Raw genomic sequence first — 57671 nt, 5'->3', positions numbered from 1 at the left:
CCTCGTACGTCTGCGGCGCCAGAACGGCGTCGGCCACAGGCTCGAAAGCCGGCTCCGGCGTAATCTCGGACGCAGGCGCGTCGGCATGTGCCGCCTGATTCGCCTCGTACAGCGCCGCAGCACCTGCCGCGACACCGACGGCGCCCAGCGCGACACCGGCGTGGTCGTCACCCGCCTCGGCTTGCCGGGCATCGTCACCGCCGCCCAGCCAATGCGATTGGCCGTCATCGCCACTGTCATAAGGGCCGTCCTGTCCCACCGCCGGCGGCGTATTGTGACGGCGGCGCATCAGCCAATAGATACCGAGCAGCGCGGCCAGCAGGCCGGCGCCCGGCAAGGCATAGGGATTCTCGCGCACCGCGCGCCACGTCATGCCGGGCCCATCGGCCGATTGGGCCGTCTGGGCCGCCGCAGCGCTCGCGGTGGCCGCGACGGGCGCCGACGCCGCCGCGTCCGTACCGGATGCCACCGTAGCGGTGGCCATGGAGGCTGCCTCGGCCTGAGACGCGCTCGTGGCCTCGCTCGCCGCCGACGCCGCCGTTGCGACGGCCGTCGTCTCGGCAGCGGAGGCCGTGGCGGGCGCCGCCGCGGGCACCGGTTGTTGATCGGCGACAGCGGCCGGCGTCTTCGCCGCGCCCTGTGTCGTGTTGTTCGCTTGCGTGTTATTGCCCGCAGTCACGCCGGAAGCGGTGGCGTTCTGCTTCTCCAGATCGGCGACGGCCTGATTCTTCATCGCCAACAACTTCTGGAGATCTGCTACGTTCTTCTGCAAATCATTCACCCTGCCCTGCGCTTCGGCGTCGGCCTTGTCGCGGGCGATACGTTCTTCTTCGCCGCTGCCGGCATTCGCGCCGGCGGCGTTGCGTCCCGGACCCGATTTGGGACGCGACAACTTCAGTTCATCACGCGTGGCCGGGGCGGCCGCTTCCGGAGCCTTCCCCGCCTCGATCGCGCCCTGCGCGCTACGCCCGCCTTCGGCCGGCGCGGCCTGGCCTGCCGTCGATTCCGCCAGACGCGCGCGGTACGCGTCGAACTGCTCGCGCGCGCTCGCCACGAACTTGCGCGCCTGCGCCGGCGCCACGGCCTGCACCTGCGGGTCCGCCGGACGATTCAGGGTCGCCCCCTGACGCAACCGGTTCGGATCGTTTCCAATGAACGCGTTGCGGTTCGCCTCGAACAACGCCGTCATCAGCTGTGCAACGGACGCACCGCCGGCTTCATCGGCATACTGCTGCGCAATCGACGACAACGTGTCGCCATGGCGCACGACGTGCGCCCCGCCATCGACGATTTTCTTCGCGGCAGCCTCGCCGGACGACGCCGCGCCCACGGGCGCGGGCTCGCCGGTATTGGACGACGGCGCCACGGCCGCCGGTACGACGGCCTGCGGCGCGGGCGACGGCTGAAGCGGCGTGGCAGCGAGCGTGTAAACCGCCGATTGACGGCCGGTACGCCATTCCAGCACCAGCAGCACGTCGAGATATGGCACGCTCACCGGCTCGCTCGAATCGAAGTGCACGATGTACGTGCCTGCTTCGCTCCTGGTCAGCCAGACGCTGAGTTTGTCGAGCGCGGGAAGACGGCGGATACCGACCTGACGGAACGCGGCCGCATCGGCGAGTTTGACGGTGAGGCCGTCGGCCTCGGCCGGCGAGACGTCGTTGAGCAGAACCGCCGCGCGCAGCGGTTGCCCCGGCGCGGAGCGGACCTGTTGCGCGCCGAGCGTTGCGGCGCCCGCACTGACGAGGCCGAGGCCCCACAACACGGCCGTGGCCGCAGTCATCCGTAGCGCTTTCGCGTGCTTGCCGATCGAGTTGTTCCGCACTGTGTCTGTTCGGGCCTGTCAGTCGAAGTTGTCACTGGCAGCCCTTGCGGGCGCCTCCCAAAGGGGCCGGCGGCAGTCCGGCCTGGCACTGCCGCCCTCGGCTCGCGCCGAGTCTTGCATACTTCTGCCGCTGCTTACGCGTCCAGCAGGATGCGCAGCATGCGGCGCAGCGGTTCGGCCGCACCCCACAGCAGTTGATCGCCCACCGTGAATGCCGACAGGTATTCGTCGCCCATCGCCATCTTGCGCAGGCGGCCCACCGGGATCGTCATGGTGCCGGTCACGGCGGCAGGCGTCAAATCGGTCATCGACGCCTCACGCGTGTTCGGCACCACCTTCACCCAGTCGTTGGCCTGACCGATGATATCGTTCAGTTCATCTAACGGCACATCTTTCTTGAGCTTGATGGTCAGCGCCTGGCTGTGGCAACGCATCGCACCAATGCGCACGCACAGGCCGTCGACCGGAATCGCCCGGGTACCGGCGAAACCCTCGCCCAGCCCCAGGATCTTGTTGGTCTCGGCGCCGCCCTTCCACTCTTCCTTGGACATGCCGTTGCCGAGATCCTTGTCGATCCACGGAATCAGGTTGCCGCCCAGCGGCACGCCGAACTGCCTGGTCTCGTCGGCGGTCAAGGCATGCTGCTTGGCCAGCACCTTGCGGTCAATCTCGAGAATCGCCGAGGCCGGATCATCCAGCAGCGACTTGACTTCGGCGTTGATGCTGCCGAATTGCGTCAGCAGCTCGCGCATATGCTGCGCGCCGCCGCCCGATGCCGCCTGATACGTCATCGAGGTCATCCAGTCCACCAGATTGTGCTGGAACAGGCCGCCCAGGCCCATCAACATGCAGCTGACCGTGCAGTTGCCGCCGATGAAATTCTTCGTGCCCGCCGACAGCGCGTCCTTGATCACATTCAGGTTGACCGGATCGAGAACGATGATCGCATCGTCCTTCATGCGCAGCGTCGAGGCCGCATCGATCCAGTAGCCATTCCAACCCGCGGCACGCAGCTTCGGAAAAATCTCCGACGTGTAGTCACCGCCCTGGCAGGTAATGATGATGTCGCATTTCTTCAGTTCAGCGACATCATTGGCGTCTTTCAGCGAAGTCTCGTTCTTCGCCATCGACGGGGCTTTGCCGCCCGCGTTGCTGGTGCTGAAAAACACCGGCTCGATCAAGGCGAAATCGTTCTCCTGCTGCATGCGTTGCATGAGCACGGAGCCAACCATGCCCCGCCAACCTACCAGACCTACGGTTCTCATTTTTCCACTCTCTCTCTATAAAACCTCTGCGGACCGCCTCCCCGGCGGTCCGTCGCTCATAGCGCCGCGACGACGGCCGCGCCCATTTCGCGCGTACCGACCTTGGTCGCGCCTTCCTGCCAGATGTCGGGCGTACGCAAGCCCTGTGCCAGCACCTTCTTGACCGCGGCTTCGATGCGGTCGGCCTGTTCCGGCTTGCCCAGCGTGTAACGCAGCATCATCGCCGCCGACAGGATCGTCGCCAGCGGATTTGCCACGCCCTTGCCCGCGATATCGGGGGCCGAACCGTGCGACGGCTCGTAGAGGCCCTTGTTCTTCGCGTCCAGCGAGGCCGACGGCAACATGCCGATGGAGCCGGTCAGCATCGCGGCTTCATCCGACAGGATATCGCCGAACATGTTGCCGGTCACGACCACGTCGAAGTTCTTCGGTGCCTTCACCAGCTGCATCGCGGCGTTGTCGACATACATATGCGACAGTTCGACGTCCGGATAGTCCTTGGCGACCTCGATCATCGTGTCGCGCCACAGCTGCGACGTTTCCAGGACATTGGCCTTGTCGACCGAGCACAGACGCTTGCCGCGCTTGGCTGCCGCCTGAAAAGCCACATGCGCGATACGGACCACTTCCGGCACCGTATACCGCATCGTATCAAAACCTTCGCGGCTGCCTTCGAACGGGCCGTCCGGCGCCTGTCGGAAACCCTTCGGCTGACCAAAGTAAATGTCGCCGTTCAGTTCGCGGATGATCAGGATGTCCAGGCCCGCGACGATCTCCGGCTTCAGGCTCGACGCATCGGCGAGCTCCTTGTACAGGATCGCGGGACGGAAGTTGGCGAACAGCTGCAGGTGCTTGCGCAGGCCCAGGATGGCCTGCTCCGGGCGCAGTTCGCGCGCCAGCGTGTCGTACTTCCAGTCGCCCACGGCGCCGAACAGGATGGCATCGGCTTCCTTGGCCAGCTTGAGCGTGGCTTCCGGCAGCGGATGGCCGGCAGCCTCGTAACCGGCGCCCCCCACGGGGGCCTGCTCCAGTTCAAACGATTCACCCAGCGCATTGAGCACGGCAACGGCTTCCGTGACGATTTCCGGACCGATGCCGTCACCCGGCAACACTGCGATTTTCATGCGATCTCCTTCGGTGGCGCTGCGCGCCTGTTGTGTCTTAGCGCGGCAAACGCGTATTCAGCCAGGGCTGGGCCGCCAGCCGCTTGGCTTCAAATTCATGGATCTTGTCGGCGTGGCGCAGGGTCAGGCCGATATCGTCGAATCCGTTGAGCATGCAATATTTGCGGAACGGCGCGATGTCAAACGAATAGCTACGGCCGTCGGCCGCCTGCACCGTCTGCTGTTCGAGGTCGATGGTCAACTGGTAGCCGACGAACGCCGTCGTCTCGTTGAACAGGTGATCGACCTGCATCTCGGTGAGCACGATCGGCAACACACCGTTCTTATAGCAGTTATTGAAGAAAATGTCGGCAAAACTCGGCGCAATCACCGCACGAAAGCCGTATTGCTGCAGCGCCCAGGGCGCGTGTTCGCGCGAGCTGCCGCAGCCGAAGTTCTTGCGCGCAAGGAGAATCGTGGAATTCTGGTAACGCGGCTGATTCAGCACGAAATTCGGATTCAGCGGACGCTTGCTGCAATCCTGCCCCGGCTGGCCGACGTCCGTATAGCGCCATTCGTCGAACAGGTTCTGGCCGAAGCCGGTGCGCTTGATCGACTTCAGGAACTGCTTCGGAATGATCGCGTCGGTGTCGACGTTTTCCCGGTCAAGGGGTGCCACCAAGCCCGTGTGGACAACAAATTTTTCCATCTCAAGCCACCTGATATTCTCTGCGGGCCGCGTGCCGCGGCCCCTCAACTTTCATGTGCGAACGGCCGCGCTTACTTCTTCGTCGCCGCGTTCTCGATCGCCTGACCGGCCGCCTTGGTATCCTGCCCCAGGCCGGCCATCGTATTGCATCCTGTCACGCCCAGCACCATCAAGGCCATCGCCAGCAAGCACAGTTTTTTCATTTCAGTTTCTCCCGGTTGAGCGCGAAATCGTTCTTATGTAACGACGATCACGTGAATTCGGATGACGGCGGCCTCAAACGAGGCGGCGTACGTCCACGAAATGCCCTTCGATCGCCGCCGCCGCCGCCATCGCGGGCGACAGCAGGTGAGTGCGGCCGCCGGCGCCCTGACGGCCCTCGAAGTTGCGGTTCGAGGTCGAGGCGCAGCGCTCGCCCGGCTCCAGGCGGTCGGCATTCATCGCCAGGCACATCGAGCAGCCCGGCTCGCGCCACTCGAAGCCTGCGGCCTTGAACACCTGGTCCAGCCCTTCCTGCTCAGCCTGCTGCTTCACCAGCCCCGAGCCCGGCACGACCATCGCCAGACGCACGTTCGCCGCGACCTTGCGGCCCAGCTTCTTGACCACGTACGCGGCAGCGCGGATATCTTCGATGCGCGAGTTCGTGCACGAGCCGATGAACACCTTGTCGATGGCGATTTCCTGCATCGGCGTATCGGGCTTCAGGTTCATGTACTCGAGCGCACGCTCCATGGCGCTGCGCTTGACCGGATCCTTTTCCTTATCGGGGTCGGGCACGCGGTCTTCAATCGACACGACCATTTCCGGCGACGTGCCCCAGCTCACCTGCGGCGTCAGCTTCTCGGCATCGATCTCGACAACGTGGTCGAACTGGGCGCCGTCGTCGCTGCGCAGCGTGCGCCAGTAGGTTTCGGCCTGCTGGAACGCTTCGCCGGACGGGGCGAACGGGCGGCCCTTGACGTAGTTGATCGTAGTGTCGTCCACGCCGACCAGGCCGGCGCGCGCGCCCGCTTCGATCGCCATGTTGCACACCGTCATGCGGCCTTCCATCGTCAGGGCGCGAATGGCCGGTCCGGCGAACTCGATCGTATAGCCGGTACCGCCCGCCGTGCCGATCTTGCCGATGACGGCCAGCACGATGTCCTTGGCCGAGCAGCCGCGCGGCAGTTGGCCGTCGACCCGCACCAGCATGTTCTTGCTCTTCTTCATCAGCAGCGTCTGCGTGGCGAGCGTGTGCTCGACCTCGGACGTACCGATGCCGAACGCCAGCGCGCCGAACGCGCCGTGCGTGGAGGTATGCGAATCGCCGCAGACCACCGTCATGCCGGGCAGCGTGGCGCCCTGCTCCGGCCCGATCACGTGGACGATCCCCTGGCGCAGATCGTTCATCTTGAACTGCGTGATGCCGAAATCGTCGCAATTGTGGTCGAGCGTATCGACCTGCAGGCGCGAGATCGGATCCTCGATGCCACTGGAGCGATCGGTCGTCGGGACGTTATGGTCCGACACTGCCAGATTGGCCGACAGACGCCAGACCGGCCGTTCGGCCAGCTTCAGCCCTTCGAACGCCTGCGGGCTCGTGACTTCGTGCAGCAGGTGACGGTCGATGTAGAGCAGCGTGGTGCCGTCGTCCTCGGTATGCACAACGTGTGCATCCCACAATTTGTCGTACAGCGTCTTGGCCATGATGAAAGTGCGGGGCAGTTATCGTTCTGGGAACTTTTGATTATGCCATAGCGCATAAGCGCCGGCGGAATGACAAATCCCCGGAAATCGTGCGTAAAACGCACAATATCCCGGGGATTTGCGCGATTCTCCAGCATATCCTGCCGCAGAACCGCCTGCATTGCTGAATCGGCATCGGCGCCGTGCCGGCACGGCAAGCCGCACCGGCCACCGATGGCCGCGCCGTCAGCTCAGCGCTTGTCGATCGGCGCGACGTCGCGCGGCGTATTGCCGATGAACAGCTGACGCGGACGGCCGATCTTCTGGTCCGGTTCCGCAATCATTTCCGTCCATTGCGCAATCCAGCCGACCGTACGGGCCAGCGCGAAGATGCAGGTGAACATCGACGTCGGAATGCCCAGCGCGCGCTGAACGATGCCCGAGTAGAAGTCGACGTTCGGGTACAGCTTGCGCGACACGAAGTATTCGTCTTCCAGGGCGATCTTTTCCAGCTGCATGGCGAGCTTGAACAGCGGATCGTCGTGCAGGCCCAGTTCGTTGAGCACCTCGTAGCACGTTTCGCGCATGAGCTTGGCGCGCGGATCGTAGTTCTTGTACACGCGGTGACCGAAGCCCATCAGCTTGACGCCCGAATTCTTGTCCTTCACTTGCTTGATGAATTCAGGAATCTTGTCCGGCGAGCCGATCTGCTCGAGCATGTTCAGGGCGGCTTCGTTCGCACCACCGTGCGCCGGGCCCCACAGGCAAGCGATACCGGCAGCGATACATGCGAACGGGTTGGCGCCCGACGAGCCGGCCAGGCGGACCGTCGAGGTCGACGCGTTCTGCTCGTGATCGGCGTGCAGGATCAGGATGCGGTCGAGCGCGCGCACCAGCACGTCGTTGACCTTGTACTCTTCGCACGGGTTGGCGAACATCATGCGCATGAAGTTCGCGGTGTACGACAGGTCGTTGCGCGGATACACGAACGGCTGGCCCACGCTGTACTTGTACGCCATGGCGACCAGCGTCGGCAGCTTCGCGATCAGGCGAATCGCCGAGACTTCACGGTGCTGCGGGTTGTTGATGTCCAGCGAGTCGTGGTAGAACGCCGACAGGGCGCCGACCGAGCCGACCAGCACGGCCATCGGGTGTGCGTCACGACGGAAGCCGCGGAAGAAGAAGTTCATCTGCTCATGAACCATCGTGTGACGGGTCACGGTATCAACAAATTCCTTCTTTTGCGCGGCGTTCGGCAGTTCGCCCTTGAGCAGCAGATACGACGTTTCGAGGAAGTCGCAGTTTTGCGCCAGCTCGTCGATCGGGTAGCCGCGGTACAGCAGCTCGCCCTTGTCGCCATCGATATACGTGATGGCCGAGTTGCACGCAGCCGTCGACATGAACCCGGGGTCGTACGTGAATTTGCCGGTCTGGCCGTACAGCTTGCGGATGTCGATGACATCCGGGCCCATCGTTCCCTTGTAGATCGGCAGTTCGACGCTCGGCGAATCATCCGAGAAAGATAGGGTGGCTTTAACATCTGACGGAGTCATAACGCTTCCTCAAAAAAAATCTTAAACCCTACACGGCACGCAGGAGCGCCAGCAGGCGCCGCACGTCCGGCCCGTCCAGATCCGCTTCGGGCTCTTTACGCGCTAGCAGCAGATCCATCAAATCGTTGTCGCTCAAATCGAGCAGTTGGGTCAGGGCACCCACGTCATCGTCCGTAAGCGACGCTTCGTACCTGGCGAAAAATCGCTCAAGGATGATGTCGTTCTCGACCAGTCCACGGCGCGCCCGCCAGCGAAGGCGGGCGCGCTTGAGCGGATCATCCTGATGGTTGTCCGACGTCATGGGCAATCGTCAGACCGTACGACGCACCATCAGCTCTTTGATCTTGCCGATGGCTTTGGTCGGGTTCAGACCCTTCGGGCACACGTCCACGCAGTTCATGATCGTGTGGCAACGGAACAGGCGATACGGGTCTTCCAGGTTATCAAGACGCTCGCCGGTGGCGCGGTCGCGGCTGTCCGCAATGAAGCGGTAAGCCTGCAGCAGACCGGCCGGGCCGACGAACTTGTCCGGATTCCACCAGAAGCTCGGGCACGACGTCGAGCACGATGCGCACAGAATACACTCGTACAGACCGTCCAGCTCGTCGCGCTCTTCCGGCGACTGCAGGCGCTCCTTCTCGGGCGGCGGCTCGTCGTTGATCAGGAACGGCTTGATCGAGTGGTACTGGTTGAAGAAGTGCGTCATGTCGACGATCAGGTCGCGGACCACGGGCAGCCCCGGCAGCGGCTTGAGCACGATCTTGTTCGGCAGCTCATTCATGTTGGTCAGACACGCCAGGCCGTTTTTGCCATTGATGTTCATGGCGTCCGAACCGCACACGCCTTCACGGCACGAGCGACGGAAAGCGATGCCTTCGTCGAGCTTCTTCAGCTTGACCAGCGCGTCGAGCAGCATGCGCTCGTGACCGTCGAGTTCGACCTCGTAGGTCTGCATGTACGGTGCTGCGTCCTTGTCCGGATCGTAGCGGTAAACTTCGAAAATACGTTTCATGTTGCGAATCCCTTAGAACGTCCGCGCCTTGGGCGGAACCGAGTCGACGGTCAGCGGCTTCATCTGCACCGGCTTGTATTCCAGACGGTTGTCTTCGCTGAAGAACAGCGAGTGACGCATCCAGTTGGCATCGTCGCGCTCGGGGTAATCGCTGTGGGCGTGTGCGCCACGGCTTTCCTTGCGGGCTTCGGCAGCAATCATGGTGGCCTTGGCCACTTCGATCAGGTTGTCGACTTCCAGCGCTTCCACGCGGGCCGTGTTGAAGACCTTCGACTTGTCCTTCAGATGGACACTGCCCACGCGCTCGGCGACCTGCTTGATCTGCGTGACGCCTTCGGCCAGCAACTCCGAGGTACGGAACACGCCAGCGTGCTTTTGCATCGTTGCGCGGATATCGTTGGCGACGTCCTGCGCATACTCGCCCGACGACGAGGCATCGAGGCGGGCCAGGCGGGCCAGCGCTCGGTCGGCGGCGTCAGCCGGCAGCGGCTTGTGCTCGCCTTGGCTCTTCACGAAGTCGATGATGTGGTTACCGGCCGCACGACCGAACACCACGAGGTCGAGCAGCGAGTTGGTACCCAGGCGGTTGGCCCCGTGGACCGACACGCACGAGCATTCGCCGACGGCATAGAAACCGTTGACCGGGGTTGATTCGCCGCCCTTTTGCACCACCACCTGACCATGGTAGTTGGTCGGGATGCCGCCCATCTGGTAGTGAATCGTCGGAACGACCGGAATCGGTTCCTTGATGGCATCGACGTTCGCGAACTTCAGCGCGATTTCGCGAATCGACGGCAAACGCTTCAGGATGGTCTCGGCGCCGATGTGCGACAGGTCGAGCAGCACGTAGTCCTTGTTCGGACCACAGCCGCGGCCTTCCTTGATTTCCTGGTCCATCGAGCGCGACACGAAGTCACGCGGCGCCAGATCCTTCAGCGTCGGGGCGTAGCGCTCCATGAAGCGCTCGCCGTTCGAGTTGCGCAGAATACCGCCCTCGCCACGCACACCTTCGGTGATCAGCACGCCCGCGCCGGCCACGCCGGTCGGGTGGAATTGCCAGAATTCCATGTCTTCGAGCGGAATGCCCGCACGCGCCGCCATGCCAAGACCGTCACCGGTATTGATGAAGGCGTTGGTCGAAGCTGCATAGACACGGCCTGCGCCGCCCGTGGCGAACAGCGTGCACTTGCCTTCGAGCAGGTAGACTTCGCCGGTCTCCATTTCCAGCGCCGACACGCCGAGCACGTCGCCCGATTCGTCGCGGATGAGATCCAGCGCCATCCACTCGACGAAGAAGTTCGTCTTGGCTGAAACGTTTTGTTGATACAGCGTGTGCAGCAGCGCATGTCCCGTACGGTCAGCAGCCGCGCAAGCGCGTTGCACCGGCTTTTCGCCGTAGTTGGCCGTGTGGCCGCCGAACGGGCGCTGATAAATCGTGCCGTCTGCATTACGATCGAACGGCATGCCCATGTGCTCAAGCTCATAGACGGCGTTCGGCGCCTGGCGGCACATGAACTCGATCGCATCCTGGTCGCCGAGCCAGTCGGAACCCTTGATGGTGTCGTAGAAGTGGTAGTGCCAATTATCTTCGCTCATGTTGCCGAGCGACGCACCGATGCCGCCCTGGGCAGCCACGGTATGGGAACGCGTGGGGAACACTTTCGACAGCACGGCGACCGACAGACCGGCCTTGGCCAGTTGCAGCGACGCGCGCATGCCGGAACCGCCTGCGCCCACGATGACGACGTCAAAGCGACGGCGCGGCAGGGAATTTTTTATTGCAGCCATTCTTTACACTCTCCACAGAATCTGTGCGGCATAGCCCGCGCATGCGACCAGCCAGACGATCGTCAATGCATACAGCGCCAGGCGGATGCCGGCCGGCTTGACGTAGTCCATCCAGATATCCCGAATGCCGACCCAGGCGTGGTAGAACAACGCGAGCAGCGTGACGAACGTCGCGAGCTTCATCCACTGGTGGGCGAAGATGCCGGCCCAGCCTTCATAGGAGAAATCCTTGGCGAGGAAGAACCACACCAGCAGGATCACCGTGTACACGGCCATGATGACGGCCGTGAGACGTTGCGCGATCCAGTCGCGGATACCATAGTGAGCGCCGACGACCAGACGCTTCGAACCGATCTTGTCGTGGGCCATCTCAGAACGCTCCGAACAGTTTGAGGGCGACCGCGGCGGTCAGGATCAGCGACAGCGCGAGCACGGACACCGCCGAGCGCTTGCCGCCTTCCTTGCTCACGGCGTCATGATTCAGATCCATGCGCAGATGGCGCAGGCCGGCCAGGAAGTGGTGGAGGAAACCCCAGGCCAGCACGAGAATCACAAGCTTGGCAAACCAGTTGGAGGCGATGCCGCGGAGCACGTCGAAGCTCAGTTCGGACGTGAGGCTCTGTTCGAAGAGATACAGAACGAACGGCAGGAGAAGGAACATGATCGCACCGCTGATCCGGTGCAGGATGGACACGATACCAGCCAGAGGAAGCCGGTACGTGACAATCTGTCCGATACCGATGTTCCTGTAGACTGGCCGCTCATTTTTTACTGCTTCAGCCATGCTAGACCCCATGTAGTTACAACAGCCCGTGATTTTAGCGCTGTTTCTAGTGCGTTGCACCATGCACGAGTCAAACCCCGGGAACCTTCACCCGCAGGCGCCACCCGCACGCCCGTCTCAACTCAAGTCGTTCTGATAGTGATGTTCTGTGGTGACATACCAGCCACGGCGGACTTCCACCGGCTTGTCCCCATAAGTGTAGGAGACGCGCTCTACACTCAACAGCGGGAAGCCCTTCGGCACCTTGAGCAGGTCCGCGGTCATGTCGTCCGCCGCCACCGCACGGATCTTTTCCACGGCGCGGATCATGCGCGTACCGAATTCATCTTCAAAGAGACCGTACATCGGCCCCTTGTATTCATTCAGGCGCTCCGCGGTCAGACCGCGGAACAGCGATCCCGGCAGCCAGATCTCGTCGAGCACCGTCGGACGGTCCGAGAAATCGAGCATGCGGCGAATCAGGATCACGCCGTCGCCGGCCCGCAGGTCGAGCTGACGCGCGATTTCCGCCGGCGCGCGCATGCGGCGGCAGTCGATCAGGCGGCTCGGGGGATGGTGCGGATCGCCGCTGTCCGGCGCGAGACGCAGGAAACGGAACTGGACGCGGTCTTCGTGATGGGTGGCGACAAAGGTGCCGCGCCCCTGCCGGCGCACCAGCAGGTTGTCGGCGGCCAACTCGTCGATCGCCTTGCGCACGGTGCCCTGGCTGACCTTGTAGCGGCCGGCCAGTTCGACCTCGCTTGGGATGATCTCGCCCGGCTTCCATTCGCCGGCCTGCAAACTTTGCGTGATCAACCCCTTGATCTGCTGGTACAGTGGGCTGAATGTCGGGGACGAACCCGCCGCCGGGGTCACCCCCGGGGTCGCCCCTTCACGCGCGCCTTCCTGCCGGGTACCGGCATCGACAGGTGCGTTGCTGCTGGATGTGTCGCGGACATTCGCATTCATGACGCGGATTTGACCACAAACCGGGACATCCGTCCATCGAATAACAGCAATAATCCTATGTCTTATATAAGACATAAGATACAGTTGACATTCGTCTTGCCGACTCCTACACTGACGCGGGCTAATGGGGCCCTGCAGCCGCGGCGAGGCAAGGCCTGTCGCCGCCATTTTACGGCAGCACTCCCCCGGCAGCCCGCAAGCTTCCGTTCGCAAAGGAATTTTAGGAGCTTCATGTGACGCGGCGCTGTCAGTACGGCCTGGCGAATGCCACCCGGACGGCGAGCCTTCAATGAGCTTCGCAGGAATTTGTACACGTCTGGAGAAATTCTCATGGCAAAACCCGCAATGCGTGTCGCCGTCACCGGCGCCGCTGGCCAAATCGGCTACTCCCTGCTGTTCCGCATCGCCAATGGCGACATGCTCGGCAAGGACCAGCCCGTCATCCTGCAACTGCTCGACCTCCCGCAAGCGCAAGCCGCCGTCAAGGGCGTCGTGATGGAACTGGAAGACTGCGCCTTCCCGCTGCTGCAGGGCGTTGTCATCACTGACGACCCGAAGGTCGCCTTCAAGGATATCGACGTTGCCCTGCTCGTCGGCGCACGTCCGCGCAGCAAAGGCATGGAACGCAAGGACCTGCTGCAAGCCAACGCCGAAATCTTCACGGTTCAGGGCAAGGCCCTGAACGAAGTCGCCAAGCGCGACGTGAAGGTCCTGGTGGTCGGCAACCCGGCCAACACGAACGCCTACATCGCCATGAAGTCGGCGCCGGATCTGCCGAAGAAGAACTTCACCGCCATGCTGCGCCTGGACCACAACCGTGCCCTGTCGCAAATCGCGTCGAAGACGGGCAAGGCTGTCGCCGGCATCGAAAAGCTGGCCGTGTGGGGCAACCACTCGCCGACGATGTACCCCGACTACCGTTTCGCCACGATCGACGGCCAGGGCGTCAAGGCACTGATCAACGACGAAGCGTGGAACAAGGACGTGTTCATCCCGACCGTGGGCAAGCGCGGCGGTGCGATCATCGAAGCGCGTGGCCTGTCGTCGGCTGCCTCGGCCGCCAACGCCGCCATCGACCACGTCCGTGACTGGGTCCTCGGCACGAACGGCAAGTGGGTCACGATGGGTATTCCGTCGGATGGCTCGTACGGCATTCCGGAAGACATCGTCTACGGCGTGCCGGTCACCTGCGAAAACGGCGAGTACAAGCGCGTCGAAGGCTTGGAAATCGATGCGTTCTCGCGTGAGCGCATGGACTTCACCCTGCAGGAACTGCAGGAAGAGCGTGACGGCGTGGCCCATCTGCTTGGTTAATCGCTGAATGTCGTATCCGGCCGGCGCTTGCGCCGGCCGCAGACCCTACCCCACCCGCCGTCATGAACCCGACCGTTTTCTTGGCAAAGCGAATCACCCGCACCGCGCAACCGACCGCCGCCACCGTTTTGGCGCTGCCAGCCGCCTGCTGCGACGGTAACCCTTTCGGTTCGTTTTGCCCAGCATCCGGCCTTTCATGTACCCCGATCTCCCCTGAAATGAAAAAATTTGTATGGTGACGACGACGCCCGGCCGGTTCGTAAGATAATCGGCGCTTTGTCGCCCCTCAATACAGGAGATTCACCATGAAAAAGCTTTGTCTGACCGCACTCTTGGCCATGTTCTCGGTGGCCGCGTTGCCCCCTGCCGTGGCAGCCGAAGCGAGCAGCAGCACCGCCAAGCACGCCGCACCGAAGAAAAAGGCGCCGGCCAAAAAAGCTGCTGTGGCCAAGGAAGACCCGGTGCCGGAAGGCGCCGAGTTGTGGAGCTGCGCCGAAAACGAAAAGCTGAACATCGCCGGCAACATGAAGCGCGACGCCGTGCTGACCATGGCCTGGAAAGGCAAGAACTACAAGCTGCCGCGCCAGACGACCACGACCGGCGCCGACCGCTTCTATGACGCCGCCAGCGGTCTGGACCTCGTCGTGATTCCGTCGAAGGCCATGCTGTTCTCGCACCGCGAACACGGCCGCCTGGCCGACGAGTGCAAGACGCAGGCGATGACCGACGACGCCGCCAAGGCGCCGACCCAGTCGAATGAGTTGTTGAAGTAAGCCGTTTTTATTGTCTTTGCCGGATCACCCAGCCTACGTCATGTCTGCCGCCGCCGCCCTCACCCGTGATTCATCGTGTGCATGGGCTGCGGCCGTTGGCGTCAACGACAAGAAGGGGCCGCAGGACAATCGGAATCCCGGGGCGATGTCTGTGCATCGCTCCGACGACCTGCGCGCGATTCAGCCGTCGCCAGATTGCGCGTAAACCAGGCCCCCATCCCTCACAGGAACCACTCGCTTCGTTTTTCTGTATCACTCAAGGAAAGATCATGGCCCACAATCTCCACAAAACGCTCAAAGAGTTCAAGCTCGGCGGCGACAAGAAAGGCAAGTTCTATTCTCTGCCCCAGCTGGGTAAAGCCCTCGGCGTCCAGGTCGAGCGGCTGCCCGTGTCGATCCGCGTCGTCCTCGAATCCGTGCTGCGCAATTGCGACGGCAAGAAGGTGACGGAAGAGCACGTCAAGCAACTTGCCAACTGGCAACCGTCGGCCGAGCGCGTCGATGAAATCCCGTTCGTCGTCGCCCGCGTCGTGCTGCAGGATTTCACCGGCGTGCCGCTGCTGGCCGATCTGGCCGCCATGCGTAACGTTGCCGAGCGCATGGGTTCGAACCCGAAGCGTATCGAGCCGCTGGTGCCGGTCGACCTCGTCGTCGACCACTCGGTCCAGGTTGACCACTTCCGCGAGAAGAAGGCCCTCGATCTGAACATGAAGCTGGAATTCTCGCGCAACAACGAGCGCTACCAGTTCATGAAGTGGGGCATGCAAGCCTTCGATACGTTCGGCGTCGTTCAGCCGGGCTACGGCATCGTCCACCAGGTCAATCTCGAGTACCTGGCACGCGGCGTGCACAAGAAAGACGGCGTGTTCTACCCGGATACGCTGGTCGGCACCGATAGCCACACCACCATGATCAACGGTATCGGCGTGGTTGGCTGGGGCGTCGGCGGCATCGAAGCCGAAGCCGGCATGCTCGGCCAGCCGGTCTACTTCCTGACGCCGGACGTCGTCGGCGTGGAACTGAAGGGCCGTCTGCGCGAAGGCGTGACCGCCACCGACCTGGTGCTGACCATCACCGAAATGCTGCGCCGCGAAAAGGTCGTCGGCAAGTTCGTCGAATTCTTCGGCGAAGGCACTGCCAGCCTGGCCCTGCCGGACCGTGCGACCATCGCCAACATGGCGCCGGAATACGGCGCGACCATGGGCTTCTTCCCGGTCGATGAAAAGACCATCGACTACTTCGAAGGCACCGGCCGCACCAAGGCCGAGATCGCCGCGTTCGAGTCGTACTTCAAGGCCCAGAAGATGTTCGGCGTGCCGAAGTCGGGTGAAATCGACTACACCAAGGTCCTGACGCTGGACCTGGGTTCGGTGGCTCCGTCGCTGGCTGGCCCGAAGCGCCCGCAAGACCGCATCGAAATCGGCAACGTCAAGTCGACGTTCGGCGACCTGTTCACCAAGCCGACCGCCGAGAACGGCTTCAACAAAACGGCTGAACAGCTCGAAGCCACGTACAAGACGTCCAACGGCATCGACATCAAGAACGGCGACGTTCTGATCGCCGCCATCACGTCGTGCACGAACACGTCGAACCCGAGCGTGCTGCTCGCCGCCGGCCTGCTGGCCAAGAAGGCCGTTGAAGCCGGCCTGAAGGTAGCGCCGCACATCAAGACGTCGCTCGCCCCGGGAAGCCGCGTGGTGACCGAGTACCTGCAAGCCGCCGGCCTGCTGCCGTACCTCGAGAAGCTGGGTTTCGGCGTGACGGCCTACGGCTGCACGACCTGTATCGGCAACGCCGGCGACCTGACGCCGGAGTTGAACGAAGCCATCACCTCGAACGATCTGGTCGCCGCTGCCGTGCTGTCGGGCAACCGTAACTTCGAAGCGCGCATTCACCCGAACATCCGCGCCAACTTCCTGGCCTCGCCGCCGCTGGTCGTCGCCTACGCGATCGCCGGCAACGTCACGACCGACCTGATGACCCAGCCGGTCGGCAAGGGTAAGGGTGGCCGCGACATCTACCTGGGCGACATCTGGCCGACCAGCGAGGAAGTCCACAAGCTGATGAAGTTCGCGATGAATGCCAAGGTCTTCAAGGCGAACTACGACTCCGTGAAGGAGCCGAGCCCGCTGTGGGCCAAGATCAAGGGTTCGAAGGGTCAGGTCTATGATTGGCCGACGTCGACGTATATCGCCGAACCGCCGTTCTTCGATGGCTTCGCGATGCAGCCGAGCGACGATATCAAGCCGATCGCCGGCGCCCGCGCGCTGGGTGTGTTCGGTGACTCGGTCACGACCGACCACATCAGCCCGGCAGGTTCCATCAAGGAAACGTCGCCGGCCGGCAAGTGGCTGCTCGATAATGGCGTGCTGAAGGCCGACTTCAACAGCTACGGCTCGCGCCGCGGCAACCATGAAGTCATGATGCGCGGTACGTTCGCGAACGTGCGCATCAAGAACCTGATGATCCCGGCGAAGGCCGACGGTTCGCGCGTCGAAGGCGGCCTGACGATCCATCAGCCGAGCGGCGAACAGCTGTCGATCTATGATGCGGCGATGAAGTACGTTGCCGAAGAGACCCCGACCATCGTGTTCGGCGGTGAGGAATACGGCACGGGTTCGTCGCGCGACTGGGCCGCCAAGGGCACGCAGCTGCTGGGCGTCAAGGCCGTCGTGGCACGTTCGTTCGAGCGTATCCACCGTTCGAACCTGGTCGGCATGGGTGTCCTGCCCCTGCAGTTCAAGGGCAACGACAGCGCCGATTCGCTGGGCATCACCGGCGAAGAAACGTTCGACATCGAAGGTCTGACGGCCGATGTCAAACCGCAACAGGACCTCACCCTGGTGATCCGTCGCAAGAATGGTGAAACCCAGAAGGTCCAAGTGCTGCTGCGTATTGATACGCCGATCGAAGTCGACTACTACAAGCATGGCGGCATCCTGCCGTTCGTGCTGCGTCAGCTGCTGGCCGCGTAAGCGCTGCTCGCAGGCGCCGGGGTCCTTCGGGTCACCGGCGCAGTCGCTTCATGGAAAAGCCCGGCCGCGTGTGAAATGCACGCTGCCGGGCTTTTTTTCGCCTGATGAATGCGATGCCGTCATGGAAGTCTTTGCAGGGTGATTTTGTCGGCGAGCGACATCCACACGCACCGCATCGAAGGCAATCCGCTACGAGCGGGATAACAAACGCCCCATGGCGGCGATGTCAGCCTCGTCCAGCGAAGCGGTACTGGCCTTCAGCCTCAAACTTTCCAACAACGTACGGTACCGCGCCTGAGCCAGTTCTCGACGCACGCGATACAGCTTGTACTGCGCGTTAAGCACGTCGACGTTCGGGCGAACATGATGCTGATACCCGAACCGGTTTGACTCAAATGCCGTCCGGGCGGAAGCCTCAGCCGCTTCGAGGGCGGCGACGCGCATCAATCCCGTGGTCACACCCACATGGGCTTTTCGCGCCTCGAGACCCGCTGTACGCTGCGCATACGTCAACTCGTCCCTCGCCTTCTCGACCAGCGCCGCCGTCTCCCGAACACGACTTTGCACCGCAAACCCGGCGAAAATCGGGATCTGGATCTGAACGCCTATCTGGCTGGCGTCTCTTCTACCGCCCCAGTAAGGCGCACCACCGTCGCGATGCTGACGCTCACGGCTTGCCACCAGATCGATGTTCGGCAGGTGCCCGGCACGTGCCTTGGCGGTTTCTCGCCGCGCCGTTTCAAGCGTTACCTCACCCAGTTGAACGCCGTACGCCTGAAGCTCAGCCCGGGCAATCCATGCGCCGGACTCGCCGGGTATCGGCCGCGGCAGCGAAATCATTGAGCGCAGCGAATCGACGGCGTCAATGTCGCGGCCAACAATGGCAGCCAGCGCGCTACGCCGCACCTCGAGCACGCCCCGGGCGTCGATCTCGTCGGCCATCGCCTGATCGCAGGTCGCCTGTGCCTCATGGACGTCGACGATCGTGGCATTGCCCAAACGCGCCCCCGCAGAGGCCTGCGCCAATTGCTCCGCGACGGCCGCGAGGTGAGCCTGCGCTAGCGATGCGACGTCTTGCGCCACCAGCAGTTCGAAATAGGCCTCGGATACGCGAAGCATCAGATCCTGATTCGCCTGGGCCAACGCAATGTCAGCCTTTACCGCTGCGAGCTTTCCCTGCTGATAGGTTTGCCAGTCTCCCCAGTGAAACAAGGGCTGTTTCAACGAGACCGTATATCCGGAGGTTTTCTGGTTGCGGTCAGCCGCATAGGCGTTGATATCGCTCCCCCGCATGACATGCCCGCGTATGTCCAGGGACGGCAGCAACCGCGCGCGCGCCTGCGGCAACGCTTCATGGCTCGCCGCATGCGCGGCCCGGGCACTGGAAAACTGTGGGTCGAAACGCAATGCATCGCGATAGAGACCCAACAGATCGCTCGCGATCGCGGAGTTCAGTAAAAATCCGCAAATGGCTGCAACTGCCCAATGGACTGCGCGGTGAGGCAAAAGACCTCGCCGCAAATTTATTCGTGACTTGAACATCGAGGGAGAACGAAGAGGGTTGTCAATGACCAACGATGGCGCGCAAAGCATCCGCATTGACTGATCGATCCGGACCCGCATCGCCCGGCGCCAGCGCGCCCCGGCTCCGAGAGCGAGGCGCGCCGTTCGGATGCGCCGAAGCGCGCTTGGCCGCGTTACATCATTGCCAACTGGCCGCCAGCACAGGCGCAAGCGCGGTGCGATAGTCATCGGGCAGCGTGGACTGTCCGGCGACCGGTGGCGAAAACGCTGCCATCGCACTCACCAGTTGGTCGACCTGGCTATCGGTCAGCGTCTTGCGGTCCGCTGACTTTATCTGGTCGAGATGGAACGCTTCGCCCGCATACCAATTGCGGACAGTCGCCCCATCACGGGTCCCCACCACACTGATTTCAAGGTCGTCGCCGGCGCGGCGAAACCAGATCTGGTCGGAAGCGACGTTGAAAGCGAACTGCAGAACGTCGCTTTTGTTTTCGCCCGCGTCGTGATTGAAGATCGTGTCGTGCCCCCATCCCCGGCCGACCAAATAGGTATCTGAGCCTGGGCCGCCCACCAGATAGTCATCACCGGGCCCTGGGTCCAACACGTCATCACCCGCCCCACCGAGCAACCGATTGTTCCCGTAATTTCCGACCAATCGATTGTTGAGCGCATTGCCCGTGCCATTGATGTAAGCATCGCCCGTCAAGGTGAGGGTCTCGAGGTGATCGCCGAGCGTGAAGGACACCGAGGCACGAACGGTGTCCGCACCTTCACCGTCGCGCTCCACGACGCGATCCGAGGTGTTGTCGACAACGTACGTATCGTTCCCCTTTCCGCCGGCCAGTACGTCTGCGCCGGCACCGCCGTCCAACACGTTGTCCGCGTCATTTCCTGCAAGGCGATTGGCCTTGCGGTTGCCGGTACCGTTGATGGGAGCGCGCCCGGTCAACACCAGCGCCTCAACTTCATCCGGCAACGTATAGCTCAGACTCGACTTGACGGTATCGTACCCGCCGCCCGCCAATTCCTTGATGACGTCGCCCCAATTGTCAACGATGTACGTGTCGTCTCCTGTCCGCCCCTCCATGACGTCGGCGCCCCGCCCCCCTTCCAGCGTGTTGCCGCCGGCATCGCCAGCCACCACGTAACCCCAGGGGGCTCCGGAGATTCGCACTTGATTCGGCGTCACCTGCCTGTCTGGCCCGCCAAAAATAAAGTTCTGCGCCGACAATTGCGCCTGCTGGATGCCGCGAAGGGTGACGTATTGCGTTCCCGATTTCATCTCGCCCAGAAAAACGCGCAAGAATTGTTGGCCGGCGATGACCATATTGCTGAAGGTCAAATCGTCGAACGATGACACGGCCCGGATCTGCGATAGATCGATTTTTTCGTTGGGATTGTCGACTTCGAAATCGTTGATCAGATTCTTCATCACGCCATTCGATGCGGTGTGACTGAGGTCTTCGACGACAACAAAGCGGTCATCGCCGGCGGCCCCCGCCGCCCCGGCACCGGTCAACGCACCGCCCCCCAAATTGAGGGTGCGGGCAAAGAGATCGCCCCCCTCGAAGTCCACCAGCCCCTGGTCGCCTTCGAGATATAGCGTATCGTCGCCGGCATCGCCATTCAGGTAATCCAATCCCTCGTTGCCCCATAGGACATCATTGCCCGGGCCACCCCGGACGACGTCATCTCCCGGGCCGCCATAAATGATGTCGTCGCCGCCCAATGGCGCGTCGGTGGCGATTTCCCCAACCAGCACATCGTTGCCGCCGCCATGGATAATATCGTTGTCGCTGCCCCCGAATACCCGGTCATCGCCATCACCGGCCCAGAAGGTCACACCGCCGTCAGGCAGTACTGCCTGCGCCTTGGCAGCGTTGCTGTCGAAGCCGAACATGCGGCCGTGAGCGATGTCCCGTGGCCGAACGCCCTCATCAACACTGACAAAGTCCCCAAGCGTCAATTTACCGGCATCGACGTTCTTCAGAACGATCGTCTGCCCATCAGAGAGACTCATGCACGAGTCCGCCCCGTCTTGCGAAAAGCGCAACTGCGACTGCGCGTTCGCGCCCATTCCTGACAATACGATGCGATCTTCGCCCACAACAAAATCGGTGATCGTGTCGGCCGAACCGGCGTTGCGTTCGATGACGAAGAAATCCGCACCTGTCCCACCCGTCAGAATGTCGTCGCCGAGCCCCCCGAACAGCGCATCCATGCCCCCATTGCCGGAGAGCGTATCGTTACCCCGGCCGCCAACAAGGACATTCACCTCGTCGTTCCCGGTCAACACGTCGTCAAATTCTCCGCCGACGATGTTTTCGATCGTATTGGCGTTCTCGATCGACAGTGCGGCCCCTGCGACCAAGGCCGTACCGGCCGAGAGATCGACGCGGGTGCTGCTCGAAACTGCCGCGACGTTGATCGTGTCGCTGCCGCCATTCGTATCCTTCAACACGTTGCGGCCATTGCCCGCCAACTCGGCGAATTCATCCGTGTAGACATACTGATCATTGGCCGTTGCCGCGTGGCCCATGGCATTCAGGCTCCACTCATGCAGCACACCGGTATCGCCCGTCACCGTATCGATGACCTGCAGCGTCCAGTTGCCGTCGGCACTCTCGCCTCGATGAAGCGCTGATCCGAATACGAAATCGAGCGTGTTCGATTTATTGAAGCTCGCATCGCCCCGCGAGGCTGGATCACCGGGGCTTTTTCCCGGGCGATCCATGAGGACGGATTCGGTGCCGGATGGCGAAATCAGTTTGATGATCAGATCGCCAGGGCGCGCATGCGTGAGCCGGATACGCACTTCAACGTGTTCGGTCGTGACGCCGGTCTGGGAAATGCTTAGTGAATGTTTGAATCCGTCCGCATTCCCGTCAGGGATTGCCTGATCGAGCAGGCCGGATTCCGGCGCCTTGCGGGCGCCGAACAGATTGTTCTCCGTTTGTTGATCGTCCCACGTCTGTGCCAACTGAACCGCCGCGCGTGCGTCGACCTGACCATATCCGTAGTCATGACTGACATGCATACCGCCCCCGTTCCAGCGCGTCGCTCCGTTTGTCTGCCACGTCGTCTGTGCATCGTCGACTTTGCGCGCCGATAACGCCAGGATTTCCTGAACGTCGCGATAGCCCAGCCTGGGGTTGGCTTCCAGCATCAATGCAACGATGCCGGACACAATCGGCGTCGCGAAACTCGTGCCCTGTACCGTCTTGGCATCGGCGCCGAACGTGGAGCCGTTCGCGTTCTGAAGCAGACTGGACGTGGATGCAATGTTCGATCCCGGCGCGCTGACGAGAATGCTGGCCCCCGGGGATGAGAATGGCTTGCCGCGAACCTGAAGTCGCCCCAGGTCCGTTTCGGCGTTGACGGCGCCGACAACGATGCTGGTGCGTGAATTCGTCAGGCTGCTGTAGTTTCCGTTGCCACCGACGGCACGATCGTTGCCTGCCGCCATGACAATGACCGTGCCAAGACCACCTCGCCCACGCTTCAGCGCATCGAGATATTCTGGCGACGTGTCCCCGATCGACGCCTTATCATAACGAAGGGAGAACCGATCGCTGGATCCCCAGCTATGGTTGACGACGTCATACTCCTGCATGCGCGCGAGGGAAGTCAAATCGTTGGCGTCGAGCCAATGGCCGCCAAGGGTTGCCCCGTACGCGACGCCGACGCCCCCCCGCTCCATTTTTGGATGCCACCATGACGCCGGCGACCAAGGTTGCGTGCTCCGACGTCTTGCCGTCCGCCCCTTCGCCCGCCCTGCGCCCGGGGGTAGCATCGGCCAGCCAGACCGGGTCAATGTTGTCCTTGAGATCCGGGTGCCGAAAATCAAGGATTTCCTTGCTGTTTCCGAATGCGCCGTTGGTTTCGAATTGGCCGATACGCACGCCCTTGCCGCTGTAGTCGCGCCAGACCGGCAGGACATTCGTGTCGTTCAGATACCATTGATCGGTCACGAGATTATCTGACGGCAGGTCGCTCGTTTTCAGGAACACTGCGGCTCGCATCGACGCCTGTTCACCGGTAGCAACCCGCGTCACGATCGCCGCCGGGTTGCCCTTGGCATCGGCCACCGTATATTTGAAGCGCATCACGCCTGTGAAACTCGCGTCGGGAGTGAAAAGCACGTCACCGGCGTCCGTGAGCGCGACGGCGCCTCCGACTGCCTCCATGACTTCCGAGATGCGCAGGACATCGTCCTGGTAATCGATGTCGTTGGCCACCAGTTGCTCTTTTGCGATCAGATGCGTGCCGTGACGCTCGAGGGGCTTTCCGTTCTTGTCGACCAAGACGACATCGGTAACCGGCATTGGATTTTCCAGGCCAGCGCTGGTACCGCCCGGAAGCTCGACCCAAGTCAAATCTTTGAAGCTGGCCTTTTCGACGTCCTTGACGAAGTCGGTGCCATCACGTCCAGCGACCGTATCGCTGATCCAGACGCCACCGTCCCCTCGAGTCACTCGGTACTCGGAGAAGCTGCCGGACAACTGGACGATATCGGTGCCGTCGCCGCCATCGATGCTGTCGTCGCCACCGCCGCCGCGAAGTACATCGTTGCCGGCGCCGCCCATCAACACGTCGTCGTCGGCACCACCGTCGAGAGAGTCGTCACCATCGCCGCCGAACAGACGGTCGCGCCCACGGTGCCCCCGGATCACGTCGTTGCCCGCGCCGCCGTCGATGATGTCGTCGCCATCCTCGCCCGAGAGCGCATCGTTTCCGGCGCCGCCAACGATGATGTCATCACCGGCGCCGCCCGCGATGTAGACGCTGTTGCGCCCGCCGCCGACCAACACGTCGTTCCCGCGCCCGCCATGTACGATTTCGACCTCGGTATCCGCGAGATTGAGCGTGACGGCACGATCGCCAACGACGTGAGCGATGTCCACCCCCGCGCCGCCGTCCACGTATGTGTCGTCTGCATCGATCAGCAGTACATCGTCACCGTCGCCGCCTTCAAGACGATCTGCGCCGATACCTCCCGCCAACCAATTATTGCCGGCATCGCCCTTCAAGGCGTCGTTGCCCCGTCCGCCTACGGCATTGCGCACGCCTTTTTGCGCCACGTCGATGGTTTCGCCGGCGTCATCGCCGGCGACGTATGCACTCCCGGGTGCAAGGCGTTTGTCGCCCTGTTCCGTGTGCACCACGGTGCCGCTGCCGCTTTGCTCGAACGTGCTGCCATTCGGATTCACCAGCAAATTGGCGCCTACGGCTTCTTTCGTCCCGCCGTGCTGGACGAATGTCCCGCGCGCGAGCACTTCATTGCCGTCTCGCACTTCACCGCTCTGTCGAACCGGGTTGAGATCGATGCTTGTAATACCCAGATCATCAAGCGTTTTCAGTTCGGAGGCTTCGTTCGGATCCAGCTGGCCATTGCCGTTGGCGTCGATCCAGCTCTTGCCGTCGTGGTTGGCGTCGACCCACACCGTGACTTGCTGCCAGGCGTCATCGCGATTGTCGAAGACGTTGTCGTTGTTGCTGTCGAGGCTCTTGAGGGCTGCGAAACCGTCCTTGTATCGTTTTTCTCCCGGCGTTCCCTCACTGCCGGCTTCGCCGGTGAAGTATTCCGAGAGGACTTCGGACATATTGTCGATCTTGTCATTGCCGTTGCGGTCCATGACAACAATGCCATCTTCGGGCGATACCCACCCGGTCTGCTCCAGGCTTCCGCCATCGTTGTCGGCATCGAACCAGACGGGCGCCGTGCCGTAGTCGGTCAGTCGTACGCCATCGCCATTCAGATCCAGTATCAGGGGATCGGTCGGCGCGGCCTTCTGCGCCCACGCACCGATGGTGTTGATGATCGCGCCGTTGACGCCGTTCAGCACGCTATTGCCGTCTTCGAGCGGCACGCGGTCGATGACGGGCGTCGACAGGTTGCCGTTGCCCGGCCGCCAGCCGTCCGCAAGAATGCGCGAGGCTGCCACGGATGCGGTGTTGTCGATGAAACCTGCGGCGCTTTGATCGTGATTCAACTTGTCGCGGTCTGCGCGGACATTCCAACTGCCACCACTGATGACAATGCCGTCTTCGACGCGTTGCGTCTGTTGCGCGAAGTCGCTCGCACCTTCGCTCGCGATGCGGCTGTCGGGGTTGACGTTCAGATCGAAATCGTTGGTGACGGCCGGCAAGCTCGGGCGGTTGATGATCTGGCCTTCGTGGACCAGGTCAGGATTCTTGATTTGAGGATTGGCGCGGATGTAGTCTTCTACGCTGACGCCGTCTCGTATCGCCAGTTGCCAGAGACTGTCGCCTTTCTTGATCGTGTAGTTTTGGTCGGAAGGTGCGGCATTGGCGTCGCGGGTGAACTGCCAAGCTCCACCAAGGATTTCCGTGTGCCCGTCTGCAGTTTGTCTCGCTACGTCGATGGATGTCGTGTCGGTGGGGCTAGCTACGGGTTTGAACACCGTCGCGGTTTCTGAAATTGGGACATTTTCACCGGGGCCCAAGACTCGCGGTGCGTCTTTGAGACTGAATTCCATCCGGGTGAAGCCGAGATCAAGAATGGCGTTCTTTCCGGAGGCTTCGGTGAGTTCCTTCCAGAGCCGGGCGGCAATCTTGTTTTCCCCGTAGTAAGCCCCGCCGACTGCGCCACCGATTCGACCAATCCAAGCCCCGCCAGGCACAGGCACTAGCGCACCAACTGTGCCAAACACCGTGGCTCCTACGGCCCCGCCAATCGAGCTCCCGATGATTTTGAAGAGTGCCTCACCAACAATATTGGCGTCACCTTCACCAAGGCCAACGCCTATCTGAAGCGTATTTCCCAAGTTTCCGACCAACCAGATTTTCGCTCCTGGAATCTTTGCCGCCAACTTTGTTTGAGCATCCGCCCCCTTTAACGCCTTCGCCAACGCATCCTGCATACCTTGACTAAAAGCGCCCATACTGGAATCAAATACAATTCGTATCACGCGATGACTATTATCGTTTGAACTCATTTTTTCCTTCTAAATTTTAGAATCGCACTATTGACGATATAACCACGGAAGTTTTTTAGACCAAAAGAACAGCTCCGCAGCGATAATCGCGCTAGCAATCAGGGATAACATCATTATCCAGTATGGAATAAATCCTCCCAAGAATATGGTGATTCTTGAATACCAAAATAACTCCCCCCTCCCGAATCCATATCCACCTCCAGGCAAAATTAACCACGCAAAAAATAATGCACCCACGGAAATAATAAAAGAGAATATCATCCGAGATTTTGAGCGAAACTTACGGATATTTACAACATGCACCCTAAGGGATACCGTTGCACCATAAAATAACGCAACCGGCACCAATGCGATAAATATTGCGACCATCGTCGCATGGTAGAAAATCACGACCTGAGGAATGAGGGACTCGGACGGAACATTCAGCAATTTCGGCGCAACCTTTAAAATCGAAAAAACCCAAATTCGCGCCGATTCAAACGTCAACACGTCAGAAGGAATCAACAATGAAAGAACGGTGGAAATAAAAAACTGGCCGCCGAACAATGCAACAGAAAATAACTTATCCCTTCGATTTGGCTTATGCGATATAGATCTCAAGCATCACCACCTAATTTCCAAAAAATGTCTTTAACTTGATATCCAAACACCCAATCCAAAACACGAGCGCCCTCACGAAAACTAACCGTTTTCCCTTGAATACTCCCTAAAACCACAAACCGCAACCGCAGCGCAATAGGAAGAGAAAGCTATCACCAAATACGGCAAATACCCCCCGAAAAACAAATGAAAGCGCGAATACCACAAGATGCTCCCCTTACCTTGCACATACCCCACTTTCAAAACAATCAACGCACCACATACCCCGACAATTGAAATAACAAATATCCACACCCACTTCATCTTTTCCGGGAAGTTCGCATAGATTTTCTCCCGCTCCACCGAAGGCAATCGCACGCCACCAAATATCGACAGAGGGACAAATACGAGCATTAATGCAATCATTGTCGCGTGATAAAACGGAACAACCTGCACAGCATGAGATTCATTTGGCACATCAAGCAACTCAGGGATTAACGTCAATATGCTTTCCACCCATTTCTCGGCCCACTCATGATGCAACACATCTGATGGCGTCATCACCGCCAACAAGGCCGACAGAGCGAATAAAACATTCCACATACAGAACACAAAATATCGCAATCGAAACACAAGCTTCTCCCATTAAATAGATGCGAACAATTAACCATCAAACAAAAACACTCATGCAACAACCATCATAAATTTCGTATTACTAAATATAGTAAAACCAATCACCAATACAACATCAAAAAATCTATCTCTCCCGAAGGCTCTCCGCCTTGTATTGCATCAACGGACTCAAGAAATACTCAATCACGCGCCGCCGTCCCGTCTTGATCTCCGCAGTGACCGCCATACCGGAAGACAACTTCAGTGCTTTCCCATCCACGCCGATCGATGAGCGCGCCAAGCCAATTCGCGCCGCATAGATCAGCCCGCGCTTTTCGTCCCTGATCGCATCATCGGAAATGCTGATCACCTTTCCCGGAACCGTTCCGTACTTGGTGTATTGAAACGTTTCGACCTTGACCTCCACTGCCTGTCCGACGTGCACAAAACCGACATCCTTGTTTTCGAGAAAGGCCTCGATCTCGACCGGGTTGTCTTTTGGCACGATCGCCATCAGTGCCTGAGCCGGCGTCACCACCCCGCCGACCGTATGCACCGCCAATTGCTGTATCGTGCCGTCGACTGGCGCGACCAACCGCATCAGGCGCTCACGCATTTCGGCTTTGACAAGTTCCTTCGCGAGCGCAGTCACCTTTTGCCCGCCTTCGTTCACGCCATCCAGATGAATTCGGCGCGTCTGGGCAGCCAATTCCGCGCGTTGCCGTTCCGCTTGCCGGGACGCAGCGGCAATTTCGCCCAATCTGCCGCGTTGGGCCGCGAGATCCGCCTCCTGCTCGATGCGAAACTGCTCGCGCTCCAGATAGCTATGCCGCGAAACGAATTGCTTGTCGGCCAGCGCTTCAAAATCGCGCGCCCGTTGTCGGGCAATCGGCACCGTCTGTTCAAGCTTCGTCACCAGCGCACGTGTTGAGCGCATTTCGGCAGCGTGGCGCTCGATTTCGGCGTTAATGCGCGCCATACGCGCTTCGTACTCAGCGAATTGGCCAGAAAGATGCGTGCGCGCTTCCAGCGATTCGGCCGGCGTCACACCCTCCGGCACGTCGAGATCCACTGCACGGCCTTTCTCCAGTGATTCGAGCATCGCGCGCGCCCGAGCCACCTGCATGCGCTCAACCCGAAGATCATTGGCGATCCGGTCCCTATCGGCTTGCACAGCGGTTGCATCCAGTTCGATCAGTACATCCCCGGCACGAACGTTGTCGCCATCACTCACGTGAATCGCCACAACGGCGGCAGTCTCCACCGGCTGAATGACCTTCGTTCGATCGCTCGGGATCAATTTGCCCTGGGCCGTCGCCACGACGTCGACTCGCCCGAAGACCGCCCACAACACGGCGAGCTCGGCAAGGGCCATCAATGTCCACATCGTCGCCCTCGGCAACACGGATACGGGCTTCTCACGCAACGCCAAGGCAGCCGGAAGAAAATCCGCCTCATACGCCAGGTAGTGCCTCGCGTCGGTTTGCCGGCGTCCGGCCCGCGCCTCGCGCAACGCATCGGCGTGGCGCGCCAGCAATTCCCTCAATGCACCCAACCGCGTCATGAGCGTCATCGTCAGCCTCCCTGCATCCCATGCAGTCTTGCGTAAAGGCCGTTGGGGTCCTTGAGAAGATCCGCGTGCGCCCCGCTTTCCGCTATCTGCCCGCGCTCCATGACGACAATCCGGTTCGCGCCGCGCACTGCCGACAGACGGTGCGCCACGATCAGTACGGTTCTGCCACGGCAGATGGCGCGCATATTGGCTTGAACAATGCGCTCCGACTCGTAATCCAGTGCGCTGGTCGCTTCGTCGAAGATCAGAATTCTCGGGTTCGACATCAACGCCCGGGCAATGGCGATCCGCTGGCGCTGCCCGCCGGAAAGCGTCGCCCCATGCTCGCCTACCATCGTGTCGTATCCATCGGCAAGCTCGGCAATGAACTCGTGGGCACCGGCCAGTTCCGCGGCGCGCATCACGGTTTCGAGCGGCGCGCCGGGATCGATCAGCGCAATGTTTTCCCGAACGGTGCCGTTGAAAAGCGTGCTCTCCTGCAGCACGACGCCGACCTGACGGCGCAACGACGACGCGTCGACGAGTGCCAGGTCGATTCCGTCGACAAGGACCCGCCCGCGCTCAGGCACGTACAGGCGCTGAATCAGCTTCGTGAGCGTGCTCTTGCCCGAACCGGAACGGCCGACAATGCCGATCACCTCGCCTTGCCGGATATCGAGTTCGATCGATCTGAGCACTTCCGGCCCATCCGGGCGGTAACGAAATGTCGTGCCCTCGAACCGAATCGCACCGCGTATCGCAGGCAAGGCGCTTTTCGCACCGGCGATTTCCGTACGCGTATTGAGGATGTCCCCGAGACGCTGAACCGATATCCCGGTCTGCTGAAAGTCCGTCCACATCTGGGCCAGCCGCATCACCGGCGTGGCGACATGCCCGGCAAGCATATTGAATGCGATCAACTGCCCAACACTCAACTCAGCTTCGATGACCAGTTTCGCGCCGAAGTACATCGTGGCCACGGTCACGACTTTGCCGACGAGCGACACGCCACCGTTGGCAACGGTGCTTATCGTCGCCGTGCGAAAGCTCGACGCAACGTAAGCGGCGAGCTGCTTATCCCATTTCCGCGTCCACTGCGGCTCAACCGCCATCGCCTTGACCGTATGAATCCCGCTTACCGTTTCCACGAGGAAAGCCTGATTCTCTGCACCTCGATTGAATTTTTCATTCAAGCGCGCCCGCAACGCAGGGGTGAATCCCAGCGTCAGCGCCATGTAGCAAGGCAAGGACCCCACGACAATCCATGTCAACGTCGGGCTGTAATGAAACATGACCGCCAGGAATGCGATCGAGAAAAACAGGTCCAGGACCAACGTAATGGCATTTCCCGTGAGGAACGCACGCACGTTTTCCAGCTCCCGAACACGCGCCACGGAATCGCCAACGCGCCTCGCCTGGAAATAGGCCAGCGGGAGATTCAGCAAATGACGAAATAGTCTGGCGCCGAGCTCGACGTCGATCCGGCTGGTAGTGTGCGCAAACACAAAGGTTCGCAATGCCGTGAGAAGCACCTCGAAGATCACGACGGCCAACAACCCCACCGCGATCACGTCAAGCGTGCTGAAGCCGCGATGGACCAGCACCTTGTCCATGACAACCTGAAAAAACATGGGCGTCACCAGCGCAAACGGCTGCAAGACGAAGGAAACCAGGACGACTTCGGCAAGCAGTCGCCGGTATTTCACAATGGCCGGGACAAACCAGGTAAAGTCAAATCTGGCCATGTCGCCCGCAACCGACGCCCGCGAGGCAAACAGGACAAGCTGGCCATTCGAACGCTCGGAAAATTCGGCCAACGTCAACGTCTGCGGACGCTTTTGCACCGGGTCATGAATCAGTACCTTGTCGCCGTCACATCGCGCGACGATGAAGTAGCCTCCATCTCGCGCGACGGCTACCGCTGGCAACGGCGTTCGGACAAGACGCGCCGCCACTGGCGTGACCACTTTGGCCTTGAGGCCGAGTCGCCTGGCCGCCAGGAGCATGCCTGGCAGTTCCAGTGCCTTGCCGTCGGCGCAGAATTCGTGGGCTATTTGGTCCGCCTCCACGGCGAGCGCGTGGTACCGGGCAATCATCACAAAGGAAGCGAGCCCGGTGTCCAACGACAGGGGCGGTTGGGTACTGGATTCGTCGTCGGCATTCGACGGCAGTGAAGCAGACATAGGTTGTGCGTTTGCTGTAGTGTTTTCATTACCCCCGGCAAGAAGAAGCACCGCTTTTCTGAAGCAAGGCCTGCGCGCCGACTGCCCGGAAGAAGAAGAGACGTTACCGGGGGCCCAGCGCAGACTAAATGAGCAATTTCCGAAAATCTTCCAAAAATTGGCTAATAGGCCCCCTATTCGAGACTGATTGGGACAAAGCGCAGGCCGTTACGCGCACGCCCGGCACCTGAAGAACGCCACGCCGTCATGTCCGAAAATGGCTAGCGCCCTGCGCGATCCGCGCGTAGAGTGACGGCATGCAAGTCATCCACCGTCCTCGCTCATGACCCTCGATCCAGCCGCTTGCTACAAGGCCGTCGCCGCGCGCGACCGCCGCTTCGACGGCTGGTTCTTCGTCGGCGTTTCGTCGACCGGCATCTACTGCCGGCCGGTTTGCGCCGTCAAGACGCCGCGCTTCGAGAACTGCACGTTTTACAGCAGTGCGGCCGCCGCCGAGAAGGCCGGTTATCGTCCGTGCCTCAAATGCCGGCCCGAACTGGCGCCGGGCGTTGCGCGCTTCGACGCGGCGCGCGAACTGGCGGATGCCGCCGCCGCGATGATCGATGACGGCTTCCTCAACGGTGCAGACCTCCCCGGTCTGGCTTCACGTATCGGCGTCACTGAGCGGCACCTTCGGCGCATCTTCGCAGCCGAGTTTGGCGTTTCGCCGGTCGAATACGCACAAACGCAACGGCTGTTGCTCGCCAAGCGTTTGCTCACGGATACGGCATTGCCCGTGACCGACGTCGCACTGGCCGCCGGGTTCGGAAGCGTGCGCCGCTTCAACGGCCTGTTCAAGACGAGATACGGCTTCGCGCCGGGCCGCCTCCGCGCGCATGCGGCCCCGGCGGCCGATGAGGGCGGCCTTGTCTTCCAGTTGGCCTATCGCCCGCCGCTGGCGTGGGACGCACTGCTCGACTTCCTTGGTCATCGCGCCATTGAAGGTGTCGAGCGGCGTGACGGCGATGTGTATTGCCGGACACTGCGCATTGAGCTGGCCGCCGGGGAGGCCGTGACAGGCTGGTGCCGCGTCGCGCAACTGCCCCAGCGGCATGCATTGCAGGTCACCATGCCGCCGCAACTGGCACGGGTGGTACCGCAAGTGCTCGGCAAGCTCCGGCATCTGTTCGATCTCGGCGCCCGGCCGGATGTCATCGACGCGCATCTCGGTCCGTTGGCCGCTGCAAAACCAGGCTTGCGCGTGCCGGGCGCGGTCGACGGACTGGAAATCGCGGTACGCGCGATCGTGGGGCAACAGGTCACGGTGCAAGGCGCACGGCGCGTGCTGGGCCGCCTGACCGAGCGTTTCGGTACACCGTTGGCCGAACCGGTCGAGGGCCTGACACATACGTTTCCGGACGCCGCTGCCCTGGCGAACGCAACCATCGACGCACTGTGCGGCGCGGGATTGATCCGTACGCGTGCGGCGGCGATCCAGGCGGTCGCCGCCGCGTTGCTCGACGGCACGCTTCGCCTCGATCCGCTTGCCCCCCTGGAAGCGACGACCGCGGCGCTGCTCGCGATCAAGGGTATTGGGCCATGGACGGCGCAGTACATCGCGATGCGGGCCCTGGGCTCGCCGGATGCGCTGCCGGCGGGCGATCTGGTGCTGCGCCAGCACCTGCGCCTGAAGGACGAACGCGAAGTGGCGGCCCACGCGGCCCAATGGGCACCCTGGCGCGCCTATGCGGCGTTGCACCTGTGGCGTGAAGCCGCTGCTTTGGCCCAAGGCGAACCCAAAGCCTGAGTTCAGGGGAAGCGCGACGGCATCGGGTCATCCCGGCTGCCGTCCCTCCCGCTGCAGCCCACCACTCGAACAAGGAACCCGGCATGATTTTCCAAGCCCACTATCACAGCCCGCTCGGCGAAATGCTGTTGCTCGCCGACGGAGATGCGCTATGCGGCGTATACTTCGACGGACAGAAGTACTTTCCGACCACCTCCCCCGAATGGCGCGACGGCGGCGATCTCGCGGTCATCGGCCGCACCCGCGCAGCGCTGGACGAATTTTTCCACGAAGGCCGCCGCCGCTTCGATCTCCCGCTTCGCCCGCAGGGTACGCCGTTCCAGAAGCGCGTCTGGGATGCGCTGCGCGCCATCCCCTACGGCAGCACGACGACCTACGGCGCCATTGCGGCGGCTTTCGGCGGCAGCAACCATGCGCGCGCCGTCGGCACGGCCACGGGACGCAATCCGATCTCGGTGATCGTGCCGTGCCACCGTGTCCTGGGGAGCGACGGCACGCTGACCGGCTATGCGGGAGGCCTCGATCGCAAGCGCGCCTTGCTGACGGTCGAAGGCGTCACGCAGGGCGAAACCGGCGCGCTATTCGCCTGATTCTCATGCGATCCCGGTTTCCAGCGCGGGCTTGCCGTACAATCCTGTCTTTATCTGCACCCGATTTGCAAGACTATGCGCTCACGCACCGCCAAACGCTTGACTCCCGACGCTGAAAAGCTGGTCGGCCACGCCCTTGCGCTGGCCGCCTCGGGGAGCCGTATTGAAGACCGATTCTGGGAAGAGCAGCTCGACACCTTGCTCACGCGCCTGCTGCGCACGGGCAACCAGGCCGCGCTCGACACGGCGCTCGACCATCTGCAGGCCAATCACAGTGAAGCCTACGGCGCGCTCGCGGATTTGATCGAATCGCAAAGCGAATCGGCCGAGATCGAAGCCGAGGGACAAACATGGGACGCTTTGCTCGTCGCGATTCCGGTCCTCGCCTGGACACGTTACGCAATCCCGTCGGGCGCGCTGAAGCAAGACGCCCTGCTGCCCCTGTCCGCGCATCTGCATGCCCACGTGGTGGCCGAACAGGCGCGCGCCGTCCTGTCGCCTTACCTGTACAGCATCGACCAGCTGCCGCGCACGCATTGCGAGGCATGGCGCGTTACACAGCAACTCGCGCAAGCGGCCGTCGAACGTACGGAAGCCCGTCAGCCGACCGGCGACCTGCCCGAAACCGCGCCGATTCTGGCCGATCCCCGTTTCCTGCTCGCCGCCGTCGCCGTGCCGCGCGGCGCGCCGATGTTCCGTTGGCAGGAAGACGGCCCGCGTCACGCCGAACGCGGCCAGTGCCAGGAACAATGGGCCACGCAAGGCGGCCCCAACCTGGGCGCACTGCTGCCCGGCTGCGAGATCGAGTCGCTGCTGCCCGATGCCTACTATGCCAGTTGCCGCGAAGCCGACGAACGCATCCGTCCGCATACGATCCGCACGGCCCTGCGTTACCTTGAAGACGTGCTCACATTGACGCCGGTGGAATTGCGCGCGGTGGTGGCCGGATTCGGCGAGCAGAATATCGACGAATACCGCGTCGCGTTCACCCAACGCGGCAGCAACGATGTGATCTACGGTGTGGTGTGGCCGCTGTACGGGCGCGAGAACGGCGAAGTCGAAGGCGGCGCACTCGAGGAAGTGACCGACCTGCTCAAGGAATGCGGCGTGACGGAAATCCGCAAGCATCCGGGCCGTTTCGATCCCGAATTTTGCGACGACTGCGGCGTGCCGCTTTATCCGGATCCGCTCGGAGAAGTGGTCCATGCGGAAATGCCGGAAGACGCGGAACCCAACCGGCCGCATTTTCATTGAGTCGGAGCGGAGGTTGCCACGGATGTCCGCGGCAGCCCCCTCCTGTCATTGCGCTCGGGTCGACACCCTTGGCAAGTTTGCCGCGCATCGATACAACGGGTGGCCGGATGCGAGGTACTTCCGTTCAAACGGCGTCATCGGCGCCTCGGGCACCCATGCTTGCAGGTCGACCGGAACACCGGTCAGCCGCGTCAATGCAAACGCGAATTCGTCGATGTAGACGGGCCAGTTGCTGCGGCATTCGATGATGCCGCCGAGCGCCGCCACCGTCGGGAATACCGGATGCCCATGCCACCGCCGGGCCAGTTGCCCGATTTTCGGCCACGGATTCGGATATAGTATGTAGTGCCGCGCCGGCGCAATCCCGGCGTCATGCAACTGCCGCCAGAAATCGACGAGATCGGCGCGCACCCACGCGAAATTCTCAGGCCACTCGCCATCCCACCAATCTTTCCCGCGCGTGATGCGGCTCGCCGACTGGTCGACGCCGATCACGAAATGATCCGGGTACTGCGTCGCCAGATGCAGCGTGCTTTCGCCGACACCGCACCCCGCGTCGATGATCAACGGCGCTGCGCCCGCCGCACGCCACGCCGCCATCGCCGCATCGAACGCCGGCGCGCTATAGGCCGCGAGCGGCTTGCGGAACGGCGCGCCGCAATGCCGGTCGAGCAACTCGGCGAGCTTGTCGTGCGGACCGGCTTGGGGGCTCGTGACGGGACGGGAATTGGCGAACATGCGGAACAGGAATAAGAAATGCGAGGCGCTCAAGACGGCATTGTAGCGCGCCGTAATCTTGGCTGACGCGCGAAAACCGGCCCGCCGGCCGTTCAGCCGTTTTTTTCGGTTAAGATGGAACTCGCTGCCGCGACGTGTTTCATATAGCGTCGCCTGTGCGCGGCGATTCCGAGGTGTCCGCAGCGTGCATTGCCACCGCGGATGTTCAAGTGCCCCCAAAGCGCCCCCCCGAGATACGTCCAAGCAATGTCCAACCGATTTTTGAATCGCGCCGTGCGCGGCCTGATGCGTGCCCTGTGCACGGCCGCAGCGGCCGCCACCCCGCTCGGCCTGCCTGCCGCAGCGCATGCCGTTACCCTCGAACAGCACCGTGCGCTGGTCGACCAATTCATCAACGAACGTCACGCCGATCCGCTCGTGGCCGATTGCGCCGCGCACGCGAGCTTCGTTGTCGCAACGCTGCCCGGCTACCAGAGTGTCGAGTATGGCCCCGAAGCGCTCGATGCCGGCCATGCCAAGGTCGAGCCGTGGCAAGGCCATTTCGACGACCGCAAGCAGAAGATCGACGTGTCGCAGGTCGTGACGCTCGAAGCCGCAGGCAAGCGCGTGAACGGCACCACCGATGTCGTCCATGTCCGCTGCGGCTACGCCGAGGGCCGGATGATGGCGTTCGACTACACCTCGCCGCTGCCTACGGTCGAGCAGCCCAAGCACGCCAAACGCACACGCGGGGGCGCGAAAAGCCACGCCGTGGCCGGCAAATCGGGCGGCAAGCGCAGCACGGCGAGTGCGTCGTCGCGCAAATCAACCTCGAAAGCGGCGCCGAAGTCGTCGGCCAGCAAGAAAAGCGCGGCGGCACAGCCCTGACCGGCGACGGGCGCACGATGCCTCGGCCGCCCATCAGGGCCGCCGAGGGGACTGCACGTCGTCAGACGGCGTACAGGTGGTCCCGGATCGCCTGCAACATCGACGCGCCGAGCGCAGCGCTACGCGCCCCGCTCCACCCGTATTGCGGATCCGGACGATTGGCGTTGTCCTTGAACGGCATCTCGAGCGTCAACGACAGGCACTCGAAGTGGTGCGCGACATACTTCGATGCGAGCTTGCCGGATTCCGAGCCATGCTTGCCCGGCGGATAGCCGAACCGGTCCTGGAAGTCGAGGTTCGCACGCTTGAATCGCTCGATGAACGCTCGCTCATTGGCCAGGAGCGCCTCGCTCGCGCCATCGACGCCCTCGTTGCCGGCGATGAACACGTACGGGAGCGTTTCGTCGCCATGGATGTCGAAGAACATGTCGCAGCCGGTGGCATGAATCGCATCACGCACGCACAGCACTTCCGGGCTGCGCGCCGCGTCGGGCTCCAGCCACTCGCGATTGAGGTTCGCGCCTGCCGCGTTCGTGCGCAGGTTGCCGCGCGCCGAACCGTCGGGATTCATGTTCGGCACGATGTGGAACACCGCGTCGTTCAGCAGCGCCCCGGCCAGCGGGTCGCCGGCCCAGTCGCCCGCGCCCACGAGACGGCGCAGCAATCCTTCCACGAACCACTCGGCCATGGTCTCGCCCGGGTGCTGGCGCGCAATGATCCAGATCACGCGCTTGCCGTCGCCCGTCTCGCCCACCGTCAACGCAGTCATGTCACGGCCGTCCACGGTCTGCCCCAAATGACGCGAACGCACGCGCGAGGCATTCTGCGCCGTGCCGAGCAGCGCAAGATGGCGGTCGTCGCCATACGGCTCGAAATAGGCCAGATACACGCTGTCGTGCGCCGGCGTGAAGCTCACGGTCATGACCGTGCCATCATAGGCCGTCGGCACGCGATACCAGTGCACGCGATCGTACGAGGCGACGGCCCGATAGTCGCACCAGCCGTTCGGATACGACGTCTGGCCGGCATTGTCGAACACGATGCGGCAGGCCTGTCCCGCCGCGCCCTGCAGGCGGAAATAGAACCACTGCGAGAAATCCGCGTGCGTGTCGCGTCGCACGCGCACGTGGATCGCGTCGGCGCGCTCGGCGCTTACCAGCTCGATGGCGCCGCCATCGAAGGCGCTGCTCACGGTCAAAGACATCGGCATCCTCTTGGGCGATTTCGGAAAAATATCAAGTGACCTTGCGGCGGAACACCCACAACGCGTCGGACGACACGCTGTCGTCGAACGCATAGCCCTCGCTGTCGAACGACTTCAATTGCTGGACGTCCGACACGGCGTTCTCGATGGCATAGCGGGCCATCAGGCCACGCGCGCGCTTGGCGTAGAAGCTGATGATCTTGTACTTGCCGCCCTTCCAGTCCTCGAACACGGGCGTGATGACCGGGGCTTCGACCAAACGGCGCTTGACCACCTTGAAATACTCTTCCGATGCAAGATTCACCAAAACACGGCGCGTTTGCGGATGCTCCGCCAGCGCCGCGTTGATGGTGTGCGTCACCCGCTCGCCCCAGAAAGCGTACAGATCACGCCCGCGTGCGTTGGCAAAGCGCGTGCCCATCTCCAACCGGTACGGCTGGAGCAGGTCGAGCGGCCGCAATACGCCGTAGAGGCCCGAGAGGATACGCAAGTGGCGTTGGGCGAAGTCGAGTTGGGGGGCGGACAGCGTACGGGCCGACAGCCCCTCGTAGACGTCGCCATTGAAGGCCAGCACCGCCTGCTTGGCGTTGGTGGTATCGAAGCGCGGCGTCCACTCGGCATAGCGCGACGTGTTGAGGGCGGCCAACTGGTCGGAAATCCCCATCAGCGAGCTCACCTGGGACGGGCTGAGCGCTCGCAGGCTCTCGATCAGTTCGGCGGCGTCATCGACGAATTGCGGCACGGTGTGCTGCCCCACGTGCGGCGGCGTTTCATAGTCGAGCGATTTTGCCGGCGACAGAACAATTATCATAGCGACTGCAGCGTTCCTGCGAAAACAAGAAACCGCCATTCTATCCAATGCCTCTGCCCGCTGCTGTTTCCTCCGCCGATCGCGCCTTTGCCCAGGCTCTCGCCGAGCGCGAATCGGTGCCTCGCGTCGTGCTCGACACCAATGTCTGGATCGACGTGCTCGTGTTTGACGATCCTGCGGTCCGCGGCCTGCGCGCCGCCCTGACATCAGGGCGCCTGCAAGCGCTCATGGCGCCGCGCTGCCGCGACGAACTGGCGATTGTCCTCACCTATCCGCAATTCGCAGCGCGCGACGTGGACGTCGGGGCCGCGCTCGCGTGGGCCGACGCACACACGGCGCCGATCGCCGCGTCCACCGAGGACGTGGACGCCGCACCGCTGCCCCTGTGCAGTGATCGCGACGATCAGAAGTTTCTCGAGGCGGCGCGCGACGGCGGCGCCGACTGGCTCGTCAGCAAGGACCGCGCAGTGCTCAAGCTGCGCAGCCGCGTGGCGCGCGGATTCGCCTTCCGGATCGTGACTGCCGCAGTGTTCTCGGCGTTGCTCGAGGCCGCCATCGGTGAAGACGGCGGTAGAATGTCCGGCAAACCGCTGCGCCCCGCCCGACAAGCCGCGCAGCCCGACAAGCTGATTTCCGAAAACGAATTACGCCACGCCATGAACGCGCCGCACAACCCCGCCGCCCCGCTTGCGGCACCGTCCCTGCCGTCCCGCCTGCCGAATGTCGGCACGACGATTTTTACCGTGATGTCCGCGCTGGCCGCCGAAAAGCAGGCGGTCAACCTGGGCCAGGGCTTCCCCGACTTCGCCTGCGATCCGCGCATCGTCGACGCGGTGACGAAGGCCATGCAGGACGGGCACAACCAGTATCCGCCGATGGCCGGCGTGCCGGCGCTGCGCCAGGCCATTGCCGGCAAGATTGGGCGCCTTTACGGTCAGGCGTATGACTGGGATACGGAAATTACGGTGACGGCGGGCGCGACGCAAGCGCTGCTGACCACGATTCTCGCCTGTGTCCACCCCGGCGACGAAGTGATCGTGTTCGAACCGACCTACGACAGTTACGTGCCGTCGATCGAACTGGCGGGCGGCAAACCGGTGTTCATCACGCTGGACGCCCCCGAATTCCGCATCCCGTTCGACAAACTCGCCGCCGCGATTACGCCACGCACGCGACTCATCCTGTTCAACACACCGCACAATCCGAGCGGCACCGTCTGGCACGCCAGCGATCTCGCCAAGCTCGCAGACATCGTGCGCGGCACCGACATCCTGCTGCTGTCGGACGAGGTTTACGAACACATGGTGTACGACGGCAAGCCGCACGAAAGCGTCGCCCGTCACCCCGAACTGGCGCGCCGCAGCTTCATCGTGTCGAGCTTCGGCAAAACGTACCACGTCACCGGCTGGAAAGTCGGTTTCGTCGCCGCGCCCGCCGCGCTGACGGCCGAGTTCCGCAAGGTGCACCAGTTCAACGTCTTTACGGTCAACACGCCGATGCAGGTCGGGCTGGCCGAGTACATGCGCGATCCGGCGCCCTACCTTGAACTGTCGGCGTTTTATCAGAAAAAGCGCGATCTGTTCCGCGAAGGTCTTGCGAACTCGCGCTTCAAGCTGCTGCCGTGCGAGGGGACGTATTTCCAGTGCGTTGATTACAGCGCGATCAGCACACAGAGCGAAGCGGACTTCGCACTGTGGCTGACCGGCGAAATCGGCGTGGCGGCGATTCCTGTCTCGGCGTTCTATCACGCACCGCATGAATCGGGCGTGGTGCGCTTCTGTTTCGCCAAGAAGGATGACACGCTGCGCGAAGCGCTGGCGCGTCTGGCGAAGCTGTAAGCCGCGCCGCGACGGCCAGCCCGGCGGTCAGCCTGATGGCCGCCGGGTTGCCACTCCGGGTTGCGACCCCGGGTTGCGACTATTTCCCCGCTTGCTCGGCCTGTTGGGCCATATACGCCTTGCGGTCGGCCACCACACGCTGCACGGACGCACGCTCCCCGAGCGACTTCGTGTAGGCTTTCCAGTCAACCCCCGCCTCCTGCAGGAAATCGGTGCCGAAGACCGTCTGCGTCGCCATGCCCACCAGCGGCAAATGCACCACGGCGGCGCAGTCGACCATTGAGAACGTTTCCCCTGCGACATACGGCGAGAACTTCGCCAGCCGCTTGAACGCCTCGATGTGACGCCGCAGCAACTTCTCTGCGCGCGCTTTCGCCTCATCCGTGATCGTCCTGCCGAAGAACGCCTGGCCGTACAATTCGCGCGCCACCAGTTCGAGATGCAGCTCGAGCATCGTCAACAGCTCTCGCTCCTTCGCATTGCGCCATGGATCACGCGACAGCAGCGGCGTCTCCGGATAGCGCATCTCCAGATAGTCGGCGATGGCCTGAGACTCGCACAGCCAGCCGTTCTCGGTCTGCAGATAAGGCACCTTGCCCAGCGGCGAATGCGCCAGCAGCGCCGCATCCTGACTCGGCAGCGACAGCGACTCCTCGAATGGCAGGCCCTTCTCGATCAGGATCAGCTTGACCTTGTTGTAGTAATTGCTGATTGCGAAGCCACACAACGTCAACATGATGTCTCCCTTGATGTTTCTTGCGTTAATGTTCGGAGGGTGCAGTGTATCCGCTCGGAACGCCCCCGCCCACCCCATTCGCGTCCCGAATCCTCATGCATGCACAGGAAATCCATTTCCCGACCAATGGGTCGGGGATAGAATAGCGACGAGACAACGCTTCCCTGGACCTTCGAGAATACGAATGACTGCAATGCTCCCCCCCATTGAAACCCTCGGGCTGGTCGGTACCGGCGCGATGGGCCGCGGCATCGCCCAGATCGCGGCACAAGCCGGCCTGACCGTCAAGCTGTACGACACGAACCGCGCAGCCGTCGACGCCGCCTTGACCGCCCTGCGCGATACGCTTGACAAACTTGCCGCCAAGGGCAAGATCGACACGGCGCAAGCCGACGCGACGATGGCCCGCTTCAAGGCATGCGACGCGCTGGCCGATCTGGCCGACTGTCAACTCGTGATCGAGGCGATCGTCGAGAAGCTCGACGTCAAGCGCGAACTGTTCAGGCAGCTCGAGGCGATCGTGCCGGGGGACTGCATTCTGGCCTCGAACACGTCGTCGCTGTCGATCACGGCGATCGCCGCCGGATGCGACAAGCCGTCGCGCGTGGCCGGCTACCATTTCTTCAACCCCGTGCCGCTGATGAAGGTCGTCGAGGTGATCGACGGGCTTCGCACCGCCCCGGCCGTGGGCGATGCGCTGCTCGCCCTGGGACGCCGCATGGGCCACACGGCCGTGCGCTGCAAGGACATGCCCGGCTTCATCGTCAATCATGCCGGCCGGGGCCTGAACACCGAGGGGCTGCGTGTCGCGAGCGAGGGCATTGCCTCGTTTGCCGACATTGACCGCATCCTGCGCGAACAGGCCGGCTTCCGTCTGGGCACGTTCGAACTGCTCGATCTGACCGCGCTGGACGTCTCGCACCCGGTGATGGAATCGATCTACCATCAGTTCTACGAAGAAGCGCGCTATCGCCCTTCGCCGATCACCGCGGTGCGTCATGCCGGCGGCCTGCTCGGCCGCAAGGTCGGCGAAGGATTCTACCGCTACGTCGACGGCAAACCGCAAGTCGAGCCGGAGGCGCCCGCGCCGACCACGCTGCCCGCGAGCGTGTGGGTCAGCCGGGCCGATACGCGCGGCTTCGCTGCCGTCGTCGAACTGCTGGGCGCCACCGGCGTGACCATCGAAGACGGCGGCACGCCGTCGGCGCAGGCGCTGATCGTCGTCACGCCGCTGGGGCTCGATGCCACGACGTGCGCCGTCGAACAGCAGCTGGACCCCACCCGTACCGTCGCCATCGACACGCTGCTGCCGCTGGCCGGCGCACGCCGCCACACCGTGATGACGACACCGGTCACGCTGCCCGAATTCCGCGACGCCGCGCACGCGCTGTTCGCGCAGGGCGGCACGCCGGTGACCGTGATCCACGATTCGGCGGGGTTCGTGGCACAGCGCGTGATCGCGGCCATCGTCAACATCGGCGCGGATATCGCGCAGCAGCGCATCGCCAGTCCGCAGGACATCGACTTGGCCGTAACGCTTGGCCTGGGCTACGCGAAGGGACCGCTCGCCATGGGCGACGCCGTGGGTGCACGGCAACTGCTGACCGTCCTGCGCAATCTGCAGGCGTTCTACGGCGACCAACGGTACCGGCCGTCGCCGTGGCTCACGCGCCGCGCACAGCTTGGCGTGTCGCTGTTGACCGACGAACAGTGAGGAGAGGGGTATGAGCGCTGAACTGCTTGCCGAACGCGTCGACCAGACCCTGGTGCTGACGCTGTCCAATCCCGGTGCGCGCAATGCGTTGCATCCGGACATGTACGCGGCCGGCGTGGAAGCGCTGGCCACGGCCGAACGCGATTCGTCCATTCGGGCCGTGGTCCTCACCGGCGCCGACAACTTCTTCTGCGCCGGCGGCAATCTCAACCGCCTGCTCGAGAATCGCCAGAAGGACCCGGCAGTGCAGGCGCAAAGCATCGACGCGCTCGCCGAATGGATCGAGGCGCTGCGCGCGTGCCCCAAGCCGATCATCGCCGCGGTCGAGGGCGCCGCGGCCGGCGCCGGTTTCTCGCTGGCGCTCGCCTGCGATTTGCTCGTGGCCGCGGAGAATGCCAAGTTCGTGATGGCGTATGTCAAGGTAGGGCTGACGCCCGACGGCGGCGGCTCGTGGTTCCTGTCGCAAGCCCTGCCCCGGCCGCTGGCCACGGAGATCCTGCTCGAAGGCAAGCCGATCGGGGCGCCGAGGCTGGCCAGCGCGGGGCTCGTCAATCGCGTGGTCGCGCCGGGACAGGCGCGCGCCGAAGCGCTCAACTGGGCAACGGACCTGGCGCAACTGTCGCCGCATGCGGTCGGCCGCATCAAGGGGCTGATCGATTCGGGCGCCACACAACCGCTCACGCCGCAACTCGGCGCCGAGCGCGACAGTTTCGTGGCCGCGCTGCATCATGCGGATGGCCTTGAGGGGATCAGCGCATTCCTTGAAAAACGTCCCGCGAAATACGACTGAGACGACAGGGGATTTTTCCGTGACACAATCGGGTTGCTCGACCCGACTTCGAGGAGCTGCAATTGATTCAGGTCTATTCGTGGGCGACGCCCAACGGCCACAAGGTCCATATCATGCTGGAGGAATGCGGCCTACCCTATCGGGCCCATCCGATCGACATCGGTGCGGGCGCCCAGTTTACGTCCGAGTTCCTGTCGATTTCGCCGAACAACAAGATCCCGGCGATCGTCGATGAAGACGGGCCGGATGGCAAGCCGATTTCGCTGTTCGAGTCCGGCGCTATCCTCGTGTATCTGGCGGGCAAGACCGGCAAACTCCTGCCGGACGACGTTCGCGGCAAGTACGAGGCGTTGCAGTGGCTGATGTTCCAGATGGGCGGCGTGGGCCCGATGCTGGGTCAGGCCCACCATTTCCGCATTTACGCGCCCGAGAAGATCGACTACGCGATCAAGCGCTATACGAACGAAGCCAGGCGGCTCTACAACGTGCTGGACAAACGGCTGGGCGAAGCTGCGTACGTGGCGGGCGACGAGTACTCGATCGCCGACATCGCGATCTGGCCGTGGCTGCGCTCGTGGAAGAACCAGGGCGTGGCGATGGCCGACTTCCCGAATGTGGCACGCTGGTTCGAGACGATAGAATCCCGTCCGGCAGTGCAGCGCGGCGTGAAGGTATTGGCTGACGCCCGCAAGCCGCTGCAGGACGACCGGGCACGCGAGATTCTCTTTGGCGCGACGCAATACGCGAAGCACTAGGCCACGTGTGGCCCGTGAACACCGGGTTTACACCTCGAAACAAGTTGCGGTTTCGCCTGGGCGCGGGCAGTGCTAAGCTAAGAGGCCGCCGGAGCTGCGGCCGCGGTGGGTATCCTTGCGCCCCCACCGGCGGCCGGCCTCCGGTCTTGCAGTTCGCAGTGCACTCCGCTGGCTTCCGGGAGATCCACATGTCAGGCAAATTCGAACTCAAGCGTGCCGCCAACGGTGAATTTCACTTTACGCTGTTGGCCGAATCGGGCCAGGTCATCCTCTCATCGGAGACCTACAAGGCGCGCGCATCGGCGCAGAACGGCATCGAGTCCGTACGCAAGAATTCCGCCGAAGATCACCGTTTCGAGCGCAAGACATCGACCTCCGGCCGCCCTTATTTTGTTTTGAAGGCCCGCAACGGCGAAATCATCGGCCAAAGCCAGATGTTCTCGTCGGGTGACCAGATGGAAGCCGGCATCGCGGCCGTGAAGCACGACGCGCCGGCGGCCTCGGTGAGCGATTTGTCGCATTGACCGGCGGATGACCGAAGCAGGCGCCGTTCGGGCCAGCGCATCGCCGGGATTCGTTGTGCGGCGGGGTCGGGCGACCGGCTGCCGCCCGGCATCAGCCTGCGGAACGCCGCCGGTACATCCCCGTACCCTTGAAGCGGCAGACTTCTTCGCCATGCTGATTGGTGGCGGTCCACAGTTGCGTGACCGTGCCGCGATCGGGCTTGCTCTGTGAGGCCCGCACCGCGAGCGTCGTGCTCGTCACGTTGAGCGTGTCGCCGGGACGCACCGGCTTGAGCCAACGAATTTCCTCGACGCCGGGCGAGCCCATGCTCGCAGAGCGGCTCACCATCTGCACGACGTTCAGCCGCATCATGATGCTGCACGTATGCCAGCCACTGGCGACGAGTCCGCCGAAATGCGAGGCTTTCCCGCCGGCTTCATCGAGATGAAACGGTTGCGGATCGAACTGCTTCGCAAAAGCCACGATCTCATCGGCGGAAAACGTGTACTCGCCGAGGTCGAACGTATCGCCGACTGCAAAGTCCTCGAAATAGTATTCCAACGCCGCCATAAGGGGTGCCTCCCGCCGAATATTGTGCCGCCGATCACGGCGCGCCGAGTGCTGCCTGCGCGCCGCGCCTGAGTGAAACGTACTGCCGCAACGTGCTACTGCAATGTGTCCTTCAACCCTTCGGGCAGCGGCAACGGCATCACCTCGATACCCTCCTCTGCCAGCGCCTGCGTTTCCTCAAGCGTTGCGCTACCGCGAATGCTCCGTTCGGGTGCTTCGTCGTAATGAATCCGGCGCGCTTCCTCGGCGAACCGGTCGCCGACGTCCTCCGTGTTCGCCAGGACACGCCGCACAGCCTTCATCCACAGCGCCTGCAACTGTTGCTTCGTCCGCGCGGGATCGTCCGTGCCCACCGCAGGCTTGCGGGCCGTTGCGCCCGACAGGTTCAGGCGCGGCGCCGACGGCAGGCGCGTGACGGCAGTGTCGCCGCAAATGGGACACGTAACCAGCCCGCGATCCTGCTGCGAGACGAAATCGTCTTCGGAGCCGAACCAGCCCTCAAACGTGTGATCGTGGGCACAACGCAAGTCGAAAACCTTCATGACACTGATGGACCTTTCTCCGAAACTCAACGCAGCGGCGAACGTTCGCCGGGCTGCCACTGATTCGATAATAGCTTCTCCAGCCAAAACGCGCCGATGATGGTCTTGACGTCCGTCACACGGCCCGCCCGGACCCAGGCCAGGAGCTCCGTCGCCGGCAGGGTGAAGATTTCGAGAAATTCGCCGTCGTCGAGCTTGCGCTCGCCGGCCGTCAAGCCGCGTGCCAGCCAGATGTCGATGAATTCCGTCGAATACGAGATCACTGGATGAATTCGCGTCAGGTAATGCCATTCGGTGGCCTGATACCCGGTTTCCTCGAGCAGTTCGCGCTTGGCGCACGCGAGTCCGCCTTCCGCTTCATCGAGCTTGCCGGCCGGCAGTTCGTTCATCACGCGCGCCAGCGGGTAGCGGTATTGGCGCTCCATGAGCACGCGGCCGTCATCGAATAGCGGAATGACCATGACCGCGCCGGGGTGCGTGGTGTATTCGCGCGTGGCCTCCTTGCCGTCGGGCAGGCGCACCCGATCGCGCTTGATGGTCAGGAACGCCCCGTCGTAGACGGTTTCGCCATCGATGCGGGTTTCGACCAGATGTCGGTCATCTTGGAACGACTGGGTCATGACGGCTCCAGGTGTCATTGCACCGGGCAAAGCCGCCGGCGCACGATAATTCAGGAAATACAAAGCAAAACGCCGCCCGAAGGCGGCGTCACGTGCGTACGGCGGTCAAGCACGCCGGTGACGCCACAAATACCGGTAGACGAAGCCGGGAAACGCGAACACCACGAACAACGCCGCGGTCACCGCGTAGAACTCCCAGCCCTGCCCGAATACATTGCCAATACGCGATTCGACGAGCCAGGCCAACAGGCCCACCACGAAGTACGCCACGACCATTTCCACGAGCCGCAGCCACAGCGCCTTGACGGGGCGGCCCATCGGGGCCACCGCAAAAAGGCGCTGATTGACGAACGGCAGGTTGGCGCCGACCAGCGCCAGCAGAATCACGAACCAAGCGCCGGCGGACAGGCCCACGTATCGTCTCCGTTGTCTAACGTCGGCCGGCCTTAGCTGGCCAACGTCAGCTTGATGGTCTGCAGGCACCAGTCCATCAGCGAGCTGGGCAGCAAACCGAAATACAGCATCGCCAGGCCGTTGATCGACAGCACGACGCGCATCGACAGGCCCCCTTCCAGCGGCATGGTGTCTTCCGGCGCATCGAAGTACATCAGCTTGACGACACGCAGGTAGTAGAACGCACCGATCAGCGACGTGATCACCGCGACCACGGCCAGCCAGGTCATGCCGGCGTTGAGCACCGCCTGCAGCACCGCGAGCTTGGCATAGAAGCCCGCCATCGGCGGAATGCCGGCCAGCGAGAACATCAGCAGCAGCATCACGAACGCAAACCACGGGCTACGTTGATTAAGACCCTTCAGATCCGAAAGGTTCTCGGCTTCAAAGCCCTTGCGCGAGAGCAACAGCACCACGCCGAACGTGCCGAGCGTCGTGAGCAGGTAGATCACGCTGTAGAACAGGGCCGAACCATAGGCGCCGGCAATGCCGTCGATCTTGCCGCCGACCACGCCCGAGAGCATGCCGAGCAGCACGAATCCCATGTGCGAGATCGTCGAGTACGCCAGCAGGCGCTTGGTGTTCGTCTGCACGATCGCGGTCAGGTTACCGACGACGAGCGACAGGACCGCCAGGATGATCAGCATTTGCTGCCAATCGATCGCCAGCGGCAGCATGCCTTCGACGAGCAAGCGCAGCAACAGCGCGAACGCACCCAGCTTCGGTGCGCCGGCGATCAGCAGCGTCACGGGCGTCGGGGCGCCGTGATAGACGTCCGGCACCCACATGTGGAACGGCGCGGCGCCAAGCTTGAACGCCAGGCCGGCCACGACAAACACCACGCCGAACACCAGCACGATCTTGTTGACGGCGCCCGAAGCGATCACTTCGAAAACCTTCGCCAGTTCCAGCGAGCCGGTCGCACCGTACATCATCGACATGCCGTACAGCAGAAAGCCCGAAGCCAACGCGCCGAGCACGTAGTACTTCATGGCCGACTCGATCGAGTTCTGCGAATCGCGCCAGACGGCAGCCAGTGCATACAGCGACAGCGACATCAACTCCAGGCCCAGGTACAGGGTCAGGAAGTTGTTGCCCGAAATCATCACCGACAGGCCGAGCAGCGAGAACAGGCTCAGCACGTAGAAGTCACCGCGGTCGAGACCGCGCGCTTCCAGGTACTGGCGGCCGTACACGAAGGTCACGAGCGTGGCGAGGCTGCCGAACGCTTTGAGCAGGTTCGACATCGGATCGGCGACGACCATGTTGCCGAACAGGTAATGCGAGGCCGGGTCGGTCGCAGCGGCTACCCCGTACAGGACCGTCACCACCGCCATGGTCAGCACCGACAGGACGTAGTGCATTTTGCGCGTCTGGCCGAGGAAGGCGTCGCACATCATGATCACGAGGATCATGAAGAGCAGGACCGCCTCGGGAAGCACAGGCAACAGATTTAAGTTTTGCATGATCTTGTTCGTCTCCTCGATTACGGCAGCTTCGTCTGCGCCACTTGGGCGAGGAGGTTAACCACGGACGACTGCATCAGGTCGGTGAAAGGCTTCGGATACAGACCCATGAACAGCGTCAGCAGCGCCAGCACGGCAAGCATGAAAAATTCGCGCTTGTTGATGTCGACCAGTTCCCTGACGTTATCGTTGGCGATCGCACCGAAAATCACGCGCTTGTACATCCACAGCGAATACGCTGCGCCCGTGATCAGCGACGTGGCGGCAAGCAGGCCGATCCAGAAGTTGAACTTCACGGCGCCCAGGATCACCAGGAATTCGCCGACGAAGCCCGACGTGGCCGGCAGGCCACTGTTGGCCATCGTGAACAGCATCAACAGCGCCGCGAACTTCGGCATCGTATTCACGACACCGCCGTAATCGGCAATGTTGCGCGAATGAAGGCGGTCGTACAGCACCCCGATGCACAGGAACATCGCGCCCGACACGAAGCCGTGCGAGATCATCTGCACCAGCGCGCCCTGCATGCCGATTTCGCTGAACATGAAGAAGCCGAGGATGGCGAACCCCATGTGAGCGATCGACGAATACGCGACCAGCTTCTTCATGTCGGTCTGTACCAGCGCCACCAGCCCGATATAGACGATGGCGATCAGCGCCAGCGCGATCATGAAGCCCGACAGATAGCGGCTGGCGTCAGGCGCAATCGGCATCGAGAAGCGCAGGAAACCGTAGGCGCCCAGCTTCAGCATGATCGCAGCCAGCACCACCGAGCCGCCGGTCGGCGCTTCCACGTGGGCGTCCGGCAACCACGTATGCACCGGCCACATCGGGACCTTCACGGCGAACGCCATGAAGAACGCCACGAACAGCAGGATCTGCACATTCATCGGCAGCTTGACTGCGTACCAGTCCGTCAGCGCGAACGAACCCGTCGCGTTGTACAGATAGATCAGCCCGACCAGCATCAGCAACGAGCCGAGCAGCGTGTACAGGAAGAACTTGAACGCGGCGTAGACGCGGTTCGGGCCGCCCCACACACCGATGATCAGGTACATCGGGATCAGCGTGGCTTCGAAGAACACATAGAACAGCAAGCCGTCCTGCGCTGCGAAGACGCCGATCATCAGGCCGGACAGGATCAGGAACGCGGCCATGTACTGCGCCACGCGCTCGGTGATCACCTCCCAGGCGCTGATCACGACGATCACCGTGGTCAGTGCGGTCAGCACCACGAGCCACAGCGCGATGCCGTCGATCCCGAGGAAGTAGTTGATATGGAACCGGTCGATCCAGGGCGTCTTTTCGACGTACTGCATCGCGGCCGTGCCGGCGTTGAAATTCGAGATCAACGGCAGCGTCACCAGGAAGCTGACGAAAGAACCGAGCAGCGACAGGCCACGGGCCAGCCCCGGATTGCGGTCCGAACCCACGGCGAGGACAACGATCCCCGTCACGATGGGCAGCCAGATGGCCAGACTCAGAAGCGGTAGCGATTGCATTGTGATTGGCTCCCCCTTATTTGCCGTTCAGCGTGACGAACAGCGTCAGGAGCCCGAGCATGCCGATGATCATGGCGAACGCGTAATGGTAGATGTAACCGGATTGCACGAAGCGGACGACGCCGGCGAACCAGCCCACGAGGCGGGCACTGCCGTTGACCACCGCGCCGTCGATCACGCCCTGATCGCCGCCCTTCCACAGGCCTCGGCCGATCTTGAGCGCGCCCATGGCGAACACGACTTCGTTGAACTTGTCCATGTAGTACTTGTTGTCGAGCAACGTGTACAGGCCGGAGAACTGGCGCTTGATCGCGGCCGGGATTTCCGGGCGCATCAGGTAGAAGAACCACGACAGCGCGACACCCGCGATCGACAGCCACACCGGCAGCGTCGTGAACGAATGCAGGGCCATCGCCGCCCAACCGTGGAACTCTTCGGCCAGCTCATGCATGCCCGGATGATTCTCGGCCACGAAGATGACATCCTTGAACGCCACGCCGTGCTTGAAGAAGTCCGAGAACAGCATCGGATCGATGGCGATCGCACCGATGATGACCGACGGGATCGCCAGCAGCACCAGCGGCAGCGTCACGACCCACGGGGACTCGTGCGGCTTCTCACCCGGGGCGAGGCCGTGATGGCCGTGATCGCCGGCGTCCTCTTCCACCTCATGATGATTCTCATAGGGCGCGTGCGGCTTGCCGAAGCGCTCCTTGCCGTGAAACACGAGGAAGTACATGCGAAACGAGTAGAACGCCGTCACGAACACGCCGGCGACCACCGCAACGTACGCAATGCCTGCGCCCGGGAGGTGCGAAGCGGCGACCGCCTCGATGATCGAATCCTTCGAATAGAAACCGGCGAAGAACGGCGTACCGATCAGGGCCAGCGAACCCACCAGCGACGTGATCCACGTGACCGGCATGTATTTCCACAGACCGCCCATGTTGCGCATGTCCTGGTCGTGGTGCATGCCGATAATCACCGAGCCGGCGCCAAGGAACAGCAGCGCCTTGAAGAACGCGTGCGTCATCAGGTGGAAGATCGCGACCGGGTAGGCCGAGACACCGAGCGCCACCGTCATGTAGCCAAGCTGCGACAGTGTGGAGTAAGCGACCACACGCTTGATGTCGTTCTGGACGATGCCGAGAAAGCCCATGAACAACGCAGTGATCGCGCCGACGACGACGATGAGCGACAGGGCCGTATCCGACAATTCGAACAGCGGCGACATGCGCGACACCATGAAGATGCCGGCGGTCACCATCGTTGCCGCGTGAATCAGCGCCGAAATCGGGGTCGGGCCTTCCATCGAGTCAGGCAGCCAGACATGCAGCGGGAACTGCGCCGACTTGCCCATCGCGCCGATGAACAGGCAGATGCAGGCGACGGTGATCAGGCGCCAGTCGGTGCCCGGGAAGCCGATGGCCGCCAGGTCGTTGGCCTTGGCAAACGTTTCGCCGTAGTTCAGCGTGCCGGTGTAGGCCAGCAGCAGGCCGATGCCGAGCAGGAAGCCGAAATCGCCGACACGGTTCACGAGGAACGCCTTCATGTTCGCGTAGATCGCCGTCGGACGCGTGTACCAGAAGCCGATCAGCAAGTACGAGACGAGCCCCACCGCTTCCCAACCGAAGAACAGTTGCAGGAAGTTGTTGGCCATCACGAGCATCAGCATCGAGAACGTGAACAGCGAGATGTACGAGAAGAAGCGTTGGTAGCCCGGATCTTCCTGCATGTAACCGATGGTGTAGACGTGCACCATCAGCGACACGAAAGTGACCACGCACATCATGGTGGCGGTCAGCGTATCGACGAGGAAGCCGACTTCCAGCTTCAGCGCGCCGATGCGGGCCCATTCGTAGACGGTGGCGTTGTAGCTCGCGCCATTCAATACGTCGAGGAAAGTCATCACCGACAGAATGGTTGCAATCAACACGCCGAGGATCGTGACCGTGTGCGCACCGGCGCGGCCGATCTGTTTGCCGAACAGGCCGGCTAACACCGACCCGGCCAGCGGCGCCAGCGGGATCGCGAGCAACAGGTTGGGATTGAGTGTGGATGCCATAACAGCGTTCGCTTTATTAACCCTTGAGGCGGTCGAGGTCTTCGACGTTGATCGTTTCGAGCTTACGGAACAGCGTGACCAGAATAGCCAGGCCGATCGCAGATTCCGCGGCGGCCACCGTAAGAATGAAGAACACAAACACCTGACCGCTGATATCGCCCAGGTAATGCGAGAACGCGACGAAGTTCAGATTGACCGCGAGCAACATCAGCTCGATGGCCATCAACAGCACGATCACATTTTTGCGGTTGAGGAAGATACCGACGATGCTGATGGCGAACAGGATCGCGCCCAACACCAGGTAATGCGCTAGCGACAACGACAACATGTTGGGCTCTCCTTATTCCGCCGCCGGCACGCTGCCGGACTCGCCGGAGGTGCCAGCCGTCTGCCGGGCTTCGGCGGGCATCGACACCAGACGCACGCGGTCGCGCGCTTGCACACGCACCTGCTTGCTCGGGTCGGTCTGTTTGTGATCCTTGCGTGAGCGCATCGTCAGCGCGATCGCGGCGACCAGGGCCACCAGCAGGATCAGGCCTGCAACTTCGAACGCATAGATGTAGTCGGTGTACAGCGAAATGCCGAGGGCCTTCGTGTTCGCGATCTCCGGTGCGGACACCGGCTTGATCGGGGAGCGCGTCGCGCCGTAGCCGCGCATCAGCACGAGCGCTGCTTCAACGATCATGATCGCGCCGACCAGGCTCGCCAACGGCACGAACTTGCCGAAGCCGCGCCGCAGTTCGTCGAGATTGATGTCGATCATCATCACCACGAACAGGAACAACACCATGACCGCGCCGACATACACGAGCACCAGCATGATCGCCAGGAACTCGGCCTGCAGCAGCATCCAGATCGCCGCGGCGTTGAAGAAGGCCAGCACGAGATACAGTGCCGACTGTATGGGATTGCGCGAGGTGACGACCTTGAAGGCCGCGATCACCAGGACCAGCGCAAACGCGTAGAACAAAAGAGTTGTGAATTCCATAATCACCGGAGTGTCACCAAATTAGCCAATGGAATGCCGTACCGGGCGCGCCCGTGCTGCCGCGCCCCGCCCTCTGCTTACCGGTACGGCGCATCGGCCGCCTTGGCCGCCGCGATTTCCTTCTCGTAGCGGTCGCCGACCGCGAGCAGCATGTCCTTGGTGAAGTACAGATCGCCGCGCTTCTCACCGTGATACTCGAGGATGTGCGTTTCGACGATCGAGTCCACCGGGCAGCTTTCCTCGCAGAAGCCGCAGAAGATGCACTTCGTCAGGTCGATGTCGTAGCGCGTGGTGCGGCGGGTGCCGTCGTCGCGCACATCCGACTCGATCGTAATGGCCATTGCCGGGCACACTGCTTCGCAAAGCTTGCAAGCGATGCAGCGCTCTTCACCGTTCGGATAGCGGCGCAGTGCGTGCAGTCCACGGAAACGCGGCGACAGCGGCGTCTTTTCTTCCGGAAACTGAACCGTCACTTTGCGTGCGAACGCATAGCGCCCCGTCAGTGCCATGCCCTTGAGCAGTTCCAACAACAGGAAACTGCCGAAAAAATCCTTAATTGCCCTTACCATGGGATTCCCCTACTCCGTCCGCCTTAGCCCCAGATATTCCAGGGCGACATGATCCAGCACCCCACCACGACCAGCCAGAACAGCGTGACCGGCAGGAAAATCTTCCAGCCCAGACGCATGATCTGGTCATAGCGATAGCGCGGGAACGTCGCGCGCACCCAAATGAATACCGACAGCAACAGGAAGACCTTGAAGGCCAACCAGAACACGCCCGGAATGAACGACAGGAAGCCGAACGGCGCGCTCCAGCCACCCAGGAACAGCACTGACGCCAGCGCCGAAATCACGATCATGTTGATGTATTCGGCCAGGAAGAACAGCGCGAAGCCCATGCCCGAATATTCAATCATGTGACCGGCCACGATTTCCGATTCGCCTTCGACGACGTCGAACGGATGGCGGTTGGTTTCCGCGATACCCGACACGAAGTAGACGACGAACATCGGCAGCAGCGGCAGCCAGTTCCACGACATGAAGTTGATGCCGTGGCTTGCGAACATGCCCTGCTCCTGCGAGCGGATGATGTCCGACAGGTTCAGCGTGCCGGAGACCATCAAAACGCAGACCAGCGCGAAGCCCATCGAGATTTCATACGAAATCATCTGGGCCGAAGCACGCATTGCGCCGAGGAAGGCGTACTTCGAGTTCGAAGCCCAGCCTGCCAGAATGACACCGTAGACACCGATCGACGAGATGGCCATGGCGTAGAGCATGCCGGCGTTGACGTCGGCCAGCACGGCACCCGGCTGGAACGGGATCACCGCCCAGATCGCGAAGGCCGGCAGCACGGCCAGCACCGGCGCAATGCCGTAGATGCCCTTGCTGACCTGCGTCGGCGTGATGACTTCCTTGAGCAGCAGCTTCAGCACGTCGGCGATCGGCTGCAGCAAACCTGCCGGGCCGACGCGGTTCGGGCCGAGACGCACGTGCATCCAGCCGATGAGCTTGCGCTCCCACAGGATCAGGTACGCCACGCACAGCAGCAGGATCACCGACACGACCAGAATGCGGACGACGGCCCACACGGTCGGCCAGGCAACGCCGAGAATCTGCGTGCCGTATTGGTTGATGATGTCGTTCACGCTCATTACGCCTTCTCCACCGAAATTTCACCGAACATCGCGCCGAGCGCGGCGGACGCCGGCGTGGCACTCGGCACGCGCACCACGTTGGCAGGCAGCGTGGCCGAACGGGCGGCAGGCAATGTAACGCTGGCGTTGCCCTGGCGAATGACGATCGCATCGCCGGCGGCCAGGCCCAGGCTGTCGAACAGCGCAGCCGGCAACGTGGCGCGCAGCGCGGCCTTCGCGTCGTTGGTCAGGTGCAGCGACGGCGCACGGCGCACCAGCGCATCGGCGTGGTAGATCGGCACATCGGCCAGACGCTCCAGACCGGCAGCGGCCAACTGAGGCGCGGCCAGTGCGGTCCCGGCGCGATTGTCGAGCGCGGCAGCCGAGAAACCGGCCAACGCTTCGTCACGCACTTGCTCGGCCGTGTCGTATTCGAAACCCGACAGCTTCAGCAAGTTGCCGAGCACGCGCAGCACCTTCCAGGCGGGACGCGTCTCGCCCAGCGCGCGTACGACACCGTTGAACGGTTGAACCAGCCCCTCGCAGTTGACGAACGTGCCGGCCGTTTCCGTGTACGGCGCGATCGGCAGCAGCACGTCGGCGTACTCGAGGCCGTGCTTGAACGGCGACAGCGACACGACCATCTTGGCAGCGCCCAACGCAGCACGGGCTTGCGCCGGGTTGGCGGCATCGAAGTCCGGCTCGGCATGCAGCAGCACGTAAGCTTGACGCGGCGTGTCGAACAGTGCGGCGGCACCTTGTGCGCTCGTCGCCCGGGCGATGTGCCCGCCGACCGTGTTCGCGCCTTCCGTCAGGAAGCCCAGCGATGCGCCTGTGATGTCAGCGATCACTTGCGCCAGCGCGTGCAGCTGTGCGAATTGCGGATGCTGGACGACGGCATTGCCGAGCAGGATCGCACGGCGTTCGCCGTTGATCAGCGAAGCCGCGATGGCGCGAGCGGCATCGGTCGGCGCCACGGCGGCCAGTTCGGCCGGCACGGCAGCGCCCTTGGCGGTGGCGGCAGCCACGGCGATGCCGGCAAGCTCCAAGGCCCACGCGCTCGGCGCGGCGATCGCCTTGTTGGCGATGCGCACGAGCAGATCGTCGTCGGCGGCGTGCAGCACATTGAGCTGTGCACCGGCCTTCACGGCGGCGCGCAGGCGCGCGGCCAGCAGCGGGTGGTCCTTGCGCAGGAACGAGCCCACGACCAGTACACTGTTCAGGCGATTCAGGTCCGCAATCGGCAAGCCGAGCCAGGGCGCACCCTTCGTTTGCGCCGAAAAATCGCTCTGGCGCAGGCGGAAGTCGACGTTGTCGCTGCCGAGGCCGCGCATGAACTTCTGCAGCAGGAACAGCTCCTCGACAGTCGCGTGCGGCGTGGCCAGGGCGGCCACCGCATCGGCGCCGAAGTCGCGGACGATGTCGGTCAAACCATGCCCCACGTATTCCAGGGCCGTTTGCCAATCGACTTCATGCCACCGGCCGCCCTGCTTGAGCATCGGCTTGGTCAGGCGTTCGGCGCTGTTCAGGCCTTCGTACGAAAAACGGTCCTTGTCCGAGATCCAGCACTCGTTGACCGACTCGTTCTCGAGCGGCACGACGCGCATGACCTGGTTGTTCTTGACCTGCACCACGAGATTGGCACCCACACCGTCGTGAGGACTCACCGACTTGCGCCGCGACAGCTCCCACGTACGGGCGCTGTAACGGAACGGCTTCGAAGTGAGTGCACCCACCGGGCACAGGTCGATCATGTTACCCGACAGTTCCGAGTCGACCGTCTTGCCAACGAACGACGTGATTTCGGAATGTTCGCCGCGGCCCAGCATGCCGAATTCCATCACGCCGGCAACTTCCTGGCCGAAACGGACGCAACGCGTGCAGTGGATGCAACGCGACATTTCTTCCATCGAGATCAGCGGGCCCACATTCTTGTGGAACACCACACGCTTCTCTTCCTGGTAGCGCGAAGCGGACTTGCCGTAACCGACGGCCAGATCCTGAAGTTGGCACTCACCACCCTGATCGCAGATCGGGCAATCGAGCGGGTGGTTGATGAGCAGGAACTCCATCACCGATTGCTGCGCTTTCACAGCTTTCTCGGAGTTCGTTTTCACCACCATGCCGGCAGCGACCGGCGTGGCGCAGGCCGGCACGGCCTTGGGCGCCTTTTCGACTTCGACCAGACACATGCGGCAGTTCGCCGCGATCGAGAGCTTCTTGTGATAGCAGAAGTGGGGAATATAGGTGCCGTTCTTCTTGGCAGCCTGGATCACCATGCTGCCTTCGGGCACCTCGACCTTTTGGCCGTCAATTTCGATTTCAACCATAGTAGCGGTCCAAAGCCACGCGTCGGATGGACTGGTGGGGGATTAATGAGCGCCGACCAAGCATTGCTTGTGCTCGACGTGGTAGGCGAACTCGTCCCAATAGTGTTTCAGCATGCCGCGCACCGGCATCGCCGCGGCATCGCCGAGCGCGCAAATGGTACGGCCCATGATGTTCTCGGCCACCGAGTTGAGCAGATCCAGGTCTTCCTGGCGGCCTTGGCCGTGCTCGATACGGTTGACCACGCGCCACAGCCAGCCAGTGCCCTCACGGCACGGCGTGCACTGGCCGCACGATTCCTCGAAATAGAAGTACGACAGGCGCAGCAGCGAGCGCACCATGCAGCGCGTCTCGTCCATCACGATCACGGCGCCCGAGCCGAGCATCGAACCCGCCTTGGCAATACCGTCGTAGTCCATCGTGGTCTGCATCATCAGATCGCCGGGCACGACCGGTGCGGACGAGCCGCCGGGAATCACCGCCTTGATCTTCTTGCCGCCGCGCATGCCGCCGGCGAGTTCCATCAACTCGGAGAACGGCGTGCCGAGCGGGATCTCGTAGTTGCCCGGACGCTCGACGTCGCCCGACACCGAGAAGATCTTGGTGCCGCCGTTGTTCGGCTTGCCCATTTCGAGGTAGTTCTGCGGGCCCACGGCCAGCAGGAACGGGACGGCAGCGAACGTCTCGGTGTTGTTGATCGTGGTCGGCTTGCCGTACAGGCCGAAGCTCGCCGGGAACGGCGGCTTGAAGCGCGGCTGGCCCTTCTTGCCTTCAAGAGACTCGAGCAG

Annotated in this window: 49 protein-coding genes and 1 pseudogene (2 of these 50 running past the window's edge); 13 read left to right on the top strand and 37 right to left on the bottom strand. The window is 62.5% G+C overall.

Annotated features, from left to right (window positions below; translation table 11 throughout):
* The 13 genes from PTE30175_RS13945 to PTE30175_RS13885 all read right to left on the bottom strand — a co-directional run.
* Window positions 1-1783 carry the 5' portion of a motility hub landmark protein FimV gene (locus PTE30175_RS13945; RefSeq protein ID WP_150697659.1) on the bottom strand. 635 nt of this gene lie to the left of the window's left edge, so the window shows 1783 of its 2418 coding nt (coding positions 1-1783); it begins with the start codon at window positions 1781-1783; the stop codon falls past the left edge of the window.
* Between the two features lie 176 nt (window positions 1784-1959).
* Window positions 1960-3090: an aspartate-semialdehyde dehydrogenase gene (gene asd / locus PTE30175_RS13940; protein ID WP_150697658.1), complete on the bottom strand. Its 1131-nt coding sequence runs from the start codon at window positions 3088-3090 to the stop codon at window positions 1960-1962.
* Between the two features lie 56 nt (window positions 3091-3146).
* The gene (gene leuB, locus PTE30175_RS13935; protein ID WP_150697657.1) at window positions 3147-4214 is read right to left on the bottom strand and encodes a 3-isopropylmalate dehydrogenase; all 1068 of its coding nucleotides are present in this window, start codon (window positions 4212-4214) and stop codon (window positions 3147-3149) included.
* 37 nt (window positions 4215-4251) lie between these two features.
* Entirely contained in the window at window positions 4252-4902 is a 651-nt protein-coding gene (leuD, locus tag PTE30175_RS13930) for a 3-isopropylmalate dehydratase small subunit (RefSeq protein WP_150697656.1), read from the bottom strand.
* A 71-nt stretch (window positions 4903-4973) separates the two neighbouring features.
* The gene (locus PTE30175_RS13925) at window positions 4974-5105 is read right to left on the bottom strand and encodes an entericidin A/B family lipoprotein (protein ID WP_150697655.1); all 132 of its coding nucleotides are present in this window, start codon (window positions 5103-5105) and stop codon (window positions 4974-4976) included.
* A gap of 73 nt (window positions 5106-5178) precedes the next feature.
* Window positions 5179-6588 (bottom strand): 3-isopropylmalate dehydratase large subunit, encoded by a 1410-nt coding sequence (leuC, locus tag PTE30175_RS13920; protein ID WP_150697654.1) that lies wholly within the window; start codon window positions 6586-6588, stop codon window positions 5179-5181.
* Between the two features lie 230 nt (window positions 6589-6818).
* A complete protein-coding gene (gltA, locus tag PTE30175_RS13915) occupies window positions 6819-8120 on the bottom strand; it encodes a citrate synthase (RefSeq protein ID WP_150697653.1) in 1302 nt (433 codons plus the stop codon).
* 28 nt (window positions 8121-8148) lie between these two features.
* Window positions 8149-8421: an FAD assembly factor SdhE gene (locus tag PTE30175_RS13910; RefSeq protein WP_150697652.1), complete on the bottom strand. Its 273-nt coding sequence runs from the start codon at window positions 8419-8421 to the stop codon at window positions 8149-8151.
* A gap of 9 nt (window positions 8422-8430) precedes the next feature.
* Window positions 8431-9132 (bottom strand): succinate dehydrogenase iron-sulfur subunit, encoded by a 702-nt coding sequence (locus tag PTE30175_RS13905; RefSeq protein WP_150697651.1) that lies wholly within the window; start codon window positions 9130-9132, stop codon window positions 8431-8433.
* Between the two features lie 12 nt (window positions 9133-9144).
* Window positions 9145-10920 carry a succinate dehydrogenase flavoprotein subunit gene (sdhA, locus tag PTE30175_RS13900; RefSeq protein ID WP_150697650.1) on the bottom strand — a complete coding sequence of 592 codons (1776 nt, stop codon included), beginning with the start codon at window positions 10918-10920 and terminating at the stop codon, window positions 9145-9147.
* Between the two features lie 3 nt (window positions 10921-10923).
* Window positions 10924-11289 carry a succinate dehydrogenase, hydrophobic membrane anchor protein gene (gene sdhD, locus PTE30175_RS13895; RefSeq protein ID WP_150697649.1) on the bottom strand — a complete coding sequence of 122 codons (366 nt, stop codon included), beginning with the start codon at window positions 11287-11289 and terminating at the stop codon, window positions 10924-10926.
* A 1-nt stretch (window position 11290) separates the two neighbouring features.
* A complete protein-coding gene (gene sdhC, locus PTE30175_RS13890) occupies window positions 11291-11704 on the bottom strand; it encodes a succinate dehydrogenase, cytochrome b556 subunit (protein ID WP_150697648.1) in 414 nt (137 codons plus the stop codon).
* A gap of 117 nt (window positions 11705-11821) precedes the next feature.
* Window positions 11822-12652 carry a GntR family transcriptional regulator gene (locus PTE30175_RS13885; protein WP_150697647.1) on the bottom strand — a complete coding sequence of 277 codons (831 nt, stop codon included), beginning with the start codon at window positions 12650-12652 and terminating at the stop codon, window positions 11822-11824.
* Window positions 12653-12982: 330 nt separating this feature from the next.
* On the opposite strand from PTE30175_RS13885, the gene PTE30175_RS13880 reads away from it, so the two are divergent.
* From PTE30175_RS13880 to acnA, 3 genes are all read left to right on the top strand, one after another.
* Window positions 12983-13966, top strand: a complete 984-nt coding sequence (locus PTE30175_RS13880) for a malate dehydrogenase (RefSeq protein ID WP_150697646.1) — start codon at window positions 12983-12985, stop codon at window positions 13964-13966.
* A gap of 305 nt (window positions 13967-14271) precedes the next feature.
* The gene (locus PTE30175_RS13875; RefSeq protein WP_150697645.1) at window positions 14272-14739 is read left to right on the top strand and encodes a hypothetical protein; all 468 of its coding nucleotides are present in this window, start codon (window positions 14272-14274) and stop codon (window positions 14737-14739) included.
* A gap of 269 nt (window positions 14740-15008) precedes the next feature.
* The gene (gene acnA, locus PTE30175_RS13870; protein WP_150697644.1) at window positions 15009-17714 is read left to right on the top strand and encodes an aconitate hydratase AcnA; all 2706 of its coding nucleotides are present in this window, start codon (window positions 15009-15011) and stop codon (window positions 17712-17714) included.
* Between the two features lie 189 nt (window positions 17715-17903).
* On the opposite strand, the gene PTE30175_RS13865 is transcribed toward acnA, so the two are convergent.
* From PTE30175_RS13865 to PTE30175_RS13835, 7 genes are all read right to left on the bottom strand, one after another.
* A complete protein-coding gene (locus PTE30175_RS13865; protein WP_191629052.1) occupies window positions 17904-19142 on the bottom strand; it encodes a TolC family outer membrane protein in 1239 nt (412 codons plus the stop codon).
* Window positions 19143-19416: 274 nt separating this feature from the next.
* Complete coding sequence (locus PTE30175_RS29040; protein WP_191629050.1) at window positions 19417-22938, bottom strand: S8 family serine peptidase; 3522 nt, start codon at window positions 22936-22938, stop codon at window positions 19417-19419.
* Window positions 22838-25912: a cadherin-like domain-containing protein gene (locus PTE30175_RS13855; protein ID WP_191629049.1), complete on the bottom strand. Its 3075-nt coding sequence runs from the start codon at window positions 25910-25912 to the stop codon at window positions 22838-22840. The genes PTE30175_RS29040 and PTE30175_RS13855 overlap by 101 nt, the downstream gene beginning before the upstream one ends.
* A 312-nt stretch (window positions 25913-26224) precedes the next feature.
* Window positions 26225-26797: a hypothetical protein gene (locus PTE30175_RS13850; protein ID WP_150697640.1), complete on the bottom strand. Its 573-nt coding sequence runs from the start codon at window positions 26795-26797 to the stop codon at window positions 26225-26227.
* 81 nt (window positions 26798-26878) lie between these two features.
* Window positions 26879-27409 (bottom strand): hypothetical protein, encoded by a 531-nt coding sequence (locus tag PTE30175_RS13845; RefSeq protein WP_150697639.1) that lies wholly within the window; start codon window positions 27407-27409, stop codon window positions 26879-26881.
* 124 nt (window positions 27410-27533) lie between these two features.
* Entirely contained in the window at window positions 27534-28961 is a 1428-nt protein-coding gene (locus PTE30175_RS13840) for an HlyD family type I secretion periplasmic adaptor subunit (RefSeq protein WP_224788763.1), read from the bottom strand.
* A gap of 2 nt (window positions 28962-28963) precedes the next feature.
* Window positions 28964-31123: a type I secretion system permease/ATPase gene (locus tag PTE30175_RS13835; RefSeq protein WP_150697638.1), complete on the bottom strand. Its 2160-nt coding sequence runs from the start codon at window positions 31121-31123 to the stop codon at window positions 28964-28966.
* 322 nt (window positions 31124-31445) lie between these two features.
* Here PTE30175_RS13835 and PTE30175_RS13830 point away from each other — a divergent pair, with 322 nt between their 5' ends.
* The 3 genes from PTE30175_RS13830 to PTE30175_RS13820 all read left to right on the top strand — a co-directional run bounded on the left by PTE30175_RS13830 (window position 31446) and on the right by PTE30175_RS13820 (window position 34753).
* Complete coding sequence (locus tag PTE30175_RS13830; RefSeq protein ID WP_150697637.1) at window positions 31446-32909, top strand: DNA-3-methyladenine glycosylase 2; 1464 nt, start codon at window positions 31446-31448, stop codon at window positions 32907-32909.
* Window positions 32910-32992: 83 nt separating this feature from the next.
* The gene (locus tag PTE30175_RS13825) at window positions 32993-33499 is read left to right on the top strand and encodes a methylated-DNA--[protein]-cysteine S-methyltransferase (RefSeq protein ID WP_150697636.1); all 507 of its coding nucleotides are present in this window, start codon (window positions 32993-32995) and stop codon (window positions 33497-33499) included.
* Window positions 33500-33574: 75 nt separating this feature from the next.
* Entirely contained in the window at window positions 33575-34753 is a 1179-nt protein-coding gene (locus PTE30175_RS13820) for a DUF2863 family protein (RefSeq protein ID WP_150697635.1), read from the top strand.
* A gap of 45 nt (window positions 34754-34798) precedes the next feature.
* Here PTE30175_RS13820 and trmB read toward each other — a convergent pair whose 3' ends face one another.
* Window positions 34799-35491, bottom strand: coding sequence for a methyltransferase domain-containing protein (gene trmB, locus PTE30175_RS13815; protein ID WP_150697634.1), 693 nt, complete (start codon window positions 35489-35491; stop codon window positions 34799-34801).
* Window positions 35492-35737: 246 nt separating this feature from the next.
* Here trmB and PTE30175_RS13810 point away from each other — a divergent pair, with 246 nt between their 5' ends.
* Window positions 35738-36358, top strand: coding sequence for a BspC domain-containing protein (locus PTE30175_RS13810; RefSeq protein ID WP_150697633.1), 621 nt, complete (start codon window positions 35738-35740; stop codon window positions 36356-36358).
* A gap of 61 nt (window positions 36359-36419) precedes the next feature.
* On the opposite strand, the gene PTE30175_RS13805 is transcribed toward PTE30175_RS13810, so the two are convergent.
* Together PTE30175_RS13805 and yaaA are read right to left on the bottom strand one after the other, a co-directional pair.
* Complete coding sequence (locus PTE30175_RS13805; protein ID WP_420819633.1) at window positions 36420-37568, bottom strand: M14 family metallopeptidase; 1149 nt, start codon at window positions 37566-37568, stop codon at window positions 36420-36422.
* A 25-nt stretch (window positions 37569-37593) separates the two neighbouring features.
* Entirely contained in the window at window positions 37594-38373 is a 780-nt protein-coding gene (yaaA, locus tag PTE30175_RS13800; protein ID WP_150697631.1) for a peroxide stress protein YaaA, read from the bottom strand.
* 47 nt (window positions 38374-38420) lie between these two features.
* Here yaaA and PTE30175_RS28680 point away from each other — a divergent pair.
* Both PTE30175_RS28680 and PTE30175_RS13795 read left to right on the top strand, forming a co-directional pair.
* Window positions 38421-38780 (top strand): annotated as a pseudogene (locus tag PTE30175_RS28680) (PIN domain-containing protein); the annotation flags it as partial.
* Window positions 38781-39029: 249 nt separating this feature from the next.
* Entirely contained in the window at window positions 39030-40211 is a 1182-nt protein-coding gene (locus PTE30175_RS13795; RefSeq protein WP_224788770.1) for a pyridoxal phosphate-dependent aminotransferase, read from the top strand.
* Window positions 40212-40290: 79 nt separating this feature from the next.
* On the opposite strand, the gene PTE30175_RS13790 is transcribed toward PTE30175_RS13795, so the two are convergent.
* Window positions 40291-40947 carry a glutathione S-transferase family protein gene (locus tag PTE30175_RS13790; protein ID WP_150697629.1) on the bottom strand — a complete coding sequence of 219 codons (657 nt, stop codon included), beginning with the start codon at window positions 40945-40947 and terminating at the stop codon, window positions 40291-40293.
* Window positions 40948-41131: 184 nt separating this feature from the next.
* Between PTE30175_RS13790 and PTE30175_RS13785 the strand changes: the two genes are divergently transcribed.
* From PTE30175_RS13785 to PTE30175_RS13770, 4 genes are all read left to right on the top strand, one after another.
* On the top strand, window positions 41132-42661 hold the full coding sequence (locus PTE30175_RS13785) for a 3-hydroxyacyl-CoA dehydrogenase (protein ID WP_150697628.1): 1530 nt from the start codon (window positions 41132-41134) through the stop codon (window positions 42659-42661).
* A gap of 10 nt (window positions 42662-42671) precedes the next feature.
* Window positions 42672-43451 (top strand): oxepin-CoA hydrolase, alternative type, encoded by a 780-nt coding sequence (locus PTE30175_RS13780; RefSeq protein ID WP_150697627.1) that lies wholly within the window; start codon window positions 42672-42674, stop codon window positions 43449-43451.
* Window positions 43452-43513: 62 nt separating this feature from the next.
* Window positions 43514-44206 (top strand): glutathione binding-like protein, encoded by a 693-nt coding sequence (locus tag PTE30175_RS13775; protein WP_150697626.1) that lies wholly within the window; start codon window positions 43514-43516, stop codon window positions 44204-44206.
* Window positions 44207-44394: 188 nt separating this feature from the next.
* On the top strand, window positions 44395-44730 hold the full coding sequence (locus PTE30175_RS13770; protein ID WP_150697625.1) for a YegP family protein: 336 nt from the start codon (window positions 44395-44397) through the stop codon (window positions 44728-44730).
* Window positions 44731-44821: 91 nt separating this feature from the next.
* Here the strand turns inward: PTE30175_RS13770 and PTE30175_RS13765 are convergent, their stop codons facing one another.
* From PTE30175_RS13765 to nuoF, 13 genes are all read right to left on the bottom strand, one after another.
* The gene (locus tag PTE30175_RS13765) at window positions 44822-45280 is read right to left on the bottom strand and encodes a MaoC family dehydratase (RefSeq protein ID WP_150697624.1); all 459 of its coding nucleotides are present in this window, start codon (window positions 45278-45280) and stop codon (window positions 44822-44824) included.
* A gap of 95 nt (window positions 45281-45375) precedes the next feature.
* The gene (locus PTE30175_RS13760; RefSeq protein ID WP_150697623.1) at window positions 45376-45822 is read right to left on the bottom strand and encodes a DUF1178 family protein; all 447 of its coding nucleotides are present in this window, start codon (window positions 45820-45822) and stop codon (window positions 45376-45378) included.
* A 26-nt stretch (window positions 45823-45848) separates the two neighbouring features.
* Window positions 45849-46442, bottom strand: coding sequence for an NUDIX domain-containing protein (locus PTE30175_RS13755; RefSeq protein ID WP_150697622.1), 594 nt, complete (start codon window positions 46440-46442; stop codon window positions 45849-45851).
* Between the two features lie 105 nt (window positions 46443-46547).
* Window positions 46548-46850 carry a DUF2818 family protein gene (locus tag PTE30175_RS13750; protein WP_150697681.1) on the bottom strand — a complete coding sequence of 101 codons (303 nt, stop codon included), beginning with the start codon at window positions 46848-46850 and terminating at the stop codon, window positions 46548-46550.
* A 38-nt stretch (window positions 46851-46888) separates the two neighbouring features.
* Window positions 46889-48361 carry an NADH-quinone oxidoreductase subunit NuoN gene (nuoN, locus tag PTE30175_RS13745; RefSeq protein ID WP_150697621.1) on the bottom strand — a complete coding sequence of 491 codons (1473 nt, stop codon included), beginning with the start codon at window positions 48359-48361 and terminating at the stop codon, window positions 46889-46891.
* 20 nt (window positions 48362-48381) lie between these two features.
* A complete protein-coding gene (locus tag PTE30175_RS13740) occupies window positions 48382-49863 on the bottom strand; it encodes an NADH-quinone oxidoreductase subunit M (RefSeq protein ID WP_150697620.1) in 1482 nt (493 codons plus the stop codon).
* A 16-nt stretch (window positions 49864-49879) separates the two neighbouring features.
* On the bottom strand, window positions 49880-51928 hold the full coding sequence (gene nuoL, locus PTE30175_RS13735; protein WP_150697619.1) for an NADH-quinone oxidoreductase subunit L: 2049 nt from the start codon (window positions 51926-51928) through the stop codon (window positions 49880-49882).
* 16 nt (window positions 51929-51944) lie between these two features.
* Window positions 51945-52256, bottom strand: coding sequence for an NADH-quinone oxidoreductase subunit NuoK (gene nuoK, locus PTE30175_RS13730; RefSeq protein ID WP_150697618.1), 312 nt, complete (start codon window positions 52254-52256; stop codon window positions 51945-51947).
* Between the two features lie 12 nt (window positions 52257-52268).
* Window positions 52269-52916, bottom strand: a complete 648-nt coding sequence (locus tag PTE30175_RS13725) for an NADH-quinone oxidoreductase subunit J (protein ID WP_150697617.1) — start codon at window positions 52914-52916, stop codon at window positions 52269-52271.
* Window positions 52917-52993: 77 nt separating this feature from the next.
* On the bottom strand, window positions 52994-53485 hold the full coding sequence (gene nuoI / locus PTE30175_RS13720; RefSeq protein ID WP_150697616.1) for an NADH-quinone oxidoreductase subunit NuoI: 492 nt from the start codon (window positions 53483-53485) through the stop codon (window positions 52994-52996).
* A gap of 23 nt (window positions 53486-53508) precedes the next feature.
* Window positions 53509-54573: an NADH-quinone oxidoreductase subunit NuoH gene (gene nuoH / locus PTE30175_RS13715; RefSeq protein ID WP_150697615.1), complete on the bottom strand. Its 1065-nt coding sequence runs from the start codon at window positions 54571-54573 to the stop codon at window positions 53509-53511.
* Window positions 54573-56885 carry an NADH-quinone oxidoreductase subunit NuoG gene (gene nuoG, locus PTE30175_RS13710; protein ID WP_150697614.1) on the bottom strand — a complete coding sequence of 771 codons (2313 nt, stop codon included), beginning with the start codon at window positions 56883-56885 and terminating at the stop codon, window positions 54573-54575. The genes nuoH and nuoG overlap by 1 nt, the downstream gene beginning before the upstream one ends.
* Window positions 56886-56927: 42 nt before the next feature.
* Window positions 56928-57671 carry the 3' portion of an NADH-quinone oxidoreductase subunit NuoF gene (gene nuoF / locus PTE30175_RS13705; protein ID WP_150697613.1) on the bottom strand. 549 nt of this gene lie beyond the right edge of the window, so 744 of the gene's 1293 nt are visible here — the last part of the coding sequence; its start codon lies beyond the right edge, outside the window; the stop codon is at window positions 56928-56930.

The sequence above is a fragment of the Pandoraea terrae genome, from assembly GCF_902459695.1.
Classification (GTDB): domain Bacteria; phylum Pseudomonadota; class Gammaproteobacteria; order Burkholderiales; family Burkholderiaceae; genus Pandoraea; species Pandoraea terrae.
This window is presented reverse-complemented; position numbering and strand designations above follow the sequence as displayed.

What these genes read in the sequence shown, in the direction of transcription:
- leuD (WP_150697656.1), bottom strand. Translation starts at nt 4,902, where the DNA reads ATGGAAAAATTTGTTGTCCACACGGGCTTGGTGGCACCCCTTGACCGG.
- PTE30175_RS13905 (WP_150697651.1), bottom strand. Translation starts at nt 9,132, where the DNA reads ATGAAACGTATTTTCGAAGTTTACCGCTACGATCCGGACAAGGACGCA.
- PTE30175_RS13840 (WP_224788763.1), bottom strand. Translation starts at nt 28,961, where the DNA reads ATGACGCTCATGACGCGGTTGGGTGCATTGAGGGAATTGCTGGCGCGC.
- asd (WP_150697658.1), bottom strand. Translation starts at nt 3,090, where the DNA reads ATGAGAACCGTAGGTCTGGTAGGTTGGCGGGGCATGGTTGGCTCCGTG.
- PTE30175_RS13795 (WP_224788770.1), top strand. Translation starts at nt 39,030, where the DNA reads ATGAACGCGCCGCACAACCCCGCCGCCCCGCTTGCGGCACCGTCCCTG.
- PTE30175_RS13880 (WP_150697646.1), top strand. Translation starts at nt 12,983, where the DNA reads ATGGCAAAACCCGCAATGCGTGTCGCCGTCACCGGCGCCGCTGGCCAA.
- PTE30175_RS13820 (WP_150697635.1), top strand. Translation starts at nt 33,575, where the DNA reads ATGCGCTCACGCACCGCCAAACGCTTGACTCCCGACGCTGAAAAGCTG.
- sdhA (WP_150697650.1), bottom strand. Translation starts at nt 10,920, where the DNA reads ATGGCTGCAATAAAAAATTCCCTGCCGCGCCGTCGCTTTGACGTCGTC.
- PTE30175_RS13825 (WP_150697636.1), top strand. Translation starts at nt 32,993, where the DNA reads ATGATTTTCCAAGCCCACTATCACAGCCCGCTCGGCGAAATGCTGTTG.
- nuoG (WP_150697614.1), bottom strand. Translation starts at nt 56,885, where the DNA reads ATGGTTGAAATCGAAATTGACGGCCAAAAGGTCGAGGTGCCCGAAGGC.
- PTE30175_RS13810 (WP_150697633.1), top strand. Translation starts at nt 35,738, where the DNA reads ATGTCCAACCGATTTTTGAATCGCGCCGTGCGCGGCCTGATGCGTGCC.
- PTE30175_RS13925 (WP_150697655.1), bottom strand. Translation starts at nt 5,105, where the DNA reads ATGAAAAAACTGTGCTTGCTGGCGATGGCCTTGATGGTGCTGGGCGTG.
- PTE30175_RS13740 (WP_150697620.1), bottom strand. Translation starts at nt 49,863, where the DNA reads ATGCAATCGCTACCGCTTCTGAGTCTGGCCATCTGGCTGCCCATCGTG.
- nuoN (WP_150697621.1), bottom strand. Translation starts at nt 48,361, where the DNA reads ATGCAAAACTTAAATCTGTTGCCTGTGCTTCCCGAGGCGGTCCTGCTC.
- nuoK (WP_150697618.1), bottom strand. Translation starts at nt 52,256, where the DNA reads ATGTTGTCGTTGTCGCTAGCGCATTACCTGGTGTTGGGCGCGATCCTG.
- PTE30175_RS13885 (WP_150697647.1), bottom strand. Translation starts at nt 12,652, where the DNA reads ATGAATGCGAATGTCCGCGACACATCCAGCAGCAACGCACCTGTCGAT.
- gltA (WP_150697653.1), bottom strand. Translation starts at nt 8,120, where the DNA reads ATGACTCCGTCAGATGTTAAAGCCACCCTATCTTTCTCGGATGATTCG.
- nuoL (WP_150697619.1), bottom strand. Translation starts at nt 51,928, where the DNA reads ATGGCATCCACACTCAATCCCAACCTGTTGCTCGCGATCCCGCTGGCG.
- leuB (WP_150697657.1), bottom strand. Translation starts at nt 4,214, where the DNA reads ATGAAAATCGCAGTGTTGCCGGGTGACGGCATCGGTCCGGAAATCGTC.
- PTE30175_RS13790 (WP_150697629.1), bottom strand. Translation starts at nt 40,947, where the DNA reads ATGTTGACGTTGTGTGGCTTCGCAATCAGCAATTACTACAACAAGGTC.
- PTE30175_RS13725 (WP_150697617.1), bottom strand. Translation starts at nt 52,916, where the DNA reads ATGGAATTCACAACTCTTTTGTTCTACGCGTTTGCGCTGGTCCTGGTG.
- sdhD (WP_150697649.1), bottom strand. Translation starts at nt 11,289, where the DNA reads ATGGCCCACGACAAGATCGGTTCGAAGCGTCTGGTCGTCGGCGCTCAC.
- PTE30175_RS13805 (WP_420819633.1), bottom strand. Translation starts at nt 37,568, where the DNA reads ATGCCGATGTCTTTGACCGTGAGCAGCGCCTTCGATGGCGGCGCCATC.
- PTE30175_RS13830 (WP_150697637.1), top strand. Translation starts at nt 31,446, where the DNA reads ATGACCCTCGATCCAGCCGCTTGCTACAAGGCCGTCGCCGCGCGCGAC.
- trmB (WP_150697634.1), bottom strand. Translation starts at nt 35,491, where the DNA reads ATGTTCGCCAATTCCCGTCCCGTCACGAGCCCCCAAGCCGGTCCGCAC.
- PTE30175_RS13760 (WP_150697623.1), bottom strand. Translation starts at nt 45,822, where the DNA reads ATGAAGGTTTTCGACTTGCGTTGTGCCCACGATCACACGTTTGAGGGC.
- PTE30175_RS13765 (WP_150697624.1), bottom strand. Translation starts at nt 45,280, where the DNA reads ATGGCGGCGTTGGAATACTATTTCGAGGACTTTGCAGTCGGCGATACG.
- acnA (WP_150697644.1), top strand. Translation starts at nt 15,009, where the DNA reads ATGGCCCACAATCTCCACAAAACGCTCAAAGAGTTCAAGCTCGGCGGC.
- yaaA (WP_150697631.1), bottom strand. Translation starts at nt 38,373, where the DNA reads ATGATAATTGTTCTGTCGCCGGCAAAATCGCTCGACTATGAAACGCCG.
- nuoH (WP_150697615.1), bottom strand. Translation starts at nt 54,573, where the DNA reads ATGAGCGTGAACGACATCATCAACCAATACGGCACGCAGATTCTCGGC.
- nuoI (WP_150697616.1), bottom strand. Translation starts at nt 53,485, where the DNA reads ATGGTAAGGGCAATTAAGGATTTTTTCGGCAGTTTCCTGTTGTTGGAA.
- PTE30175_RS13785 (WP_150697628.1), top strand. Translation starts at nt 41,132, where the DNA reads ATGACTGCAATGCTCCCCCCCATTGAAACCCTCGGGCTGGTCGGTACC.
- PTE30175_RS13835 (WP_150697638.1), bottom strand. Translation starts at nt 31,123, where the DNA reads ATGTCTGCTTCACTGCCGTCGAATGCCGACGACGAATCCAGTACCCAA.
- PTE30175_RS13910 (WP_150697652.1), bottom strand. Translation starts at nt 8,421, where the DNA reads ATGACGTCGGACAACCATCAGGATGATCCGCTCAAGCGCGCCCGCCTT.
- PTE30175_RS29040 (WP_191629050.1), bottom strand. Translation starts at nt 22,938, where the DNA reads ATGGAGCGGGGGGGCGTCGGCGTCGCGTACGGGGCAACCCTTGGCGGC.
- sdhC (WP_150697648.1), bottom strand. Translation starts at nt 11,704, where the DNA reads ATGGCTGAAGCAGTAAAAAATGAGCGGCCAGTCTACAGGAACATCGGT.
- PTE30175_RS13770 (WP_150697625.1), top strand. Translation starts at nt 44,395, where the DNA reads ATGTCAGGCAAATTCGAACTCAAGCGTGCCGCCAACGGTGAATTTCAC.
- leuC (WP_150697654.1), bottom strand. Translation starts at nt 6,588, where the DNA reads ATGGCCAAGACGCTGTACGACAAATTGTGGGATGCACACGTTGTGCAT.
- PTE30175_RS13780 (WP_150697627.1), top strand. Translation starts at nt 42,672, where the DNA reads ATGAGCGCTGAACTGCTTGCCGAACGCGTCGACCAGACCCTGGTGCTG.
- PTE30175_RS13875 (WP_150697645.1), top strand. Translation starts at nt 14,272, where the DNA reads ATGAAAAAGCTTTGTCTGACCGCACTCTTGGCCATGTTCTCGGTGGCC.
- PTE30175_RS13755 (WP_150697622.1), bottom strand. Translation starts at nt 46,442, where the DNA reads ATGACCCAGTCGTTCCAAGATGACCGACATCTGGTCGAAACCCGCATC.